Source organism: Gilliamella sp. G0441, from assembly GCF_050589305.1.
Classification (GTDB): domain Bacteria; phylum Pseudomonadota; class Gammaproteobacteria; order Enterobacterales; family Orbaceae; genus Gilliamella.
In genome coordinates this window covers 173,015-230,685 of record NZ_JBNRJF010000003.1, presented here as the reverse complement: position 1 = coordinate 230,685, position 57,671 = coordinate 173,015, and the positions used below count along the sequence as shown (strand labels likewise).

Annotated in this window: 51 protein-coding genes, 1 pseudogene and 1 riboswitch (2 of these 53 running past the window's edge); of the genes and pseudogenes, 14 read left to right on the top strand and 38 right to left on the bottom strand. The window is 33.7% G+C overall.

Annotated elements, in window-relative coordinates:
• The 10 genes from aroA to ilvI all read right to left on the bottom strand — a co-directional run.
• Positions 1-1,103 carry the 5' portion of a 3-phosphoshikimate 1-carboxyvinyltransferase gene (gene aroA, locus ACKJXD_RS04550; RefSeq protein WP_430875662.1) on the bottom strand. Its footprint begins 178 nt before the window's first position, so 1,103 of the gene's 1,281 nt are visible here — the first part of the coding sequence; it begins with the start codon at positions 1,101-1,103; its stop codon lies off the left edge, out of view.
• Positions 1,104-1,131: 28 nt separating this feature from the next.
• Positions 1,132-2,004, bottom strand: coding sequence for a helix-turn-helix domain-containing protein (locus tag ACKJXD_RS04545; protein ID WP_220216881.1), 873 nt, complete (start codon positions 2,002-2,004; stop codon positions 1,132-1,134).
• 161 nt (positions 2,005-2,165) lie between these two features.
• Positions 2,166-3,068: a lysine exporter LysO family protein gene (locus ACKJXD_RS04540; protein ID WP_220216880.1), complete on the bottom strand. Its 903-nt coding sequence runs from the start codon at positions 3,066-3,068 to the stop codon at positions 2,166-2,168.
• Between the two features lie 140 nt (positions 3,069-3,208).
• Positions 3,209-4,135 carry a VirK/YbjX family protein gene (locus ACKJXD_RS04535; protein WP_430875661.1) on the bottom strand — a complete coding sequence of 309 codons (927 nt, stop codon included), beginning with the start codon at positions 4,133-4,135 and terminating at the stop codon, positions 3,209-3,211.
• 253 nt (positions 4,136-4,388) lie between these two features.
• Positions 4,389-5,690 carry a phosphopyruvate hydratase gene (gene eno / locus ACKJXD_RS04530; protein ID WP_065559328.1) on the bottom strand — a complete coding sequence of 434 codons (1,302 nt, stop codon included), beginning with the start codon at positions 5,688-5,690 and terminating at the stop codon, positions 4,389-4,391.
• A gap of 49 nt (positions 5,691-5,739) precedes the next feature.
• Positions 5,740-7,377 (bottom strand): glutamine hydrolyzing CTP synthase, encoded by a 1,638-nt coding sequence (pyrG, locus tag ACKJXD_RS04525; protein ID WP_220216878.1) that lies wholly within the window; start codon positions 7,375-7,377, stop codon positions 5,740-5,742.
• 229 nt (positions 7,378-7,606) lie between these two features.
• A complete protein-coding gene (locus tag ACKJXD_RS04520) occupies positions 7,607-9,448 on the bottom strand; it encodes an IgaA/UmoB family intracellular growth attenuator (protein WP_430875660.1) in 1,842 nt (613 codons plus the stop codon).
• A gap of 292 nt (positions 9,449-9,740) precedes the next feature.
• The gene (locus ACKJXD_RS04515) at positions 9,741-11,465 is read right to left on the bottom strand and encodes an IgaA/UmoB family intracellular growth attenuator (RefSeq protein WP_430875659.1); all 1,725 of its coding nucleotides are present in this window, start codon (positions 11,463-11,465) and stop codon (positions 9,741-9,743) included.
• Between the two features lie 70 nt (positions 11,466-11,535).
• Complete coding sequence (ilvN, locus tag ACKJXD_RS04510; RefSeq protein WP_220216875.1) at positions 11,536-12,033, bottom strand: acetolactate synthase small subunit; 498 nt, start codon at positions 12,031-12,033, stop codon at positions 11,536-11,538.
• Complete coding sequence (ilvI, locus tag ACKJXD_RS04505) at positions 12,033-13,751, bottom strand: acetolactate synthase 3 large subunit (protein WP_220216874.1); 1,719 nt, start codon at positions 13,749-13,751, stop codon at positions 12,033-12,035. The genes ilvN and ilvI overlap by 1 nt, the downstream gene beginning before the upstream one ends.
• A 273-nt stretch (positions 13,752-14,024) precedes the next feature.
• Here ilvI and ygfZ point away from each other — a divergent pair, with 273 nt between their 5' ends.
• Positions 14,025-14,903 carry a tRNA-modifying protein YgfZ gene (gene ygfZ / locus ACKJXD_RS04500; protein WP_430875658.1) on the top strand — a complete coding sequence of 293 codons (879 nt, stop codon included), beginning with the start codon at positions 14,025-14,027 and terminating at the stop codon, positions 14,901-14,903.
• A gap of 178 nt (positions 14,904-15,081) precedes the next feature.
• Here ygfZ and ACKJXD_RS04495 read toward each other — a convergent pair whose 3' ends face one another.
• The 5 genes from ACKJXD_RS04495 to ppdD all read right to left on the bottom strand — a co-directional run bounded on the left by ACKJXD_RS04495 (position 15,082) and on the right by ppdD (position 19,930).
• Complete coding sequence (locus ACKJXD_RS04495) at positions 15,082-16,236, bottom strand: M20 aminoacylase family protein (protein WP_430875657.1); 1,155 nt, start codon at positions 16,234-16,236, stop codon at positions 15,082-15,084.
• 205 nt (positions 16,237-16,441) lie between these two features.
• Positions 16,442-17,191 (bottom strand): prepilin peptidase, encoded by a 750-nt coding sequence (locus ACKJXD_RS04490; RefSeq protein ID WP_430875656.1) that lies wholly within the window; start codon positions 17,189-17,191, stop codon positions 16,442-16,444.
• Entirely contained in the window at positions 17,191-18,366 is a 1,176-nt protein-coding gene (gene hofC, locus ACKJXD_RS04485) for a protein transport protein HofC (RefSeq protein WP_220216870.1), read from the bottom strand. The genes ACKJXD_RS04490 and hofC overlap by 1 nt, the downstream gene beginning before the upstream one ends.
• The gene (locus ACKJXD_RS04480) at positions 18,363-19,469 is read right to left on the bottom strand and encodes an ATPase, T2SS/T4P/T4SS family (RefSeq protein ID WP_430875655.1); all 1,107 of its coding nucleotides are present in this window, start codon (positions 19,467-19,469) and stop codon (positions 18,363-18,365) included. Before ACKJXD_RS04480 ends, hofC begins: the two co-directional genes overlap by 4 nt.
• Positions 19,470-19,501: 32 nt before the next feature.
• The gene (gene ppdD, locus ACKJXD_RS04475) at positions 19,502-19,930 is read right to left on the bottom strand and encodes a prepilin peptidase-dependent pilin (protein ID WP_255556843.1); all 429 of its coding nucleotides are present in this window, start codon (positions 19,928-19,930) and stop codon (positions 19,502-19,504) included.
• A 188-nt stretch (positions 19,931-20,118) separates the two neighbouring features.
• Here ppdD and ampD point away from each other — a divergent pair, with 188 nt between their 5' ends.
• Positions 20,119-21,000 carry a 1,6-anhydro-N-acetylmuramyl-L-alanine amidase AmpD gene (ampD, locus tag ACKJXD_RS04470; protein WP_430875654.1) on the top strand — a complete coding sequence of 294 codons (882 nt, stop codon included), beginning with the start codon at positions 20,119-20,121 and terminating at the stop codon, positions 20,998-21,000.
• A gap of 83 nt (positions 21,001-21,083) precedes the next feature.
• On the opposite strand, the gene mltG is transcribed toward ampD, so the two are convergent.
• Positions 21,084-22,100 carry an endolytic transglycosylase MltG gene (mltG, locus tag ACKJXD_RS04465; RefSeq protein ID WP_220216867.1) on the bottom strand — a complete coding sequence of 339 codons (1,017 nt, stop codon included), beginning with the start codon at positions 22,098-22,100 and terminating at the stop codon, positions 21,084-21,086.
• Between the two features lie 3 nt (positions 22,101-22,103).
• Positions 22,104-23,192, bottom strand: a complete 1,089-nt coding sequence (gene alr / locus ACKJXD_RS04460; RefSeq protein ID WP_294828900.1) for an alanine racemase — start codon at positions 23,190-23,192, stop codon at positions 22,104-22,106.
• Positions 23,193-23,424: 232 nt separating this feature from the next.
• Between alr and ACKJXD_RS04455 the strand changes: the two genes are divergently transcribed.
• Positions 23,425-24,186, top strand: a complete 762-nt coding sequence (locus tag ACKJXD_RS04455; protein WP_430875653.1) for a DeoR/GlpR family DNA-binding transcription regulator — start codon at positions 23,425-23,427, stop codon at positions 24,184-24,186.
• A 37-nt stretch (positions 24,187-24,223) separates the two neighbouring features.
• Here ACKJXD_RS04455 and ACKJXD_RS04450 read toward each other — a convergent pair whose 3' ends face one another.
• The 4 genes from ACKJXD_RS04450 to clpB all read right to left on the bottom strand — a co-directional run bounded on the left by ACKJXD_RS04450 (position 24,224) and on the right by clpB (position 29,872).
• Positions 24,224-25,027, bottom strand: a complete 804-nt coding sequence (locus ACKJXD_RS04450; RefSeq protein ID WP_430875652.1) for a Cof-type HAD-IIB family hydrolase — start codon at positions 25,025-25,027, stop codon at positions 24,224-24,226.
• 491 nt (positions 25,028-25,518) lie between these two features.
• A complete protein-coding gene (locus ACKJXD_RS04445) occupies positions 25,519-25,935 on the bottom strand; it encodes a hypothetical protein (protein WP_294828908.1) in 417 nt (138 codons plus the stop codon).
• Between the two features lie 70 nt (positions 25,936-26,005).
• A complete protein-coding gene (locus tag ACKJXD_RS04440) occupies positions 26,006-26,482 on the bottom strand; it encodes a hypothetical protein (RefSeq protein ID WP_430875651.1) in 477 nt (158 codons plus the stop codon).
• Positions 26,483-27,301: 819 nt separating this feature from the next.
• A complete protein-coding gene (gene clpB / locus ACKJXD_RS04435) occupies positions 27,302-29,872 on the bottom strand; it encodes an ATP-dependent chaperone ClpB (protein WP_430875650.1) in 2,571 nt (856 codons plus the stop codon).
• Positions 29,873-30,155: 283 nt separating this feature from the next.
• A riboswitch (PreQ1 riboswitch) is annotated at positions 30,156-30,201 on the top strand.
• Positions 30,202-30,204: 3 nt separating this feature from the next.
• Here clpB and queD point away from each other — a divergent pair.
• Both queD and ACKJXD_RS04425 read left to right on the top strand, forming a co-directional pair.
• Positions 30,205-30,627: a 6-carboxytetrahydropterin synthase QueD gene (gene queD, locus ACKJXD_RS04430; RefSeq protein ID WP_065559312.1), complete on the top strand. Its 423-nt coding sequence runs from the start codon at positions 30,205-30,207 to the stop codon at positions 30,625-30,627.
• 2 nt (positions 30,628-30,629) lie between these two features.
• Entirely contained in the window at positions 30,630-31,244 is a 615-nt protein-coding gene (locus ACKJXD_RS04425) for a 7-carboxy-7-deazaguanine synthase QueE (protein WP_430875649.1), read from the top strand.
• Positions 31,245-31,255: 11 nt separating this feature from the next.
• On the opposite strand, the gene ACKJXD_RS04420 is transcribed toward ACKJXD_RS04425, so the two are convergent.
• The 4 genes from ACKJXD_RS04420 to rluD all read right to left on the bottom strand — a co-directional run bounded on the left by ACKJXD_RS04420 (position 31,256) and on the right by rluD (position 35,617).
• Entirely contained in the window at positions 31,256-32,266 is a 1,011-nt protein-coding gene (locus ACKJXD_RS04420; RefSeq protein WP_220216859.1) for a hypothetical protein, read from the bottom strand.
• Between the two features lie 128 nt (positions 32,267-32,394).
• Positions 32,395-33,384, bottom strand: coding sequence for a hypothetical protein (locus tag ACKJXD_RS04415; RefSeq protein WP_430875648.1), 990 nt, complete (start codon positions 33,382-33,384; stop codon positions 32,395-32,397).
• A 480-nt stretch (positions 33,385-33,864) separates the two neighbouring features.
• Positions 33,865-34,632 (bottom strand): peptidoglycan editing factor PgeF, encoded by a 768-nt coding sequence (pgeF, locus tag ACKJXD_RS04410; RefSeq protein ID WP_370632157.1) that lies wholly within the window; start codon positions 34,630-34,632, stop codon positions 33,865-33,867.
• Positions 34,633-34,642: 10 nt separating this feature from the next.
• Positions 34,643-35,617 (bottom strand): 23S rRNA pseudouridine(1911/1915/1917) synthase RluD, encoded by a 975-nt coding sequence (rluD, locus tag ACKJXD_RS04405; RefSeq protein ID WP_220216856.1) that lies wholly within the window; start codon positions 35,615-35,617, stop codon positions 34,643-34,645.
• Between the two features lie 89 nt (positions 35,618-35,706).
• Between rluD and bamD the strand changes: the two are divergent.
• Positions 35,707-36,429, top strand: a pseudogene (gene bamD, locus ACKJXD_RS04400) (outer membrane protein assembly factor BamD); the annotation flags it as partial.
• A gap of 177 nt (positions 36,430-36,606) precedes the next feature.
• Here the strand turns inward: bamD and ACKJXD_RS04395 are convergent.
• On the bottom strand, positions 36,607-37,221 hold the full coding sequence (locus ACKJXD_RS04395) for a hypothetical protein (protein ID WP_430875647.1): 615 nt from the start codon (positions 37,219-37,221) through the stop codon (positions 36,607-36,609).
• Positions 37,222-37,819: 598 nt separating this feature from the next.
• Complete coding sequence (locus tag ACKJXD_RS04390; RefSeq protein WP_430875646.1) at positions 37,820-38,287, bottom strand: hypothetical protein; 468 nt, start codon at positions 38,285-38,287, stop codon at positions 37,820-37,822.
• 246 nt (positions 38,288-38,533) lie between these two features.
• Between ACKJXD_RS04390 and leuS the strand changes: the two genes are divergently transcribed.
• The 5 genes from leuS to infA all read left to right on the top strand — a co-directional run bounded on the left by leuS (position 38,534) and on the right by infA (position 43,755).
• Positions 38,534-41,116, top strand: coding sequence for a leucine--tRNA ligase (leuS, locus tag ACKJXD_RS04385; RefSeq protein WP_220216852.1), 2,583 nt, complete (start codon positions 38,534-38,536; stop codon positions 41,114-41,116).
• 34 nt (positions 41,117-41,150) lie between these two features.
• Complete coding sequence (gene lptE, locus ACKJXD_RS04380) at positions 41,151-41,645, top strand: LPS assembly lipoprotein LptE (protein ID WP_220216851.1); 495 nt, start codon at positions 41,151-41,153, stop codon at positions 41,643-41,645.
• 9 nt (positions 41,646-41,654) lie between these two features.
• A complete protein-coding gene (holA, locus tag ACKJXD_RS04375) occupies positions 41,655-42,659 on the top strand; it encodes a DNA polymerase III subunit delta (RefSeq protein ID WP_430875645.1) in 1,005 nt (334 codons plus the stop codon).
• Positions 42,653-43,309 carry a nicotinate-nucleotide adenylyltransferase gene (gene nadD, locus ACKJXD_RS04370; RefSeq protein ID WP_430875644.1) on the top strand — a complete coding sequence of 219 codons (657 nt, stop codon included), beginning with the start codon at positions 42,653-42,655 and terminating at the stop codon, positions 43,307-43,309. Before holA ends, nadD begins: the two co-directional genes overlap by 7 nt.
• A 227-nt stretch (positions 43,310-43,536) precedes the next feature.
• Entirely contained in the window at positions 43,537-43,755 is a 219-nt protein-coding gene (infA, locus tag ACKJXD_RS04365) for a translation initiation factor IF-1 (RefSeq protein WP_025315083.1), read from the top strand.
• Positions 43,756-43,878: 123 nt separating this feature from the next.
• On the opposite strand, the gene ACKJXD_RS04360 is transcribed toward infA, so the two are convergent.
• Positions 43,879-45,321, bottom strand: a complete 1,443-nt coding sequence (locus ACKJXD_RS04360; RefSeq protein ID WP_220216848.1) for an amino acid permease — start codon at positions 45,319-45,321, stop codon at positions 43,879-43,881.
• Between the two features lie 213 nt (positions 45,322-45,534).
• Complete coding sequence (locus tag ACKJXD_RS04355) at positions 45,535-45,801, bottom strand: YkgJ family cysteine cluster protein (protein ID WP_294827846.1); 267 nt, start codon at positions 45,799-45,801, stop codon at positions 45,535-45,537.
• Positions 45,802-45,917: 116 nt separating this feature from the next.
• On the opposite strand from ACKJXD_RS04355, the gene yeiP reads away from it, so the two are divergent.
• Positions 45,918-46,490, top strand: coding sequence for an elongation factor P-like protein YeiP (gene yeiP, locus ACKJXD_RS04350; RefSeq protein ID WP_220216846.1), 573 nt, complete (start codon positions 45,918-45,920; stop codon positions 46,488-46,490).
• Between the two features lie 14 nt (positions 46,491-46,504).
• The gene (gene ttcA / locus ACKJXD_RS04345; RefSeq protein ID WP_430875643.1) at positions 46,505-47,401 is read left to right on the top strand and encodes a tRNA 2-thiocytidine(32) synthetase TtcA; all 897 of its coding nucleotides are present in this window, start codon (positions 46,505-46,507) and stop codon (positions 47,399-47,401) included.
• A 169-nt stretch (positions 47,402-47,570) separates the two neighbouring features.
• Here ttcA and glnE read toward each other — a convergent pair whose 3' ends face one another.
• The 6 genes from glnE to rplM all read right to left on the bottom strand — a co-directional run bounded on the left by glnE (position 47,571) and on the right by rplM (position 54,868).
• Complete coding sequence (gene glnE / locus ACKJXD_RS04340) at positions 47,571-50,399, bottom strand: bifunctional [glutamate--ammonia ligase]-adenylyl-L-tyrosine phosphorylase/[glutamate--ammonia-ligase] adenylyltransferase (RefSeq protein ID WP_430875642.1); 2,829 nt, start codon at positions 50,397-50,399, stop codon at positions 47,571-47,573.
• A 1,131-nt stretch (positions 50,400-51,530) separates the two neighbouring features.
• Positions 51,531-52,475, bottom strand: a complete 945-nt coding sequence (locus ACKJXD_RS04335) for an inorganic triphosphatase (protein ID WP_430875641.1) — start codon at positions 52,473-52,475, stop codon at positions 51,531-51,533.
• Between the two features lie 154 nt (positions 52,476-52,629).
• Complete coding sequence (locus ACKJXD_RS04330; RefSeq protein ID WP_430875640.1) at positions 52,630-53,040, bottom strand: ClpXP protease specificity-enhancing factor; 411 nt, start codon at positions 53,038-53,040, stop codon at positions 52,630-52,632.
• A gap of 48 nt (positions 53,041-53,088) precedes the next feature.
• Positions 53,089-53,721: a glutathione S-transferase N-terminal domain-containing protein gene (locus tag ACKJXD_RS04325; protein ID WP_220216841.1), complete on the bottom strand. Its 633-nt coding sequence runs from the start codon at positions 53,719-53,721 to the stop codon at positions 53,089-53,091.
• A gap of 314 nt (positions 53,722-54,035) precedes the next feature.
• Complete coding sequence (gene rpsI / locus ACKJXD_RS04320) at positions 54,036-54,428, bottom strand: 30S ribosomal protein S9 (RefSeq protein WP_034901366.1); 393 nt, start codon at positions 54,426-54,428, stop codon at positions 54,036-54,038.
• A gap of 11 nt (positions 54,429-54,439) precedes the next feature.
• The gene (gene rplM, locus ACKJXD_RS04315) at positions 54,440-54,868 is read right to left on the bottom strand and encodes a 50S ribosomal protein L13 (RefSeq protein ID WP_034901369.1); all 429 of its coding nucleotides are present in this window, start codon (positions 54,866-54,868) and stop codon (positions 54,440-54,442) included.
• Positions 54,869-55,142: 274 nt separating this feature from the next.
• Between rplM and ACKJXD_RS04310 the strand changes: the two genes are divergently transcribed.
• Positions 55,143-55,763: a YrbL family protein gene (locus ACKJXD_RS04310; protein ID WP_430875639.1), complete on the top strand. Its 621-nt coding sequence runs from the start codon at positions 55,143-55,145 to the stop codon at positions 55,761-55,763.
• Here ACKJXD_RS04310 and pmrB read toward each other — a convergent pair.
• From pmrB to ACKJXD_RS04295, 3 genes are all read right to left on the bottom strand, one after another.
• Positions 55,732-56,760, bottom strand: coding sequence for a two-component system sensor histidine kinase PmrB (pmrB, locus tag ACKJXD_RS04305; protein WP_430875638.1), 1,029 nt, complete (start codon positions 56,758-56,760; stop codon positions 55,732-55,734). The two genes, ACKJXD_RS04310 and pmrB, sit on opposite strands and share 32 nt — an antisense overlap.
• 99 nt (positions 56,761-56,859) lie before the next feature.
• Positions 56,860-57,525 (bottom strand): two-component system response regulator PmrA, encoded by a 666-nt coding sequence (gene pmrA / locus ACKJXD_RS04300; protein ID WP_294827869.1) that lies wholly within the window; start codon positions 57,523-57,525, stop codon positions 56,860-56,862.
• A gap of 126 nt (positions 57,526-57,651) precedes the next feature.
• On the bottom strand, positions 57,652-57,671 hold the 3' portion of the coding sequence (locus tag ACKJXD_RS04295; RefSeq protein WP_430875637.1) for a phosphatase PAP2 family protein. It continues 523 nt past the right edge of the window; 20 of the gene's 543 nt are visible here — the last part of the coding sequence; its start codon lies off the right edge, out of view; the stop codon is at positions 57,652-57,654.

Genomic DNA, 57,671 nt, shown 5'->3' with positions numbered 1-57,671 from the left:
ATCGTTATATAATCGTTACCTTCTTCAACCTCTGCCCCTACTTTACGCAATTCAGTTGCCATAGCAGATAAGCGGTCAGTTTCTTTAACTCGCCAGTTATAGATATTACGGATGGTTGTGGTTCCTTTGGCAAACAAAGCTGTTGTTGCTATTGTCATCGCAGCATCTGGGATGTGATTCATATCCATATTAATACCATTAAGTTCCCCTCGGCTACACTCGATATAATCATCAGCCCACGTTACTTTGGCACCCATTTTTTCAAGTACATGAGCAAATTGGGTATCACCTTGTAAGCTTTTTTTACCAATACCCGTGACGCGAACAGTGCCACCTTTAATTGCCGCTGCAGCTAAAAAGTATGAAGCGGATGAAGCATCCCCTTCAACCAAATAAGTACCCGGTGACTTATAAGTTTGCTTTGCTTTGATAACAAATTTTTGATAATTATCATTGATAACTGATACCCCAAAGATTGCCATCATTTTGATCGTGATATCAATATACGGTTTAGAAACTAAATCCCCTAAAATAGTAATTTCAGTATCGTTAACAGCAAGTGGGGATGCCATTAATAGCGCCGTTAAAAATTGACTTGAAACAGAGCCATCAACCTGAATATTTCCGCCAATAAAGCCACCATGAATCTGGAGTGGTGGATAACCTTCATTTTCAAGATAATCTATTTTAGCGCCACCTTGACGAAGCGCATCAACTAAATGCCCTATCGGGCGCTCTTTCATACGCGGTTCACCCGTAAGTACAATATTATTTTCAGCAAGACATAACGCAGCAGTTAAAGGACGCATCGCCGTACCGGCATTCCCTAAAAAAAGCTCTAATGCATGGGATGAATGTAGTTTTCCGCCGACGCCCTCAATATCACAAATCGTGCGATCATTTGATAATTGATACGTAACACCTAATGCTTTTAGCGCATCAAGCATATAACGGACATCATCGCTGTCTAATAAATTTGTTAAACGTGTTTTACCATGACTTAATGCAGACAAAAGTAGTGCCCGATTAGACACGCTTTTTGAACCTGGTAAGTTTATCGTACCATTAAATCTTTTTATCGGTTGTAATGTTAGGGATAACATGATAGTTCTCTTTCTATTTTTAAGATTTTTAAAATTTATCTAAAGTTGCTTTCAACAATTCAATGGCTTGTTCATCTTTAGCACTATTTTGCCACAATTTATCAAATAACAAACGGTATCGCTTAATCGCATCGTGAGATGAGGTAATAGAAGCAATCCCTGTGGTCACATTCGGTAATTCACCTAATCGAAACGGGCTCATCGCTAACGAAATCGGGGCTTCATTTTGATAAAATAATTGAAACGCAATAGATGGAATAGCATGCTCTGTAATAGCAATGGTTGGCGAATAAGTTTGTTGTTCAATTAATTCAATTAAGTGATAGACTTCTTTGCGAGCTAATAGCATGCGTTCGGACTTTTTACCCGGTGAAAGATTTAAATTACCGACTAAACCAATATGTAAAAAACGCTCCACATTGCGTAAACTAATTAAATTAATGACGTTAGGTGCTGATTGATAGAATTGTGTTTGACGTTCTTTTAAAATAGCTAACGTTGTTGCATATTTTTTTAAATTAATTGAATCGCCCGATTCATCTAGCATCATAGCAAGATGAGAAAGATAATCTGGTGAAGTGAGTAAAAAAGAAAAAGGATCAAAATGAGAATAAATATGTGTTGATTGTTCTTCAAGTTGACGCATACGTTCAAAAAAACCTTCACCACTTGAATAATATTCGGTATCAATACCAATCAAGCTCGCTAAGGATGTATCTAACAAGGTCGCTAAACGGCCTAATGTTTCGATTTTGATAATTTCACCCTTCTCTAAACGGTAAACCGCAGCTCTTGAAATTCTAAGATTTTGTGCTATGTCTTCTGCTTTTAAGGAAGCCGCTATACGATACGCCCGTAAACGCTGACCTATCGCACAATAATCAATCGATCCAGTATTCATAATTCACTCAAATCATTCGGATTTTGGCAGTGTAACATAAGGTAATCATATTGCCAATTTGCAATCTAGGTAATTTTGTTCAATTCATTTTACCATTAACTTTTGCATATCATTTTCAATTCATCAATATACGATTTTTGATTAAAATAATGGATAATCTATCATCCGTAATTAAATAACGTCATAAATATTGGCATTAGCAACGTAAGCAAAAAACCTTGCACGATAGCAGCTGGCACTATCATTATTCCAGCTCCTTTTTGTAACATAGGTAAAGTAAAATCCATAGACGTTGCACCACATAACCCCAATGTTGTTAATTTATAGCGTTTTATTAATGTTGGAATGAGTATAATGGCAAAAAGTTCACGTAATATATCATTTAAAAATGTAGCACTGCCAATAATTGCACCATGCGCTTCAGTCATTAAAATACCTGACAAAGAATACCAACCAAATCCAGATGACATACCTAACCCTATACGCAAAGGTAGACCTAATAGCAAAGCAGCAACTATTCCACCAATAAAAGTGCTTATGATGACAATTAGCGTTGTTGCAATACCGACTTTGTTCAGTAAAATTTGTTTAAGCGAAATATTATTACTTCTTAATTGAATACCAATTAACAAGAGTAAAAAAACTAATACAACCTGAATAATGTTTTCGGTATATTGCCATACAAACAATGGAAAAAGTCCGACTACAAACCCCAAAACGAGTGCAATAAAGACACGCAATGATTCTAAAATCATTTTTACGCGTGAACCAAATGTTTGATTGGCACTTGAAATTTTCCAAGGTAGAAACAGGTCAAACAACATTAAAAAAATAAAATTACCGCCAAAAGTACAGATAAAAATAATGGCGGTATAAAATAGAATGTTTTGCAAATTAGTCGCTAGGTTATCTAAATGAGCAAGCTCAGCACCCATAATAAAAAGAATAAAATAAACCATCCAACTTAAAATTTGGTTAATTTTAGCTATCCATTTTTCTTGTTTGCATTTAATTAAATAACCAATGCACAAAGGCACAAGTGCTATTAGAATACCAAAATACATATTTTATTCCCTACTAATTAATTTTTAACGTTTATTTTTATTCGTATTGATTAAAAAAATCGATAAACAACAAGTTGAATATCGATTGTAATCAATTTTAATAATTTAGTGCCAAACCACTTTAATAATTATTAGTTTTATTATGTTAATGATGCTAATTGTGTTTCAATATTTAATTTAAGTTGATCTAATAAAGCATAACGATTTCGATATTCTGAACGTTTCTTACTCGCTATATCTTCTAATGATTTTCGACTAATCTCAGTAGGTAAGATAAATAGTTCACGAGAATCCTGTTTTCCATCAATCGTTAACCAAAAATCATCATAATCCGATAAAATTCGTTCTTGTCGACTATTATAACGCCAGTTGTTATAAACATGGGTTTTATTTCCAACTGCGACAATTTGCTCTAACTGAAAATGATTAGCAATGATTAATGCAGCCTCAACGACGACTCGTTTAGGAAATAAACCATAACACTGTTTGGTAGCCTTTTGCACACGAACACGGGCTTCGTGGTGACCCGTACCTTGCAACCCTGCAATAAATAATGTTGTTTTTTGTTGATATTGAATGATTGAAAAAGTTAATGTTGCTAAATCAATACCGTCATTATCATAAAAATAAAGGCTTATTTCACCTTCCCGAGCAAACTTGTTACGGGCTTGAATAGCTATTTGAATATTAGCTTCATTTTTGACGGTAAGATTAGCCAATATAAAAGGTTTAGTTGGATCATAAAAAGCCTTAGTCATGCTATCAGGTTGATTCGCTAAAAAATCATAATGACACGCTAAAGCAGCATAACGTTCATGTTGCGATAAACATGACGATAAATAGGGTCTTTGTAATTTACACGGTAAATTAGTTTGGCAAGAAAAATAGTAGCCAATCAGTGGATATTGTCTTAATTTATCCAACCATTTTAGTGTAATGGGACTTAAAAATAGGGTTCTAAAAAAAAATTTATAACGATAAGTCGGATTGAGCCAAAGTTCATTTAGCGGAAGTTTACCGGTACAAAGCCAGTTAAAAAGTTGCCATTTGCTTTTTGGCTGGGACATATTCGTAATATTATTCATAAGCAGAAAATATAAAATTGAGTTAGTTAATTGATAAAGAATTTATATAAGGCTAAATTATAAAATATCAATAGATATCAAAGATTAGTTATAAATACCAAATATTAAGAGTACAATACAACATAAATCAACGCAACCTTTGTCATCGTATTCCATAAGAAAAGCGAGAAAATAAAAAACGGTGAACTGGTCACCGTTTTTTAGTTGAACAATTATTCAGTTTTTATAAACTAAATTATTGTCCTTTCACTTCTTTAAGTCCGTTGAATGGAGCTTTAGCACCTAATGCTTCTTCAATACGGATTAATTGGTTGTATTTAGCAACACGATCAGAACGGCTCATTGAACCAGTTTTGATTTGACCAGCAGCTAAACCAACAGCTAAATCAGCGATAGTTGAATCTTCAGTTTCACCACTGCGGTGAGAGATAACAGCAGTATAACCTGCATCTTTCGCCATTTTAACCGCTGCGATAGATTCAGTTAATGTACCGATTTGGTTAACTTTAACTAGGATTGAGTTAGCAATGCCTTTTTCAATACCTTGTTTGAAGATTTTGGTGTTAGTTACAAAAAGATCGTCACCCACTAATTGGATTTTGTGACCTAATGCTTTAGTTTGGTATGCCCAACCGTCCCAATCGCTTTCATCTAAACCATCTTCGATTGATACGATAGGATATTGTTCAGTTAAACCTTCTAAATAGTGAGTAAATTCTTGAGCAGTAAACTCTTTATTACCTTCACCTTTTAATACATATTTACCTGTTTCTTTGTTATAGAATTCTGAAGCAGCACAGTCCATCGCTAAAGTAATATCTTTACCTAATACATAACCCGCTTTTTCAACAGCTTCTTTAATACAAGCTAATGCTTCTGCATTTGAATCTAAATTAGGAGCAAAACCACCTTCATCACCTACAGCTGTATTCATACCTTTAGCATGTAAAACTTTCGCTAAGTTATGGAATACTTCAGAACCCATACGGATTGCTTCACGTACCGTTTTTGCGCCAACTGGTTGGATCATAAATTCTTGCAAATCGATGTTATTATCAGCATGTTCACCACCATTGATAATGTTCATCATTGGTAACGGCATAGAGTATTGACCTGGCGTACCATTCAAATCAGCAATATGTTGATATAGTGGTACACCTTTTGCTGCTGCTGCTGCTTTAGCATTAGCTAAAGATACTGCAAGAATTGAGTTTGCACCTAAGTTTGATTTAAAATCAGTTCCATCTAAATCAAGCATGATTTGGTCGATAGCAGCTTGGTCTAACGCATCTTTACCAACAACTGCTTTCGCAATTGGGCCATTTACGTTTTCAACAGCTTTTAAAACACCTTTTCCTAAAAAGCGAGATTTGTCACCATCACGAAGTTCTAACGCTTCACGTGAACCAGTTGATGCACCAGATGGAACGATTGCTAGACCAACAAAACCACCTTCTAAATGAACTTCAGCTTCAACTGTTGGGTTCCCACGAGAGTCGATGACTTCACGACCATGTACTTTAACGATTTTTGCCATGTTATTTTCCTCTATATGACAGATATATTACAAATGTAAAACTTTGAAACTATTTTTGTTGTAACTGCTGATACTCCTTGGCAGCTTTTATAAAACTACTAAACAGTGGATGCCCATCTCGTGGTGTCGAGGTAAATTCCGGATGGAATTGACAAGCAACAAACCATGGGTGATCAGGAACCTCGATAATCTCGACTAATTTTTTATCAGTTGAAAGTCCGGTTACTTTTAATCCTGCTTTTACAATTTCAGGTAATAAATTATTATTTACTTCATAACGATGACGGTGACGCTCAGTAATTGACTCTTTTTGATACATATCAAACACTAATGAGTCTGGTTCTAAATGACATATTTGAGAACCAAGGCGCATAGTACCACCTAAATCACTATTTTCATTACGTTGCACCACATTACCCGATTCATCACTCCACTCAGTGATTAACGCAATAATTGGATTCGCGCAATCTTTAACAAACTCTGTAGAATTTGCATCTTTAATTCCAGCAACATTACGGGCATACTCAATCATGGCGACTTGCATTCCTAAGCAAATACCTAAATAAGGTATTTTGTTCTCACGTGCATAGCGTGCAGCAATGATTTTACCTTCAACACCACGATAGCCAAATCCACCAGGAATTAAAATCGCATCTAAGCCTGCAAGTAAATCCGTACCACGTGATTCAAGATCTTCTGAATCAATGTAACGAATATGAACTGTTAAACGGTTTTTTAAACCACCATGTTTTAATGCTTCGTTAACAGATTTATACGCATCAGGTAATTCAGTATATTTACCTACCATACCGATTGTGACTTCACCAACAGGATTAGCTTCTTCATAAATCACTTGTTCCCACTCGGAAAGATCTGCCTCAACACAATCAAGATGGAATCGATTGCAGACAAAAGTATCTAAGTTTTGTGATTTTAAAAGAGCTGGAATTTTATAAATTGAATCGACATCTTTTAACGAAATAACCGCACGTTCGGCTACATTACAAAACAAAGCAATTTTCGCCCGCTCGTTAGCTGGAATGATGCGATCAGAACGACAAATAAGCACATCAGGTTGAATACCAATAGATAGCAACTCTTTAACAGAGTGTTGAGTAGGTTTAGTTTTGACTTCGCCTGCAGATGCTAAATACGGCACTAGAGTTAAATGCATAAATAAGGTATGTTCACGACCCACATCTACCGCCAATTGACGGATAGCTTCTAAAAATGGGAGAGATTCAATATCCCCAACAGTGCCACCGATTTCGACAATGGCAACATCAAACCCTTTTGCGCCAGCAATAACACGAGATTTAATCTCATTGGTAATATGAGGAATAACTTGAACAGTCGCGCCTAAATAATCTCCACGACGTTCTTTACGTAATACGTCGGAATAGATACGACCTGTTGTAAAGTTATTTTTGCGAGTCATTTTAGTGCGGATAAAACGCTCATAATGACCTAAATCAAGATCCGTTTCTGCCCCATCTTCCGTTACAAAAACTTCACCATGTTGAATAGGGCTCATCGTGCCCGGATCGACATTAATATAGGGATCAAGTTTTAACATGGTGACTTTTAAATTGCGGGCTTCTAAAATTGCAGCTAATGATGCTGCGGCAATGCCTTTACCTAAAGAAGAAACGACACCGCCTGTAACAAAAATATAATTCGTGACCATTAATACCAGACCATTATTTATTTAATAGAATAATATTGCAGAAATTTAAACCATAAAAACTAATGCAATATATGATGAATCAGACGGGAAATTAGTATAACAGAATATGGTTTCTCTCACAATTGAATAATTACGTTTAATTCATTTGTTAGCCATATTACCTACAAAATTTGTGTCTATTATTTTGATAATCCGTCTAATCTTAATTCAAAACAATTCATCCATATATTTAAAATATTTTATCTCTATAATGACTAATAATTTTTTCAAGTCGTGATTGATTCACTTCTTTTTTCCGAAAAATCAGAATAGTATTTATTAAGGTGATTAAGATAACAAATAGAAACACAAAATTGTTGATCAAAATTAGCGAAAAAAATGAGAATAACTGATTTTTATCGCTATCATTTCTATAATCAGTTAAAAGCGTTAGTTTCGAAATCTTTCTGTTATGATAGCTTACATTGGTGACAATACCAGTAATTTTTAAGTTGGCACTATTACCTGATAAAATACCATTATAGTAATCAAGCTGCGCTTTGAAACCCTCATTACCATATGAATATTTATAGTTTTCATCATAGAGTTGAATTGAATTGGTTAATTGTATACTAATGTTGTTTTCATCATTTTGTAGCCTGAGCACTTTATCTTTTGCATCATCGATTAATTGTCTAAATACATCTACTCGATACAGACTAGGAAAATCACTAAGTTTATTGCTGTCTATTGGGTTGAGATTAACAAATATCTTATTACATTGAACATGATGAGGTTTTATTCTTTGCGTATTTAGAATATCACATGATACACTAGATAAATTCAAATTAACCCGATCCATAGAGTGGATGGCGGATTGCTTTAAATTTTCTTTATCATCAATATTCCAAGTAGTGGCTGTCGAGGTTAATTGTTGATAGGTAAAATCTAATTTTTCACCCGCTTTAGTAAAAAAGAAAATTAAGATAGCCAGTATTAATCCCGTAATGGCTAATATAACATTATGGTGAAAAAATTTAGGTGCGCCATAATTTTTCACTTCCTCGCTTATTGATAAGTGTTTGCCAAAACTAAGCACTTGTTTTGTATCAACTTCGACCTGCATATCAATTGGTATATAGCTAGTATCTGGGAGAAATATTTCCCAGTATGAGGGATAGTAAACATAAAAGTCTGTATCAATACTTAAATTACTACGGTCTTTTCCACTACGCCAAATTTGTGCTTGAATATGATTAACATATTCGGTAGGCAATTTCCGCTTTTTACTCGATGCTATTAGGGAAAAAATAAAACAGATGATTGAAAAAACAACCAATGCAATCGACTGAAAATGTTCTACAGCTAATAAAGACATAACGCCTAAAACAAAAAAAAATGTCATTAATTTGCCAGAATTGCTTCGGTCTTCGATTGCATTTTCAAATTGATTTTTTTCCCGTCTGCTTAGAATCTCGAAAGTCGGTTTTTTTTCAGATGCTTCAGTGATTTGTTGAGATAAGGTTTCATTAGATTTTTCTAAATTACTCATACAAATAGGCTTTAATTTTCCTGTCTGCCAATAATCATAACGTTGCTTTTGTTTACGTACAAATAAATTTAGACCCGCCTGTATTAAATCATAACTGTTTATTTTAACAACAATTCCATAACTTTTTGTAAAAACAATTTCAACAGTATTGATGTTTTTTGTCTTATCGATATGTTGCTCTGGATCTTGAGATGTAAAACCCATAATAGCGTAATCCATATTGTAAGGAAAAAATAACTGGACATTATCCATCTTATAATAATATTTATATTGGATTTCATCGGTAAAATCTTTTTCAATATAACCTTTTATTTTCGTCACATCGAAACTGATTAATGAGCTTTCCTTTTGATAAGGAGCTGTAAAGTTATTTTCATCATCAAGATAAGACTGAAGAAGAAGAATTTCTTCTTCAGTTAGCTGTCGAATTGCATTTTCACGGATAAAGGTATCCTCCTCTACTTCTATAGAATCGTGATCAGCTAATTCAAAATACGCAAAGATGAAAAAAACAACAACAAACAGTAAAATAACTAACATACATTAAAGATCTTTTTTATTTATATTTTATATTAAAACGTTTTATTAAAGATTAACGATAATTACCTAATCTTTCTTCGTAATATTTTTTAATTTCAACAATTCGATGTCGGTTAATTTTTATATTCCTTAATAGTTTAATGCCGTTAATCGTGGCCGTTAATGTCATAACAATAAACATAATCATATTAAAAATAATTAGAGAAGCATATGATAATCTTTGATTTAAGCTGGTTAAATCATTACTCTGCCAATTTTTTATTAAAAAATATCAATAATGTCGACAATCAACCTAAAGTATACGATAAGTATAGAAATTTTTAATTTTAAAATTACGAATTCGATTCAAAATTGGTTTCAACAAGAACATAATACCGTTAAGAATGGTCACTGAAGCTAAAAGCAAAAATAACAGCAGATTTATACAAATTGGCAATAGATTTTCGCTTATATCTTTTTGGTATAACTCTTGCATATTTATGGTTAATGTTGAAATGGTATGATTAGTGTCATAATCAACATTTGAAACGAATCCCGACATCGTGACCACGATATGATCTGTATGAAAGTTTTTGTCAGATTGTGGATCTACACTTTCACCCAATTGAGAACTTATCTTTTCTTTTATACCATGTAGAATAAAATAGCTTGTGGAACTGGCAAGATGAAAAGAGCTATTGCTAGTTGCACTGTGAATTAATGCTTGAATACATCTATCGGCTTTATTTTTAACAGGTACTTCACATGTCAATGACACATCTAAAAAATTAAATTTCACTACATCACCCGATTTGATGTTGCTCGTTATTAATTTTGATACATCATCAAAAAACCAACGTTTAGAATCGTGATTGTATTGATGATAAACAAATGAGAAATTGTCACATACATCTGCTCGATAATTAACACCATAAACATAAAACACGCCAACTAAAAAAAGCCATAAATTTCGTCCCCAAAATTTTGGTGGCCCGAATTGTTCAACCTCTTTACTAACCGACAAGTCGTAGCCATAACGAACAATTTTTTTACTGTCAACATCAACATCTAAATCAACATCAAAAGTGCTATTTTCAGGGATAAATGATTGCCAATTTTTGGGATACTTTAATTTCAAACCATGACCAATTATAATCTCATTGGATTTAACAATTTTTCTCGTTATTCTCCCTTTTACTTGATTAATAAATCGCACTTTAGCTTTATATTTTGGTTTACGAAAATAAAAGTAAATAGCAACCAGAAAATTCACTCCAAACCAAAACAGATCGTTTAACTCTTTTGTATCCCAAAAACGATTAAAATAGCTTACGACAAAAAAACAAAAAAATGCCGTGAGTATTCCTCTATTTAATTTGTTACGGGAAGCTGATTCTTGAGATGTTTCTTTTCGAACTGATAAAATTTCGTAACCCAATTTTTTACTTAATCTAGCATTTGGTCTCACTGAATGAATAGCATTTTCATCGAAGTTTTCGCCTTGGGAGAATTTTGAAACGCCGCTCTGCCAATATACCGAACTTTGTTTATCATTTTTTTCATCTGCCAAATAGGCAGCATATAATGCTGAACCTATTTTGTGATCATTTAACTTAACAGCAATAGCGAAATTTTGCGTAAGCGCAATTTCAACTTCATTATAATCACTAAGGTAACGATCCATGTTGAAAGGAAATACAACATCAATATTATGGATTTTATAGGAATAAGTGTTTTCGTTATGCGAAAATTTAGTTTGTTTGACACAACTACCGGATATTAACATCACTTCTCGAGAAACTAATGATGACTTTTTTTTATCTGAGGATTGGTTACAAGTCATCGATAAATAGCTTTCTACACCATTTATTTCCTCTTTAGTTAACATTCTAAAAGATTTGAGGTCAATAACCGAACTACCGGCTATTAGCTTATTTTTATATTTATTTCTTCTAAACTTTTTTATTGGATAAGAAATAATAGAATAAATAAATGAAATAATTAAGTGAATTATGGTCATAATAGCAAAAAACGGCATTAACACTTATTCCTTATAACGCTTATTTTATAATAAAGTAAAATTTAACTTTTAATTTTCAACTATAAAATTAATGATTGACTGATTTTTCACTCCGAGATAAACCGATAATTCCAGAACGAACAATTTCAACAATATTACACGTTTCACGAATAGAGGATAAAAACGAATCTAACTTTTCGCTTGTCCCCGATAACTGAACAATGTAATGAGATGCGGTAACATCAACTATTGAACCTCTAAAAATATCGGCACAGCGTTTAACTTCATCACGTGCGTCAGATCCTTTAGCTGTAACTTTGACTAACATGATTTCTCGTTCAACATGAGGCCCTTCTGTTAAATCATTAACACGATAAACATTCACAAGTTTATGAAGTTGCTTTTGAATCTGCTCAAGCACATGTTCATCACCCGTTGTTTGAATAGTCATACGGTGCATAGTCGGATCTTCTGTTGGTGCTGTAGTGATGGTTTCAATATTAAAACCACGCTGTGAGAATAAACCAATAATTCGAGATAATGCTCCAGGTTCATTTTCTGTTAAAATTGATAAAATATATCGCATTAGGTTCTCTCCGTTTTACTCAGCCACATTTCGTTCATTGCTCCACCACGTATTTGCATTGGGTAGACATGTTCAGTAGCATCGGTCATGACATCGACAAAGACTAGACGATCTTTAATCGACAACGCTTTTTTAAGTTTTGCTTCAAGGTCTTCTCGTTTAGTTATGACCATTCCAACATGACCATAAGCTTCTGCTATTTTTGCAAAATCAGGCAATGATTCCATGTATGAACAAGAGTGCCGCCCAGCATAAATCATATCTTGCCACTGTTTAACCATACCTAAAAAACGATTATTTAAATTCAAGACAATGACTGGTAAACCATATTGTAAAGCAGTTGAAAGTTCTTGAATATTCATTTGAATACTGCCATCACCAGTTACACACACGACACATTGATCAGGAAAAGCGAGTTTAACCCCAAGTGCAGCCGGAAGACCAAACCCCATGGTACCAAGACCACCAGAAGTAATAAAATGACGAGGTTTATCAAATGGATAATATAAAGCCGTAAACATTTGATGTTGACCGACATCAGTAGTAACAAAAGCATTACCTTTAGTTAATTTATACAAAACTTCAATCGCTTCTTGTGGTTTGATGCTGTCACCTTCATGGCTATAAGCTAAACAGTGACGTGAACGCCAATGATCAATTTGTTTCCACCAATCCACTAATGCATCAAGATCACGGTCAGCTTGTAATTCATTAAGCTCAGATAACATCGTTTCAACCACTTTTTTTGCATCACCCACCACAGGAATAGTTGCAGAAATTGTTTTTGAAATTGAAGTTGGATCAATATCGACATGAATTATTTTCGCCAAGGGGCAATATTTTTCAACATTATTGGTTGTTCTATCATCAAATCTTGCACCAACGGCTAAAATCACATCAGCGCTGTGCATCGCCATATTGGCTTCATAAACCCCATGCATTCCAATCATGCCTAAATAATGTTTATTTGTTCCAGGAAAAGCACTTATTCCCATTAAGGTTGACGCAACGGGTAGATTCAATTTTTCGGCTAAAGATTTAATTGCATCACTTGCACCTGCACTAATTACCCCTCCGCCAATAAAAAGGACGGGTTTTTTAGCTGCCAATAATGTCGTTAATGCTTTTTTAATTTGTCCTTTATGTCCCTGAATAGTTGGATTATACGAACGCATTGAGACAGATTTAGGATAATGGTAATTGTATTTATTTGCTGGATTAACAATATCTTTTGGCAGATCAATCACAACCGGGCCGGGCCTACCAGTTGACGCAATATAGAATGCTTTCTTAATAATTTCAGGAATGTCTTTAGAATCTTTTATCAGAAAACTATGTTTAACTATTGGACGAGATATACCGACCATATCACACTCTTGGAAGGCATCATTTCCAATCAAGTTACTTGCAACCTGACCTGAAATAACAACCAATGGCACAGAATCCATGTATGCGGTCGCAATACCGGTAATGGTATTGGTCGCTCCAGGCCCTGATGTTACAAGTACAACACCCACATCACCTGTAGCCCTTGCATAACCATCAGCCATATGTACAGCAGCTTGTTCATGACGAACTAATATATGTTCAATACCACCTAAAGTATGAATTGCATCGTAGATATCAAGAACACTACCACCGGGATAACCAAATATCTGTTTTACTCCTTGATCAATCAAAGATTGAATGACCATTTCTGCGCCTGACAGTTTTGCCATCGTTGTTGCCTCCAATATTACAAATTAGTCATTTATTTTGCATTATCAAATACATTAAATCAATAAACAAACTTCAGTAAGTACTAATTTTTATAAACAAATTGCATTAAAAAAACAAATTCAAAAAAATATATAAAACATATAGTTAAATTTTTTAAGAAAAAATATTATTATTGTGATTTATTGTTATTTACCGGTTTTTTCTATACACTTTGAAAAAGTCTATTTTTAGCCTTATCTAAACTCGACACATTATTCCTAAAAGGTATTATCATGAGCAATTATTCTTTTGAACCTATTTCCCTTGCTGATTGGCAAATAGTAAAAGTATCAGGTGAAGACAATCTTAAGTTTTTGCAAGGACAAGTAACCATTGATATGAAAAATCTTTCCGAACATTCAGCATTGTATGCAGCGCACTGTGATGCAAAAGGAAAAATGTGGAGTAACATTTTATTATTTAGACGTGGGCAAGATATTTATTACATACTAAGAAAAAGTGTTGCAAACAGACAAGTTGCAGAACTCAAAAAGTATGCAGTTTTTTCCAAGGTTATAATAGAAATCGTAGAAGATTTGCATATGGTAGGACTCATTGCTGATGCAATCCCTGCTTCGCTTCTTTCTAAATTCAACGATAATAATTGCATGACGGAAAACAATATTACTTATATTAAACTGCCTCTACCACAACCTCGCATTATTATGATTACGCCTAATTTATCAGAGAACAATTTACAATCTTGTGATCAATGGCTTCGCCTAGATTTAGAAGCCGGTTATGCAGTTATTGATGCCGAAAATATAGAAAGTTTATTACCTCAAGCTTGCAATTTACAACTTCACAATGCAATTAGTTTCGATAAAGGTTGCTATTGTGGACAAGAAATGGTCGCCAGAGCACAATTTCGTGGCGCAAATAAAAGAGGACTTTATTTATTATCAGGTAGCAGTCCAGTACTCCCAATTATAGGGGATACGGTTGAATATCAGATTGAAGGAAACTGGCGAGAAGGAGGCCAAATATTGGCAGCACTAAAACTAGATCAGAATAATAATGTTTATGTACAAGTGGTGCTTCCTAATGGAATAGATATTAATACGGCCTTCAGAATAAAAGGGCAAGTTGACAGTAAACTATCTTTTCACTAATTCGTGATATCGTGATAGTACTGATTATAAAAATTAAACAGCGTACACATAACACAAATTTAAGCTAAAAGGTTGATAGATTATTTGGCTTAATATTTTTTCAAATATCAGTTTGTTTAATAATAATTTGCTGGGATTAAATGTTAAATCCCAGCAAATTTATAATACCATTTAAGAATTATAGATTTTCTAATTCTTGATTCACAACTTCAATAAAATATTTAACACCTGTTATAAGTAAATCATCATTAAAATTGTAGGCAGGATTATGCAAATTTGCTCCCTGCCCAGCACCTAACCAAACATACGCACCGGGCACCTTTTGTAACATAAAGGCAAAATCTTCAGATCCCATTGAAGGAGGAGGATCAATCGTTACATTATTATCGCCCACCACTTTTCTTGCTGCGCTAATGGCTATATCCGCCTGCTTAGCATAGTTTACGGTAGCAGGATAACGACGCTGATAATTGACTTCCGCTTTGGCGTCAAAAGTTGATGCGATACCCTGTGCTATCTGTTTGATTCTTGATTCAGCCATGTCCTGCACATCAGAACTAAATGCCCGAACTGTTCCTCGAATTACAGCCTGTTGAGGTAATACATTCCAAGTATCGCCACTATGAATTTGTGTTACGCTGACAACTAGTGAGCTAAGTGGATCGGCATTACGGCTCACAATACTTTGTAATCCATTGACAATTTGTGTTGCAGTTAAAATTGTATCTTTACCCAGATGTGGTGCCGCTGCATGTGCGCCAACACCTGTGACAGTAATTTCAAACACATCATAGGATGCCATTATGGCGCCATGATTAATATAGAAATGATTCAGTGCCATATTGGGCTGATTGTGAATACCGTATACAGCTTCAATGGGAAATTTATCAAATAGACCATTTTCGACCATTACCCGACCGCCGCCTTCGTTTTCTTCGGCGGGCTGAAAAATAACCACCACGGTTCCACTAAAATCACGATGCTGGCACAAATATTTAGCAGTACCGAGTAATATTGCAGTGTGACCATCATGCCCACAAGCGTGCATTTTCCCATGGATTGTTGAACAATAATCAATATTATTTTCTTCAATAATATCCAAAGCATCGATATCCGCTCGAAGACCTATAACGCGCCCTTCTTTGTTTCCTTTAATAATACCGACAACACCTGTTGGAGCAAATTCAGTATACAATTCAGTAATACCAAATGATTTAAGTTTTTCAATAATAAATTGTGTTGTATTGGTTTCTTGAAAAGCGGTTTCTGGATGAGCATGGATATTATGGCGCCAAGAGATCATTTCTTCTTTAAGTTGACTAATAGTATTCATTCATTGTTCCTTCTGTAACAGATTAATAAGCAATCCATAAAGCTATTTGATTAACTATAATAGGTTTTATATATAGAGAGAAATAACTAATTTTACTATGGTTATCCATTTTAGTTATAAGTTTCCTTAAATAAAAGGCTTAATAAAAAGAAATGACTCTATTGATCCCTTTGCAAAATAATATTTAAAATTAATTGATTGTGTTTCATAAATAGCTATAACACATAAAATAACTAGGAATCAATAAAAAAGGGCCGAACGGAATAATGGTTAATGAGGGAAGTCGAACTATAAAACGTAAAATTAAATAATAAATTATACCCAAAATTGATGAACACATTAGTATAAGAGGAAGCGTTTGATAAGGTAGCCATGAACCTAAAGCTGCAAGTAATTTAATATCCCCTTGCCCTAACCCTTGTTTGTTGGTTATTAAATAAAATAATCCAGCAGGAATTTTTAATAACAGATATCCAATAACTATACCTGCTACAGCATCCCTTAATGAGATATCAAATAATTCAAAATAAGCAGCAATAATACCCAACCACATTAAGGGCAAAGTAAAAAAATCGGGTAATAGGTAATACTGAAGATCAATCATAGATAAGAGCAAGAAATAACAAGCAAGCCACATAAGAATGATACTACGAAAATTTAAACCGTTATTTAAATAAATAAGCAAAAAAAGGAGTGAAACCATTATTTCCAGTATTAAGTATCTATATGCAATTTTGCAGTGACAATAATAACAACGTCCTCTGAGTAATAACCATGAAAAAAGAGGAATTAAATGCCAAAGCTTTAAGCCTTTTTGACAACCTCGACAATTTGATCGAGGATAAGAAATGGCAATAGCAAATTCAAAAAAAGAATAGGACGGTGAAAAACGATAGTATGCAACAGAAATAAAACTACCAAAACATAAGCCTAAATAAAAAATAAAAATTACCACTAACTAATGACCTCACCAAGTTGAAATATCGGTAAATATATAGCTATGATCAATCCACCAACAATTAACGCCAACACTAACATTAATGCAGGTTCAAATAATTGTGTTAAATTATCGGTTAATGTCTGATTTTGTTCTTGATAATAATAAGCCAATTTTTCTAACATCGTATCTAGTGTCCCTGACTCCTCCCCTACTTGAATTAATTGATAACATAAATGCGGAAACAGCGTTTGCTGTTGAAGTACTGAACTGAAAGAGTGACCTTGTTCTATTCCTGCTATCATTTGATAAATTGTTTCACGATAATTGTGATTTAAAAGTGTATTTGCAGCTGCATTCAATCCGGCAATTAAAGGAATGCCCGCAATTTGAGTAATTGAAACGGTTTGAAAAAAATGGGTTAAATTATGGCATTGTATAATTTTACCTACTAAAGGCGTTTTTAACATGAAATAATCTATTTTCTTCTGATAACGTTTTTTAAAATAGTATCTATAACAAAAAAAAACCAACATAGTTAATAAACACCCAAACCAAAATTTTTCCCGCAAAAAGTTAGAGGTATTAATAATCAATTGAGTAAAAGGAGGAAGCTGTGCATCAAAACTCTGATAAATATCTGAAAATTTAGGCAAAACAAATAATAACATAATTAACGTTACCAACAGCGATACAGTTAGAAGGAATAAAGGGTAACGCATCGCTTTTTTTATACATTTTTCTAAATGAATTGTTTGTTCTAATTGTAATGTTAATTGTTCAAAACTTAAATCCAGCTGACCTGTCAATTCCCCTGTTGCAATAATTTCACTATAAAGAGGAGGAAATACAGATTTATATTGGGTTAAAACTATTGATAGTGACTCTCCTAAAGAAATCTGTTGTTCTATTTCAGTGAGTAAATATTGCCAATGTGATTTTGGATGTTCTTGTGCTAATAAATGTAGACTTTCAAGAAGAGGTAAACCAGCTTTAATCATAGTAGCTAATTGCTTGGTGATAATTAACAAATCATTTCGATTGAAACTGCTCTTACGGATAAATTTTCCTGCTTTGATCTTAAAAGCAATTTTACCTTGTAATAACAATTGTCTCCTTGCGTCTATCAGAGATACAGCCACAATTTTGTGTTCAATAAAATTTAAGTCATACCAATAATAAATTCTTTTCATATATCGCCTAACACTCTATTCAATTCATCTAAAGACGTAATCCCGTTTTTGACTAAGTGTTGCCCTGCTTTTTTTAATGAAATAAAATTTAATGGAGAAATTGCTTGTTCATTTAATATTTGATGTTGAACATCAGGTGTAATCACTAAAAATTCGTATAATCCTACTCGTCCAACATAGCCACCAATACATTTTTCACATCCTTTGGCGATATAGTGAGGTATTGATTTTTTATCCATTATAATCAACTCATTAGCAATCACTTTACAATAGGGGCAAAGCTTACGTACCAATCGTTGTGCAATAATTAGTTTTAAACATGATGCGATGAGAAATCTTTCTATACCTATCTGATTAAGCCGTGTTATTCCTTCTATACTTGAATTGGTGTGTAAGGTTGATAATACTAAATGTCCTGTTTGGGCAGCCTGAATAGCAATTTCTGCTGTTTCATAATCACGAATCTCACCAACCATTATTACATCTGGATCTTGCCTTAATAACGAACGCAAAACCGTCGCAAATTCCAAACCAGCTTTAGGATTGACCGCAGTTTGATTGATTCCTTCAACCGGAATTTCAATCGGATCTTCAACACTACAGATATTACAACTAGGTTGATTTAAGATTTTTAAACCACAATAAAGCGTCATGGTCTTACCACTACCCGTAGGACCAGTGACTAATATCAATCCTTGCGGTTGATTCAAAATCTGTCTAAAAGTACGTAGATTATCTTCGGTTAAACCTAAATCATCTAACGTGAGCTCAGACTCATAATTATCCATTACACGTAAAACAACTTTTTCACCATTTTGGACAGGTATGGTTGAAATACGCATAGTATAATTTTTAATTATCAATTGCCCATCTTGGGGTAAACGTTGTTCAGCTATATTTAATTTAGCCATAATTTTTAAACGAGCTACTATTTTTTTGGCTAACGTAAGGGAAGGTGATGACATATTTTGCAAAACCCCATCAATACGCATACGTATACGGTAACTATGTTGATAAGGCTCAAAATGAATATCCGAAGCTCTTTTTTCTAATGCTGAAAGTAATAATTTATCAATACATTCAACTAATTGCTGTTCTTGCATTACCCTTTATCCTTACTTCAAATATTTATAACTTAAAATTTAAATATATCTTCACAAATTTGATTTAAAGTTGCATCTAAAGGAGCAGTTTCACAACTTCTAGCCCAATCTAAATTACCATGCGTTAAATTTGGTGTAGGCGTCAAAGTCGTTGTTAGACCTGATAAGGCACCTTTTCCTGTCAATTTGATAACTCCATCAATAACAGAAATCGACATAACATAATTAGTTGTTTTCGTTAAAGGGATACCATAATTTCCATTATTACAATTGGCTACATTACCTTGTTCAATAGCACAAATTTCAACAGCTGTTTTATAAGATATCATTGTCTGTAACATATCGGTCATCGCAGCTTTTTTTACATATCCTTGATAAGCTGGCAGTCCAATTGCAGTTAAAATAGCGATTACTACAATAGCAATCATAAGTTCAAATAAAGTAAATCCCGATTGGTTCATTATGAATGACTCCTAAAAATTAAATTATTTTTTAACATGCATAACTTTATAGCTTTTCAAAAAAATGGAATAATAACGGGTTGTAGTATTGGAAAATTGAATAACGAAAGACGTTTACGTTTTTATCTAATTTTCAAATTATTGCGAAGTGTATCGCATAAATCAGCAATTTATTTGTGGGAGTTAAAATGTCTTTAAACATCGTTAATGGTTGGTTGCAAGGTGTTAAACAAATCAAATCACCATTTTATAATGAAAGACCAAACGACATACCAATTTCATTACTAGTGATTCATAATATAAGTTTACCGCCAAATCAATATGGTGGTCCGTATGTAGAACAATTATTTACAGGTAAACTTGATCCGAATTTAGATCCCTATTTTGCGAAAATATATCAATTACAGGTATCTAGTCATATATTTATACGTCGTGATGGTGAGATTATTCAATTTGTTCCATTCGATAAACGAGCTTGGCATGCAGGGATATCATATTTTGAGGGTCGTGAAAATTGTAATGACTTTTCAATAGGAATAGAGATGGAGGGTTGTGACAGTGATAAATTCACAGAAGTTCAATACCAACAACTTGTGAATGTGACCTTATTATTAAAACAAAATTACTTTATTAAAGATATCGTTGGTCATAGTGATATAGCCCCAGAAAGGAAAACAGATCCAGGCCCGAACTTTGATTGGTTATATTATCGATATCTACTAGCAAAAAAAACACAAACTAACGCAATAATCAATCAACTGGAACTTATCAAACAAGAGCTACAAGCAGTGCGTTTATGGCAAACCATGCCGCCTCATCCTGATTCATTTTTAAGCAAAGAACCCTTTGCAGTTGATACCATGCAAGCGCATGAATGGTTACAATGGATTTTTATTCCCCGAATACAAGCAATAATCGATGCAAATTCAGACATCCCAATGTTTGCCTTACGTCCATATTTTGAAGAAGCTTTAAAAGAACATGAACACAATGTTAGCCAACTAATCAATTTACTTGAAGAATTAGATCAGTTATCAAAATTAGAAAATAATTTAGAGTCCATAAAATAAACTTTTATGTTCTATACTAACGTTATAGATTAATCATTTGAATAAATTACTGCGCTGTAAACGCAGTAATTTAGAAGAAAATATCACTTATTCATTTTTCGACGATATTCATTCACCGCTTTCTGATGATTACTGTAGTTAGATGAAAAGGTATGCCCACCCGTTCCATTAGCTACAAAAAACAGATAATCTGTATTGGCAGGGTGCGCTGCCGCCTCTAATGAAGCCAAGCTAGGCATAGCAATAGGCGTTGGGGGCAATCCTTGAATCACGTAAGTATTATAAGGATTATTAGTATCAGTTATATCAATACGCCTAATCTTTCCTGTATATTTATCGCCTAAACCATAAATAATCGTCGGATCAGTTTGTAACTTCATTTTAGCTCTCAATCGATTAACGAAAACAGAGGCGACATTGGCTCGTTCAGAACTTAAGCTAGTCTCTTTTTCTATTATTGAAGCAATTATTAGCAATTCATAAGGTGTATTATAGGGTAAATCCTTATCACGGTTATCCCAAACCTTCTGTAAATTACTCTTCATCGTAAGGTGAGCACGTTTCAATAAATTAATATCGGAAGTCTCTGCCGTATAAAGATAGGTGTTTGGTGATAACCAACCCTCAAGTGAACCTTCTATGCCTAATATTTGCGCAATTTCTTCATTCGATTTATCTTTGAGAGTTTGCGTTATATAAGGTGAATTTCTTATTACCTTCAACCAATCTTTGGCTCGTTTACCTTCAACAAACTTAATTGAAAAATTATTTTCTTTTCCTGACACGAGCAATTTTAAAAAATCGGCTACTGTCATATGCGGATGTAATTGATAGGTACCTGCTTTAATGGAACTTAATTTAGGATCTAACTTATACAAATAAGGAAGTAAATAAACCTGCTCTAATAAATTAGATTGTTTAACTTGTTCAATTAACTGATTTAAAGACGTCCCTTTTTTTAAAATGAATATTTCATTTTGATTGGTAACATTAATTTGTTGTTTTGAAAATTGATGCAAGAAGTAGTAACCAATTGAAACTGAACCAACAACAACTAAAATCATTGTGAAAAAAGTGTATAAAAGAATTTTTTTAATCATAACCTATTTATCTATATAATGAATTTTTGCCCGTTCCGTAAGGCGTGTTAATAACTCGTAAGCACTAATCCCCGTGTGCTTTGCAATTTCTTCAACAGGAAGCTGCGCTCCCCAAAAAATAACTTCATCTCCAGGTTTTTCAAGTGAATCAATACCTAAATCAACCACAATCATATCCATTGAGACTCGACCAACAATAGGGACTCGTCGACCATTAACTAGCACTGGTGTATTTTCAGGAATATTCCGAGGATATCCATCACCATAACCCATTGCAACAACGCCAAGTTTTGTTTCTTTTTTACTTTTCCATATTTGACCATATCCGACTGCTTCACCTTTTTTGTGTTTCCTTATCGTAATTAATTCTGATTTAAAAGTCATTGCTGGCGTTAGTTCTTCAACGGCATGTTCGAAAGGAGAAACACCATATAATGCAATACCGGCACGAATTATATCTCGATGAGAGTCAGGCCATGCCAGTAGTCCACCTGATGCGGCAATGGAATATTTATTCAGATAGGATTTGTCAGGAATTAAATTAATGAATTGGTCAAATAACGCATTTTGTTTGATTGTCTGTTCTGAATCAAGTTCATCGGCACTGCTAAAGTGGCTAATAAGATTAACCGATTTACGTACAACAGGACATTGAGTTAATCGAATAAATTCTGCTAGTGCTTCATCCATTTGAAACCCTAAGCGATGCATACCGGTATCGATTTTGAACCATGCAGTAATTTGATTATTTAATTTAATATCTAATAATTTATCAATCTGCCAACTTGAATGAACAACAGGCTGTAAATTAAAATCAATTAAATCGTTAATGTCATCATGAGGAAAAAATCCCTCTAATAAAACAATTGGTGTATTAATTCCTTTATTCCTTAGTCTTATTGCTTCAGAGATACGTGCAACACCAAAATAATCCACTTTATCCTGTAGTAATTCAGATACACCTTCAAGACCATGACCATATGCATTGGCTTTAACAGTCGCCATCAGAGCACTATTAGTTGATTTTTTTCTAAAAAATTCAATATTATCTGTAATAGCCCGACGATTCACTTCAACTACGACAATAGACATCTATTCTAGCCTAATCAATATAAAGGAAAGTATTGTAATTTCTGTTCGATAGAATCACAAATAAAAAATAAAAATTTTAGAAAAATAATAACATGAAAAATAGCTATTATTAATTTGCTAATCCTGTAATTAAGCAATATTAGCTTCTTTAGCTTATTTTCAATTGCCTCAGATATTGGTATTATCATGAATAATAGTCGTATAAATAATTCGAATCGTTAAAGGATATTAGATGATTGATTATGATGCATTCCCTGAACAACGCCAATCTTTTATCCGGCAGCTTCTGAATGAAAAAGGGCGTGTTGTCAGTGCTGATTTAGTTAAATTGTTAGGAGTCTCAGAACATACGATTCGTCGAGATTTACAAAAACTCGCCCGTGACGGTGTTTGCAAGCGTGTATATGGTGGAGCAGTTAGCCATTTAAAACAGTCAGCCACATTTGAAACTCGTGTTAATCAAAGTGTAGACGAAAAATCTTCGGTAGCAATAAAATGTGCAAAATTAATCAAAGATAATTCCTGCATTTTTATTGATACTGGCTCGACCTATTTAGCAATGGCGAGCTATATCCCACAAAATTTGACATTAACGATTGTCACCAATTCTCCTCAAATTGCTTCGGTCTTAAGTAGTCGAACCAATGGCGAGCTCATTTTATTAGGTGGCAAAGTCAATCCGTTAACGGGGGGAACAATGGGCGCTGATACCGTTAATCAAATCCGAAATATGGTCTTTGATCAAACCTTTATTGGCGTTTGTGGACTTGACCCGCATGCAGGGTTAAGCGCAGTTTATTATGATGATGCCTGCTTCAAAAAAGAGGTCATTGCTCAAAGTAATGAGGTTATAGCCGCAGTGATTGCCGACAAAATGCAACAAGTTGCACGTTATAAAGTTGCCGCTTGTGAAGATATAGATATCATTATCGCTAGTCGAGATAGCAAAATTGAGGGCTTTGAAGGTTTTAATCTCAAAATAGAAATCGCTTAATAGATTCAGCTGTCATCAACTGAATCTGAGCATGCCATCATTTGCTTTGTAATTCAATTAGTTGCTTTATCGTATTCAGTACCGCACTATCATCATTAAAACCGGTGATAAATTTTGCGACAGCTTTGGTTTCTTCAAATGCATTACGCATAGCAAAACTGTATTCCGCTTGTTCAAGTAATTCTATGTCGTTGTAACCATCACCAAATGCCATGGTTTCATGATAACTTACCTTAAGTAGCTGCTGTAATTTTTTGATAGTATTTCCTTTATGAACATCATGCTGAGTGATATCAATCCATGCAGCTTCAGACACCACAATATAAGCTTGGTTTTCAAAAGGGGTTAAATGCTGTCGAGTTTGTAAACATTGCCCTTTTTCATCATATACAGTGATTTTGATAAAGTCATCACCGATAAGAGAAAGATCATCCACTTCAATTATGGTTGCATAAGAACCACGAACTTTAGCTTTTAATCGTTCAGGTAAATGGGCTTTGATAACGGCTCCTTGAGCAGTACAAGCAATGATAATGTGCTCTTGACTAACTTGTTCCAAGGTTTTTATTATGCGCTGTCCTAATTCGTTAGGTATGAATGAGCGATAAATAAATTCGCCATTATGTTTTATGGTGGTTGCGCTATCACCAACTATCCAAATTTTATCGCTGTAATCACCAAATAGCTCTTCAACCCGTTCACATTGTTTACCGGTACAAGCCATAAAATGGATACCCTGTTCTGCCATTTGTTCATACACTTTAGCAAATAGCTGGCGATCATAATCACCCTGATTGTTTAAAAAAGTACCGTCTAAATCACTGATAATTAGCTTAATCATATCAACTCTCCTTGCAATTTATCTTTATGATAAAAGTCTTGGTGTGATAGATTATGATCTATTGTGATGTATTGTGCAATATTTTATGTATTTATTAGTGCTCGATAAATTCAGTTCAATAATGAACCGCTAACATTTTCTCTGAAAAAGAGTACTGTTTTTTACACTTTTAGCCAGCATATAGAAACTAAAAAGCTATCAATATTATGAAAAAAAATGAAGTAATCAGAGTTAGAAGTGTAAACAGAATAAAAACAATGAAACAGTTAATTGATACGTTTAGTACAGATAAAATATATCAAATTTAACATTGCGTTGATTTTTTAATAACAATTCATGATAGAATATTTTGCTTTTAGGTAAAAAATACATCGGCTAATTAGGAGACATAGCATTATGTTATTCAGCTAAATCATTTAAAATCTGTGGCTGAATATCTGTACGAAAAAACATAATAGCCTTAATTAACATAATTGATATCTCTTACGAAATTATCTCCTTTTGTACACTCGAGTAGTTCTACCAAATTTAGTCGAACTACTACTTTCACATGATACTCTAACTAACTTGAATTTAGTTTCAATTTCTTGTTCATAAAATGCATCAATAAATTGCCTGAAATTTAAAAAATTTTGTTCTTTTTCATTATCAAAAAAAGAGGATTTTCTAACTTCCATAAGAAAATGTTTTTTGTCTAAATTAGGAGTAGATGCTACGATTTCCAAACTAAATTGAACCTGATTAATACAACTAATAGTGATAGAATGAATTTTTTCTATTAAAAATTTATTTCTTCCTTGTTCAAAAAAAGTAAGTATCATTTCATATTCATCAAAGTAGACCTCTATAACTTTTTCTTTTAAAACCGACCCATTATAATATCCTGAAAATCGATAACAGTGGCCCATATCTATCCTTATTAAACATTAAGTTCTTTTTCTTATATCATTGACAATTTTATTTCGTCAAAAGAATTAGCTACTTTCTCACATATTCAACTGCTACTGAATGTTCTCCAAACATTAATTCAGTAATTGTTGCCTTGTGGACAAGGTCGAGTTGCGGTTCAATCACATTCTTAATAAATTCGTCAAAAAAAGTGACAAAGCAAATATAGTTTTCCTTTGAATTTGAAATGTTTTGCATTCTTTTGGCAGCAGAAAACCTAATTTTAATGTCTTTCCGTTTTGTAGGATCATAAACACACAATTGAAATGATTGTTGTCTTAATTCTTGATAAGCTTTATCTTTTAACACTGAAAATGATTTAATGTGTTGAAAAGAGAATTCAATTTGAGGCTTTTTATCCGATGAAAATATTAAACTGTGCTCATTAAAACTTATGGTGAGGTATTCAAATTGGTGTAATCGTGAAAAACAAAAACAACCTAAACAAATTAAAAATACAATTAAAAAAACTAAGTACCATAAGCTAGGGATATAATTTAATAACATGAAGATACCGACAATACAAAGACTAACAAATAATAATATCAAACTTATTATTATAAATTCCATCAGCTTATTATCATCGACGAGTTTAACATAAAATTGAGATTTGCAATTCATTTTAATTATTTCTTATTGTTAAACCAAAGATAGTACATGTTAGATCAAAACAATATATAATTGGTTAATATTGCTAATATGCTCCATAAAAAATTTACGATTTAATCATCAATTTTACGATGATTTTCGCATAATAACTTCTTCTTATGAAAAGTATAACTTACTTCCCTTTCATACACCAAATTAAATTCGTTTTCAATTACACTTTTATGAAAGTTATTGATAACGTTATGAAAAATAATAAAATTACTTTATCTATCTAACTCAGCAACGATACTTTTATTAGCTACAAATTCTGATTTAGGATCTTTTAAATAAATATGTTAATAACAAACTCGATACGAATTATCTTTTGCATTAACGAATCAATACTAAAAATAGCAAAAGATCGATTTTTTATTTTTCTGGATTACAAACAATAGTACACAAATAAGATGGGGATAAATATTGCTGCCCAAATTAGTAGTAACGGTTATTTAGGGAATATTTATTTATCAAAATCACTAGATGAAATTTTATAATTATTAATACCAATTATATTTTGGAAATACTAAATCTTTTAGCTAATAATTCTTCATTATTTTAGACGATAACTTGCATTAGGTAGGATAAATTAATCGGAAAGCACATTGATTTTTTTATAAATTACAAATCCAAATACTCAACTACAAAAAAACCGACCATTAAGGTCGGTTTATTTGTTGATTACTGTTTAGCTTCGATATTATCACCCACTAAATCCAAATGAATGGTTTTACCTGGTACTAATTTACCGGACAATATTTGTTGTGCTAATGGGTTTTCAATTTCTTGTTGAATAGCGCGTTTTAACGGTCTTGCACCATAAATTGGATCGAAACCAACTTTAGCAAGATGTTCTAACGCTGCATCAGAAATATCCATTTCATAACCTCGTTCATCTAAGCGTTTTTCAACATGTGCCAATTGAATTCTAGCAATCGCTTTGATGTTTTCTTGACCTAGTGGATGGAAGACCACCGTTTCATCAATACGGTTGATAAATTCAGGTCTGAAATGTTTAGTTACCACAGTCATAACTAATGCTTTCATTTCGTCATAACTAAGCTCAACTTGTCCTTGAATTAAGTCTGAACCCAAGTTAGATGTCATGATGATAACCGTATTGCGGAAATCAACTGTACGACCTTGTCCGTCAGTTAAGCGACCATCATCTAAGACTTGTAATAAAATATTAAAGACATCCGGATGCGCTTTTTCCACTTCATCCAGTAAAATTACTGAATAAGGTCGACGTCGTACGGCTTCGGTTAAATATCCGCCCTCTTCATAACCAACATAACCAGGAGGCGCACCAATTAAGCGAGCAACGGAATGTTTTTCCATGAATTCAGACATATCAATCCGTACCATGGCATCTTCACTATCAAACATAAAGTTTGCCAATGCTTTACAAAGTTCGGTTTTACCCACACCTGTTGGACCTAAGAATAAGAAAGACCCAATCGGTTTATTCGGATCAGAAAGACCGGCACGGCTACGACGAATAGCATTTGCAACAGCGACAACAGCTTCATCTTGCCCAATAACACGTTTATGTAAAGCGTCTTCCATGTGTAGTAATTTATCTTTTTCGCTTTCAAGCATTCTCGAAACAGGAATACCCGTCGCTTTCGATAATACTTCGGCAATCTCATTATCGGTCACTTTGTTACGCAATAATTTCATGGTTTTACCTTCTAATTGCGTGGCCGCAGCGAGTTTCTTTTCAAGTTCCGGAATTTTGCCATATTGCAATTCCGACATCTTGTTTAAATCCCCTGCTCGACGAGCTTGTTCTATCTCAGTGCGAGCTTTTTCCAACTCTGCTTTGATATTCTGAGTGCCCGAAAGTGCAGCTTTCTCTGATTTCCACTCTTCTTCAAGTGACGCATAATCCTTTTCTTTTTCAGCAAGTTCATTATTTAACATCTCAAGTCGTTTTTTACTGGCATCATCCGACTCTTTTTTAAGCGCTTGTTGCTCAAGTTTAAGTTGAATGATACGTCTTTCAAGACGATCTAATGATTCTGGTTTAGAATCCATTTGCATACGAATACTCGATGCAGCTTCGTCAATCAAGTCAATGGCTTTATCTGGCAACATACGATCTGAAATATAACGATGCGATAAGGTTGCCGCAGCCACAATGGCTGGATCGGTAATTTGAACATGATGATGCAATTCATAACGCTCTTTCAAACCACGCAAAATGGCAATGGTGTCTTCAACAGTCGGTTCAGCCACATAAACTTTTTGAAAACGACGTTCCAATGCAGGATCTTTTTCAATATATTGACGATATTCGTCAAGTGTTGTTGCCCCAACGCAGTGTAATTCACCACGAGCTAAAGCTGGTTTTAACATGTTTCCGGCATCCATAGCACCATCGCCTTTACCGGCACCGACCATGGTATGAATTTCGTCGATAAACAGAATGATACGACCTTCTTCTTTAGCGATGTCTTTAAGGACAGCTTTCAAACGCTCTTCGAACTCACCACGATATTTAGCACCAGCGATTAAGGCGCCCATATCCAAGGATAAGACACGTTTATTACGTAATCCCTCGGGAACTTCACGATTCACAATACGTTGTGCTAATCCTTCAACAATCGCAGTTTTACCCACACCCGGTTCACCAATTAACACAGGGTTATTTTTGGTACGACGTTGTAACACTTGTATCGTACGGCGGATCTCTTCATCACGTCCAATAACCGGATCGAGTTTACCTTGTTCTGCACGCTGTGTTAAATCAATAGTATACTTTTTCAACGCACCACGTTGATCTTCTGCATTTGGATCATTCACGTTATCGCTTCCTCTTAATTGATTGACTGCTTGAAGAAATTTGTCTTTAGTGACACCCGAATTTTTTAGGATATCGCCAAGGCTCCCTTTTTCGTCTAATGCGGCTAATATAAATAGCTCAGAAGAGATATAACTATCCCCATTTTTTTGAGATAACTTATCGCATAGATTTAAAACTTTGATTAAATCTTGAGAAGGGATAACTTCGCCACCGACACCCTGCACTTGAGGCAGTCGTTCAATTGATTGATTTAATTCTTGTTGTAAAATGGTATTATTTGCTCCAGCAGCAGCCAATAATGGTTTAACACTACTACCTTCTTGATTAAGCATTGCTGAGAGTACATGGATAGGCTCTATATACTGATTATCTTTACCTAATGCTAAAGACTGCGCATCAGCTAAAGCTTGTTGAAATTTGTTTGTGAGTTTATCTAACCTCATATTATCTATCTCCTTAGCAATAAATTTGGCATAAATGATTAAACACTTATTCCATTTGCATAATGACTAAATGAGTGTGGAAGGAAAAATTTCAAGAGCTTGTCAAGAATTTTTTTACAGATAATAAAAATTGACTAACGTGAAACATTTTAGACCTAAAAATGATAAATTTAAATATATTTACAATCGCATCCTAAATAAGATATCCGGTTTCAGATAATAATTGAAAGGTGACAAATAACTTGATATCTATTATATTAACCGCTTTCTTCTGTTAGGTTAACTAACCGTGGTTCGTGATCCATCCCACGAAAAAAAACTAGGAATGTAAAATGTTCAAAATTGCCAAAGAGTTCCAATTTGATGCTTGTCACATGTTAGACGGGCATAACAAAAAATGTCATAACCTGCATGGTCATACTTACCGTTTAGTCGTCGAAATTAGTGGTGAACTCATTAATAAGGGTTCCAGCGAAGATATGGTAATGGATTACGCTGATCTCAAATCCATTGTAAAAAAACATATTATTGATCCGCTCGATCATGCTTATCTTTACCACCAAAACAATGTTAATGAATGCCGTATTGCTACCTTATTGCAAGAAATGGATCGAAAAACATTTGCTTTTCCGTGTCGAACAACCGCAGAAGGGATGAGTCAATACATTTTTGATTGTTTATCGAACTATTTACCCATATCCAAGATTAAACTGTGGGAAACCCCAAGCTCATACTGCGAGTATCAACGGAGTTAACTATGCTTGAGTTTCGTATTGTTGAAATCTTCGAATCACTGCAAGGCGAAGGTTATAATACCGGTATGCCCGCCATTTTTATTCGCTTGGCAGGTTGTAATCTAAATTGTTGTTGGTGTGATACTAATTTTCGCCAATATACCCGTTTCACATTAGATCAACTTCTCGACAAAGTGAAGCAGTATAAAAGCAAAAATATCATTATCACGGGTGGCGAGCCAACCTTAGTTAAAGATCTATCTAAATTACTCTTACCCCTTAAACAAGCGGGTTATTTTATAGCTATTGAAAGTAATGGTTTAGGCAAAGTCGACGCTTTAATTGACTATATCGCTCTCAGTCCAAAGTTTTGCTATCAATCACGTTATCAAAAAATAGTCCAGTCTATTGCTAATGAAGTGAGAATCGTTGCTGAAAATCATCCTGACTTCATTTTGTTTTGCCAATATATTGAACAAAATATTCAAGCTAAACGCTATTACTTATCGCCATGTGAAAAAAATGGCGAGTTTAATATGCATGAGACTATCACATTACTTGGACAAATTAATCAAAATCGTATTGAAAATAAATGGTTACTGAATATTCAAACGCATAAATTAGCAAATATAGAGTAGATGAATTTTCTTTATAAATCATCAGTTGGTTTAACTATTTTATTTTCACAAGATTGTTTTTCTTTTGAAGTACATTTTCTTATAAACTCATCGCTTGAAACGAGGCAATAATTTTCTAAGTATTGAAATTTTTGTTGTTTTTTCATTAAAAAATACATTTTATTTAATGTAATAGATGTCGAATCTTTAGTAAGATCATCACAAGTTTTAGTACTTGTTGCTATTTTTTTATCATTATCAAAATCAAAGATATATCCTTCTAAATTGGCATCAACAAATTTTTCTGATGATTTATCATAAAGATAATATTTATGTGGCACATTTACACCACTGGTTTCACCATCAGCTAGTGATAAATCATCTTTGATACCATCGAAATCAAAATCCCCTATGCTAAGTGCAGAAAAAGTATAAAAACGATAGCCTTTAGAGTTAAGAATTGTCTGATATAACTCGCCATTTTTTTTACTATAAATATTAATTCCTTTAATTCTAATATCATCTTTTTTCTTTTTGGATATTAGAACTTTAAAGTAAAAATTATCTGTTGAATCAACCTGTAGAAATTCAATATTATCAAATTCGACATTGTTGAATAAAGATTGAGCCTGATTTTGTATATTTTTATCTTCATCGTCCCAAACTACGTTATATTCAAATTTCTTTTCTAACGTAAACTCACCAAATTCGGTTGAATAACCTTTTAGTATTTTATTTTCAGAATTAGCTTTATTCTCATTGAAATCAAAATTTTTAATCAATATTGAATTAACATCACCTTCCGAATCACCCGAATATTCTTTAAAAATATAATTATTCCCTTTTTTTTCTGGTAAACCAAGTTGCTTTATTTTGAAGGTTTTATCATCAATATAACGAATATTAAAGGTCGAATCAGGAATAGCATAGATATAGAATTCTACTTTTCTATCTCCTATATTCCCTGTATAAACTCGATATATTGCTTGGGCGAGTTGAGGTATAAGTAGAAAAATGACTAAAAAAAATTTAAAAAATTTCATTGCTAAATTTCCTTATTTTTAATTATTTTCATATTATTATAATTTTAACAAGATAACCTACCTATATTGTTTTCTTCAAATACAAATTATTAACCTATTAAATTATTGATAATATTTAATATCGCCCTCTATTCTAAAGATCCATTTGTATCAGGAATATCATCAGCTAAACTATCCTCAATTTGCTTTAAATTTTGTTTTAAATTTTTAATTTCACATTGTGTGATTTCATTGAGATAATTTACTAATTTATCTTCATTTGAAGGAGCTCGTTTTTTTAGACAAAGTTTATCTAATCGCTTTTTAAGAGCAGGAAAAGAACTTTTATCGATATTTTCTTTTTGATCTAGTTCAGCTGTCTTTTGTTGTAATTGTTCAAAGTAATAAACATAGATGTCTTCATTTGAGCAATTCTCTTTGAACTCATTATTTAAACATTCCAAAAAGTCTTTATCATCATAATTAACGTTTTTATTTGGATCAGTTAATATATTGAAAACCCCAGGATAAGCAATTTGATAGCGTCCTTTGTGAAGTTTAGATACGATGAATCTAAAATTTTTAGTATCGATTTTATAATGTTCCCATAATTGAGGCTCGATTCGATCTTCAGACTCGGTTGCCATCAGAATATAAATATCGCCACTTGGCGCTATATAAAAATATTGATAACCCAGTAAAAATGAATTGCTTTGGTTCATAAAATTATTGGCTAGAATAATTTGGTCTTTAACAAACTCACCTTTAACAAGAGATAATATTAATTTCGCACCAACATAAAGATCACCTTTGATTTTATAATCAAAATATTCTTTATGTAGGACTAACTTTAAAGTGTCATTTTCAAATATAACCGTACTTTTATCGATTAAATTATATAAACCGCTAAAATCAAACTCCAGATGGTTTAAAGTACATCTTCGATCAATTTCTTTTCGTTGTGAATCATTCATTTCCCAATAATCATTGGGCAGAACGCAATCTCTTTCTATTTTCTTCATATTGGCGGTACTAATAAAAGAGTCACCTCGATATTCTTCAGGAATCTCGAATAATTGGCTATAAGAATTAGCACTTAAAAGTAATAGAACAATACCAATATAAAAAAAGCGTATCATTTATTATTCCTCAATTCATCTTTTTAAAACGTTACTTGATTCTTTGTATCAACATGAATTAGTTCTTAATTTATTCAATATATATCGTTATTTACGATCTATAATTTGATAAAGTTTAATCAAACCTAATCCGACAATCAAGATAATAGCGTTTATATAATTCTATATTATTTAGTTATTATAGATTATTTAATTAAACAACGGTTATTTATTTAGCATATTTAATCATTTTATTGTTTTAATAAAGTGATGTGAATAAAAATTATTAAGAATCAATGTAATTGAAATAAAAATGCTATTGAGTGGAATATTTAAGGACACAAAAAATGAGATTGAATAATAAAATACAAACATGATTTTTAGCTGGCAAAAAATATAGTTTACTTTTTTGTTAGCAATGTAGAAAATGATCAACAAACCTAAATAACTGTTAACTTTACAAGCCAGCTAATATTCATTTCTATAATTACCATATTGTTATTATTCAAACCAAATCATGGAAGCCATTCTTCCCGTTTTATTTTCTCGACGGTAGGAAAAGAACTTGTCTTGTTCAGTATAAGTACAATAATCACCGCCAAATATTTTGTTTATTCCTAATAAATTTAAACGTTGTTTGGCAATTAAATAAAGATCAGCAAGATATTTTTGTTCGGGTATATTGATCAACTTGAATGCGCTTTTAGCTTTTGGATCAAAGGATTCAAATTGTTTTTTTATTTCTTCACCCACTTCATATTTTTTAGCACTGATTGCCGGTCCCATCCAAACCAGAATTTCAGATGTTTTACATGAAAACTTTTTAATTGTTTCTTCTAAAATACCATGACACAATCCACGCCACCCAGCATGAGCCGCAGCAACTTCATCTCCTTTAGAAGAACAAAATAATACAGGCATACAATCAGCTGTTAAAACAACACAAACTTGTTTTGCTTGATGAGTGTAGGCTGCATCCGCTTCAAATATTTGCTTTGAATTGACTATTCCTATAGGTGCTTTTAATTCTATTTGTGAAATATCTAGAGCAGTCGTACTATGGGTTTGATTAAGCCAATAAGGCTCACTTGGAAGTTGTTCAGCTTGGATTAAGCGTCTACGGTTTTCTGCAATATTATTTATATCATCGCCTGTCCGCTCTCCCATGTTTAAACTTTCAAATGGCGGTAGACTGACCCCGCCCATTCGTGTCGTGGTTAATGCCCGAATATTTTTCGGTGCAAGCCAATAAGGATAAATCGATTTAATCATTTTTCTTTCACCAATCCAACTCATGTTTATGTAGTTCTGTATCTTCTTGTAGTGCTATAACTAGCCTTTGCATATCTTCAGGAATTGGCACATGCCATTCCATTTGTTCCCCAGTTACCGGATGAAACAATCTTAGCATTGTTGCGTGTAAAGCTTGTCTATCAAAATCACGCAATGTATTAATTAAAGATTGACTAGCTCCTTTCGGCGGTCGAGGACGTCCACCATACAGAGGATCACCGACTAAAGGATGAGCAATATGTGCTAAATGTACTCGAATTTGGTGTGTTCGTCCAGTTTCTAATCGTAAACGTAATCGTGTATGTAATCGATACTTTTCCATAACACGATAATGTGTTACCGCAGGTTTTCCTGTCGGAAATACCGCCATATGAGTACGTTTAGTTGGGTGTCGGGTAATAGGCTGATCTATCGTTCCCCCCGCCGTAATAATTCCCATAGCTACCGCTTCATATTCACGGGTTATTTCCCTTAATTGCAGAGATTCGACTAAATGTGTTTGGGCTACAATAGTTTTTGCAACGACCATCAAACCCGTCGTGTCTTTATCTAAGCGATGTACAATACCAGCTCTAGGCACTCGAGCTATTTCAGGACAATAATGTAATAGCGCATTTAACACTGTGCCATTTGGATTACCTGCTCCAGGATGAACAACTAAATCTCGTGGCTTATTTATCACTAAAATATCATCATCTTCATAAACAATGTCTAGTTTGATATCTTCTGGTTGATGATAAGTCTCTTCTTCAATTTCAGCATTGATGACAATTGTTTCACCGCCCAAAACTTTTTCTTTAGGTTTATTAACAATAACATTGTTAACTAAAACTTTATTATTAATAATCCAATCTTTAATTCTTGAACGAGAATAATCTGGAAAAAGTTCCGATAATGCTTGATCTAGACGCATTCCTAGTTGAGTGGATTCAATAACGTTGGTTAATTTTAATTCTTGCATATTAAATTTATCTATTTTAAGCTAATACATTTTAGAGTATTATATACTAATCATAACGCTTATTGTTTATTTTTTGGATTGGGAACCGAATGAAATCACGCTTATACTCTTTATTAGCTGTCGCTTTAAGTGGTGTGCTAATTGGCTGTACAACTACGAAGCCTGATGTTGAAAATGTATCAGAGGTTGAACTGCATGCTAAAGCGCAAGAAGCTTTAGATAATGGCAATTTAAAATCAAGCATCTCTGTTTTAGAAGCTTTAGATAAAACATATCCATTTGGCCCTTATTCTCAACAAACACAACTTGATTTGATTTATGCTTATTATAAATCAGCAGATTTACCTCTAGCCATTGCATCAATTGACCGTTTCTTGAAATTAAATCCAACTCACCCTAATATTGATTGGGTAATTTACGTTCGTGGTTTATCCAATATGGCACAAGATGATAATATGATTCAAGGTTGGTTTAACGTTGATCGTTCCGATCGTGATTCGCAATATGCAATGGCTGCTTTTAAAGATTTTTCTTATCTAGTCTCCAGTTTTCCATCGAGTTATTATGCAGCTGATGCACAAAAACGCCTTATATTTTTGAAAAATAGAATTTCACGGTATCAACTTAAAGTCGCTGAGTTTTATACTGAACGAGGTTCTTATGCTGCTGTAATCAATCGTGTTACACAAATGTTAGCACAATTTCCTGACACTGACTCAACAAAACAAGCATTGCTTTTAATGCGTAATGCTTATCAACAATTAGGTTTAACTGACGAGGCTGAAAAAGTAGATAAGTTAGTTCAAGCAAATCTTGAGAATATGCCAAAAGAGGAACAAAAGTCATATTTATCTAGATTTTTAAGTGTTTTTAATGGCGGCTAATTGACCATTAATCACCTCACAACCAAATTAGTATAAAACCAAAAATGGCTATTTAATTGTTTAAATAGCCATATTAGTATTTTATCATCAATAAACACTGACTCGTTACCTTCTGACATATAAATAACGATATTCTCCTTCATCTGTCATTGCTTTTGATATTCCTTGCAAAACTTTAGTAGTCAACGTTTTTTCCAATGAGAATAAAGAAAAATCTGGTTTTATAATATGTTCATCAACATATTGTGTAAATTGAAGAAATTGCTCTGTATCTTCTTTGGATAAAAATATACACTTTACTACCATTATACTAATAGGCATATTGTCAAACTCCAAGATAAGTGTGTGATATATTCCCACAACACTTTTAAATATTATTACTTTTCGTAATGCTGACCATTGAAAGGTTTGATTCAATGTTTTATGGTCATCAATACTAATCGAATATGAATTGACATTAATCGTCATTTTTTTACGGATCAAGCGAGTAATACATATAGCAAACAGAAAGATAGAAATTAATTCAGGAACAAGCATTCCAACAATAAAAATGACCTCAAAGTATTGGTTGGGAATCATCGGCATGATCGCATCAAAGAAAAATACAAATAAATACATGAGACAACCAAAGACTAAAAGACCAAAGCAAACAACGACTATAAATAAATTGATATATGAGCGCCGAGTAAAACAACGAAATTCAAATGTACGATTTTCCATAAGCTATTCCTTATATTTTTTTAGAAAAATATCTTAAGTTTTTTTTAAATACATTGAGAAGGAAAGATTTATTTCTTTTTATTTATATTGTTAACTTTATTGATCTTAATTCAAATAAATATTTGTATCAAATCATTCTTCTTGTTTCATCTATCGTTTGTAAACCTGTCAATAACCAATACAATTAGCAAATTATTTTTTATTAGCAATAATAGGTAGGACATATCACACAAGAGCAATATTGCCTAGATGTGATTGAAGCCCAAAAAGTCGATGAACTTATTTAAACCAATTTCGAAAATATACTGGTTGATGAGAAAAACTATTCTTTACGTTTCTTAACGTGCGTTTAATGGTAGCTAATATATTGAGCAATTAAAAGGCAGTTGAAGTTTATCAGTATAGTTTAAGGCTATTTAAACATTTCAATAGCCATTGTTTTATCATTAATTTATAAATAATAAATGTGCAATAGCTACTTTCTGACATAAAGGTAACGATATTCTAAATCATGTGAAACATCCGCTAGAAATTCAGCTGTTTTAGATGATAAAGTTTTATCCACCGAGAATAATGTAAAATCTGGTTTGAGAACTTGTTAATGAAGATATTGTGTAAATTCAAAAAATTGATCGATATCTTTTTTGGATAATAGTGGAATTCTTCCCTTTACTATCTGCATATTAATACGCTCATTGTCAAATTCCAGGATAAGTGTTTGATTAATCCAAATAGGGTTATCGACATTAAACATTATTACTTTTTGTAATGCTGACCATTGAAACGTTTGATTCAATTTTTTATGGTCATCAATATAGATCAAATATGAATTGACATTAAACGTCATTTTTTTACGGAATAAACTCACAATACTTATAGCAAACAAAACGGCAGAAAGTAAGCTCAACACTAGGATTCCACCAAAAAGAATCTCCATAAAATATTGTTTGGGGATCAAAGGCATGACAGCATCAGAAAGAAATAAAAGAATGAGATAATCTGCGACAAATGAAGCAAAGCTAATCGAAAACAATAAATGAGCGCCGAGTGAAACAACGAAATTCAAATGTACGATTTTCCATAAGAAGCTATTCCTTAAATTTTTTAGAATATATCTTAAGTTTTTTTAAATCTATTGAAAAGCAAAAATGTATTTCTTTTTATATTGTTAACTCTATTGATTTTAATTCTTATAAATATTGGTATCAAATCATTCTCCTTGTTTCATATATCGTTTGTAAAACGTGCCAATAACCAATACAATTAGCAAATTATTTTTTATTAGCAATAATAGATAGGACATTAATTCGTCATGCAAGAACAATATCGCCCAGATGAGATTGAAGCCAAAGTTCAACAACATTGGCTAGAGAACAAAACATTTCACGTTACTGAAGATGCATCTAAAGAGAAGTATTACTGCTTGTCAATGCTTCCTTATCCTTCAGGTCGTTTGCATCTTGGTCATGTCCGTAATTATACAATCGGTGATACGATCTCACGTTATCAACGTCTAAATGGTAAAAATGTATTACAACCAATAGGTTGGGATGCTTTCGGTTTACCCGCTGAGGGGGCGGCAGTAAAAAACAATACCGCACCAGCAAAATGGACTTACGAAAATATTGCTTACATGAAAAAGCAATTACAATTATTAGGTTTTGGTTATGATTGGGATCGTGAAGTCACCACTTGCCGACCGGAATACTACAAATGGGAACAATGGTTTTTTACTAAACTTTATGAGAAAGGTTTAGTTTACAAAAAGACTTCAGCAGTTAACTGGTGCCCTAACGATCAAACTGTTCTAGCTAATGAGCAAGTAGTTGAAGGTTGTTGTTGGCGTTGTAATACCCCCGTCGAGCGTAAAGAGATCCCACAATGGTTTATCAAAATTACTGACTATGCCGAAGAGCTACTCAATGATTTAGATACGCTTGAAGATTGGCCAGAACAAGTTAAAACAATGCAACGAAACTGGATTGGTCGTTCTGAAGGGGTCGAATTTGATTTTGCTGTAGAAAACTACAATGATAAATTGCGTGTTTATACAACTCGCCCTGATACCTTAATGGGCGTAAGTTTTGTCTCAGTTGCCGCTGAGCACCCACTAGCACAATTAGCAGCGAAAAATAATCCGAAAATTGCTGAATTTATTGCAGAATGCAAAAATACCAAAACCGCAGAAGCCGATATGGCAACAATGGAGAAAAAAGGCATCGCCACTGGGTTTTATGCTATTCATCCGTTAACGGGTAATAAAGTGCCGGTATGGATTGCCAACTTTGTCTTAATTGAATATGGCACTGGTGCAGTAATGGCAGTACCGGGACATGATGAGCGAGATTATGAGTTTGCATCAAAATATAATCTGCCAATTAAACCAGTTATCTTAAATCAAGATGGGCAAGCTCCTGACCTGTCTGAAAATGCTTATACTGAACATGGTAAGCTATTTAATTCGGGTGAATTTGATGGACTTAATTTTGAGCAAGCATTCAATGCTATCGCCGACAAATTGACTGCATTGGGTATTGGTGAGCGTAAAGTCAATTATCGCTTGCGTGATTGGGGTGTTTCCCGTCAACGTTATTGGGGCGCACCGATTCCAATGGTCACCCTTGAAGATGGAACCACCATTCCGACGCCAGAAGACCAATTACCGGTTATTTTACCTGAAGACGTCGAAATGAATGGAATAACCAGTCCAATTAAAGCCGATCCAAATTGGGCAAAAACGACTGTTAATGGTCAAGCGGCACTTCGTGAAACCGATACCTTTGATACCTTTATGGAATCATCATGGTATTACGCACGTTATACTTGTCCGCACTATGACAAGGGCATGTTAGATGAAAAAGCAGCGAATTACTGGTTACCTGTCGATCAGTACGTTGGTGGTATTGAACATGCCATTATGCATTTACTTTATTTTAGATTCTTTCATAAATTAATGCGTGATTTTGGCTTAGTCAGCTCTGATGAACCAGCTAAACGATTACTTTGTCAAGGTATGGTACTTGCTGATGCATTTTATTATACCAGTCCAACAAACGAACGCATTTGGGTATCACCGACCGAAGTCACCATTGAACGTGACGAAAAAGGTCGCATTTGCAAGGCAATCGACAGCAAAGGTAATGAACTTGTACATGCAGGTATGACTAAAATGTCGAAATCGAAAAATAACGGCATCGATCCACAAGAAATGGTTGAAAAATATGGTGCTGACACAGTTCGATTATTTATGATGTTTGCCTCGCCTGCTGATATGACGCTTGAATGGCAAGAATCAGGTGTTGAAGGGGCTAACCGTTTTATTAAACGTGTTTGGCGTTTAGTGTATGAGTATGCACAGCAAGGTAAAAGTGTCAAATTAGATGTGACACAATTGAATGCTGAACAAAAAACATTACGTCGTGAACTTCATAAAACCATTGCCAAAGTCAGTGATGATATTGGACGTCGACAAACATTTAATACAGCAATTGCTGCTGTCATGGAGTTTATGAATCGTCTACAAAAAGCACCTTTAGAAAACGACCAAGACTATGCATTAATGAACGAAGCTTTAAATGCGATTGTCCGCCTACTTTATCCAATGATTCCGCATGTTTGTTTTGTTATGTGGCAAGCATTAGGGCATAGTGAATCAATCGATAATGCAACATGGCCGATTGCTGATGAATCAGCGATGATTGAAGATGAAAAACTCATCGTAGTACAAATTAATGGTAAAGTACGTGGCAAATTCACTGTACCTGCTAATGCTGAGCAAGATTTTGTTGTAGAACAAGCTAAACAAGAACCTAACATTCAAAAATATCTGGCTGATGTAACTATTCGCAAAGTCATTTATGTACCAGGGAAGTTATTGAATTTGGTTGTTGGTTAATATTGTTAATGACGAAAAATTGGTGGTAATTCTTATGAAAAAATATATAGCTATAATCATGCTAATGGCAATATCACTCTCGGGGTGTGGATTCCATTTGCAAAATGAAAACGATATACCGTCAAGATTTAAAACTATGTCTTATATAAGTTATGACCCATATGGCAAATTATCTAGATATGTTAAAGAAATCTTGCACGATAATCAGGTAAAATTAGTGACTGATGATGCTTCAGGTCAATATCCAACACTTAGTATTACAAGTGAACATATTGATCGTAATACCATATCAATTTATAAAGATGGTAAAGCGGCAGAATATCAACTCGTTTTAACTGTACAAGCTCAAGCTGTAACGAATGGTAAACAAATCTATCCAATTAATGTACGAGTATTCCGTACATTCTTTGATAATCCATCAAACCCATTAGCTAAAACAGCAGAACAAAATTTAGTTGAAGATGAAATGTATAAACAGGCAGCAAAACAGGTTTTACGTAAGTTAAAATCTGTTGATGCAGTAAAATAATAGTGTTTTATGATAAAAATCGGCGCTGACCAAATCAATCATCAATTAGGATCACCCTATTATTTATTAATAGGGAGTGATCCTTATCTGCAACATTATGCACTCACTCAATTACGCAATACATTTGGACAAAAAGGATTTGATGAACAACTGGCATTTACTATAGACAATCAAACAGATTGGTCTGCAATTTATGACAGTTGTCAGGCATTAAATCTATTTTCGAATAACACACTTATCTTTCTTGATTTTGGTGATAATGCATTAAATACTGCGTTAATAACAAAACTCAATACATTAAGTGAAGTGTTAACACCTGATATTGCATTAATAATTAGTTTAAATAAGATAACGAAAACTCAAGAAAACGCAACATGGTATAAAGCGTTAGCTGATAAACTTGTTATCGTTAATTGTACAACCCCTGATACCTTACAGTTACCTCAGTGGATAAAAAACCATCTTCAGATAAAAAAAATAGACATTGAACCACAAGCGATTGAGTTACTTTGTTATTATTATGAAGGTAATTTACTTGCTTTGACACAAATCATCGAACAATTACAATTACTCTACCCTAATCATAAAATTACTTATGAACAGGTTGAAAATAATATCAATGATTCAGCTGTATTTAGTCCATATCATTGGATTGATGCTATGGTTGCCAATAAATCAAAACGCGCAACGCATATCTTACAACAATTAAGAATGAATGATATTGAACCCTTAATCCTCATGCGAATTTTTCAACGAGAACTCATTCTAATCATCAATTTGAAAAAATCCTCAGAAAAAAATTCGCTTAAACAGGCGTTTGATAAATTTAAAGTATGGCAAAACAAAAGAGCTTTGTATACATCCTATTTAAATCGTAATGATATAAAAAATCTATTTACCACTTTGGCTAAATTAACCGAGATTGAGATCGGTGTAAAACATGATAGCCAATTGCGTATTTGGGACAATTTGAATAGTTTGATGATGCAATTTATGGGATTGAATCAATGCTAACCGCTCTATTTGGTGGCACATTCGATCCTATTCATTATGGTCATCTACGCCCTGCAATTTCATTAGCACAAGAAGTGGGGGTAAAACAGATAGTTTTATTACCCAATAAAATACCTCCTCATAAACCACAACCCATAGCAACCATAAAACAGCGTTTGACAATGTTAGCATTAGCTATTGAAGATTTGCCTCTGTTTACCATTGATACACGTGAAATTGCTCCTAGCGATGCAAATCGCCCTTCTTATACTATTGATACATTGCAGCAATGGCGTAATGAAAACGGGAAAACGGCATCACTTGCATTTATTATGGGACAAGATTCATTATTGAATTTGCCTAGTTGGCATAAATGGCAATCATTACTGGATTATTGCCATTTGATTATCTGCCAGCGACCAAATTATGCCGCAAGGACTGATAACGTTGAATTTCAACAATGGATTGATAAAAATCGAACGAATAATGTAAAACATTTGCATGATTCTGCTCAGGGGTATATCTATTTTTCTCATACACCATTAGAAGATATTTCGGCAACGCAAATCAGGCAAAAAATTAAGAATCAACAATGTTGTGAAGATTTATTACCTTTAAAAGTTCGGCAATATATTCAACAACAAGGTCTTTACTATGCAAAGAAAAATTAGAAATAACTTTACTTCTGGGAGTTTTTTCGGCATTATTTTGCGGCGATACTTACATATTGTAAGTTAAGCTTTTATATGTTTATACGCAATACTATTTTGTCGTATGATAAAATACAAAACTAGTCATAAAAGAATAGTACTATAATTTTACTTTTCTTTCCCTAAAAAAAGGGATGTCATTAATGAATTGTGTATATTTAATTTGTTTTTATTATTAAGAGGCCCCAATGGCAAAAGAAGATAACATTGAAATGCAAGGTACCATACTTGATACTCTTCCTAACACGATGTTTCGTGTTGAACTTGAAAATGGTCATGTCGTTACTGCACATATTTCTGGCAAAATGCGAAAAAACTATATTCGTATTTTAACTGGCGATAAAGTTACTGTTGAAATGACGCCTTACGATCTTTCTAAAGCACGTATCATCTTCCGTAGTCGCTAATATCGTTATCAAACTTGTTAATTAAAAATTAACTAACCTTAATGGGTTATTTTTCTCTTTTTTAATAAAATTCCGTCGACATAATTGTCGACGGAAGAGAAAAATTTAGCCGACTTTCTCAAACTAGTCTGTTTGAGAAAAATCCATATCTTTGTACTTCACCCATTTGGTTTTCTTCACTATCTTATAACCTAAATAAATAATGAAAAATAATGGAATACCAACATAAGTCGCTATTACACCATTCCAATCAATGGTATCTTGTAAAAATGCTTCATAGTTTTGCCCAAGAGTGATGGTAAGACAAAGCACAAAAGCGAATATAGGCCCGAATGGAAAACAACTAGAACGATAAGGTAATTTTTTAACATCATAACCTTGAGCTATATACCCTTTTCTAAACCGATAGTGACTAATTGCGATCCCAAGCCAAGCAATAAATCCGGTCATACCCGACATATTAAGAAGCCATAAATACACTTCCTGATCTTTGTACATCGAGGTTAAAAAACATAACATAGCAACAAATGTTGTGGCTAGTAATGCAAATCGAGGCACCCCGGTTGAAGATAATCTTGAAAAGATTTTAGGTGCTTTTCCTTCTTTCGCTAAAGCATATAGCATACGTGTCGAGGCATATAAACCAGAATTACCTGCGGATAAAACTGACGTTAAAATAACCGCATTCATTATGGCAGCTGCCGATAATAAGCCAGCATGTTGGAATACTAATGTAAATGGGCTGACACTAATGTCGGTCTCCTCATTACGAAGTAAATTAGGATCGGTATAAGGAATAATTAAACTGATGACTAAAATTGCAAAAATATAAAATAGCAAAATACGCCAAAAAACTTGCTTCATTGCTTTAGGAATATTTTTTTCAGGATCTTTTGATTCGCCGGCTGCAATACCAATGAGTTCTGTACCTTGGAACGAAAAGCCGACCACCATAGCAACACCAATCATGGAAGAAAATCCGCCAACAAAAGGCGCATCACCAACAGTCCAATTCTGCAAACCGGTACTTTCACCACCACGCAAAATACCGACAATCATTAATAAGCCAACTATAATAAAAACAATCACAGTAACCACTTTAATTAATGAAAACCAAAACTCTGCTTCACCAAAACCTTTGACAGAGATATAATTTAGGCAAAAAATAATGCTTAAAAATAACAAACTCCAAAGCCAACTATACGCTCCAGCATCAAACCAATACGAAATCACCAGTTGCGCAGCAACCAGATCCACCGCAACGGTAATTGCCCAGTTGTACCAATAATTCCAACCTATCGCAAATCCGAACGCCTCATCAACATAACGAGCGCCATAAGTCGCAAATGTCCCGGATACAGGTAAATATGCAGCAAGTTCACCAAGGCTGGTCATTAAAAAGTAAACCATTACACCAATAATGGCATAGGAAAGCAAAGCACCACCAGGCCCTGCCTGTGCAACTGTTGCACCGGATGCAACAAAAAGCCCAGTTCCAATTGAGCCACCGATTGCAATCATGGCTAAATGGCGAGCCTTTAAATCCCGTTTTAATTTATTTTTCATAACAAAAATCTTCTTTTAAAGAAAGTAAATGTAATTAAGAAAAAATCAGTTTCCAATCGGATATTTTAAAAAATTGATAGAAAACGCTATTTATCTTAATTATTGTGTATATTTATCATTGAATAATGAAATGCGGTGAAGTGTATCAAAAAAAAAACAATACGAGATAAATAATTCTAATAATTGCGCAAGTTTATTAAAAATTAGCAATATTTAGGCGCTAGTGACCTGTTCTAATTGAGTTAAATAATCTAAAGCTTGTTTACGATTACTGCCACACATTTCTATACACGGCTTTAATCGACAACAAACCTTTGGTCTGGAGGATTGTCCAAAGAGTTGACATTGAAAACGACTATCTAAATGGATACAGGGCACGCCGGCAGGCTTGCCATTGGGCATTCCGGGAATAATGGACGAGATCGAAGGTGCAATACAGCAGGCCCCACAATTTTGACGACATTTAACCAATTCTGTCATAAGATTCCTTTAATTTAAGGAACATCGATAAATTTTGATGGTGACAATAGCAAGATAGCGGTAAAATAGCGAGCTAAATTTTAAATTCGATTTTAAAACCTCACAAAGAAACTATTATGGCAAAAGCAAATGAAATAAAACGTGGCGATGCCGTCACTTATAATGGCAAATTATTACTGGTTAAAGACATTGATGTTCAAAGTCCAAGTGCCCGTGGTGCAAGTACACTTTATAAAATGCGTTTTACCGATGTAAAGACAGGCGGTAAAGTTGAAGAGCGATTTAAAGGTGACGATATTATCGAAACGATTGAACTTTTTCGACGTCCAGTCAGCTTTTCCTATATCGATGGTGATGAATATGTCTTTATGGACAATGAAGACTATACGCCATTTATTTTCAAAAAAGCACAAATTGAAGAAGAACTTCTTTTTATTCCAGAAGGTGGCATGAACGGCATTCAAGTACTCATGGCTGATGGCGAAGTCGTTGCATTGGAATTACCGCAAACGGTTGATCTAGAAATTATTGAGACCTCACCAAGTATCAAAGGGGCATCAGCAAGTGCTCGCACTAAACCAGCCACATTATCAACTGGACTTGTTATTCAAGTTCCGGAATACATTGATAACAATGAAAAGGTCAAAATTCATATCGCCGAACGTCGCTATATGGGACGATCAGAATAACGTATTAATTTGTCATGAAAACCTATAATCAAAACAAACTCCATAAACGATTGCGTCGCCTTACTGGTGAAGCGATCGCTGATTTTAATATGATCGAAGAAGGCGATCGTATTATGGTCTGTTTATCAGGCGGTAAAGATAGTTATACCTTGCTTGATATTTTATTAAATTTAAAGATCAGTGCGCCTATTAATTTTGATCTCATTGCCGTTAATTTAGATCAAAAGCAACCTGGATTTCCTGAACATGTATTACCGCAATACCTTGAGTCGTTAGGCATTGAATATAAAATAGTTCAAGAAAATACCTATGGTATTGTTAAAGAAAAAATACCAGAAGGTAAAACAACTTGTTCGCTATGTTCACGTCTGCGCCGTGGTATTTTATATCGCACCGCAACCGAACTTGGCGCCACAAAAATTGCCTTAGGTCATCATCGTGACGATATTTTAGAAACCTTGTTTTTAAATATGTTTTACGGTGGTAAACTTAAAGCAATGCCACCCAAATTAATGAATGATTCAGGTGAACATATCATTATTCGACCGCTTGCGTATTGCAAAGAAAAAGACATTGCAAAATATGCTGAAATTAAGCAATTTCCAATAATTCCTTGTAACCTTTGTGGTTCACAGCCTAATTTACAACGTCAAGTGATTAAAGAGATGCTTAATGAATGGGATAAAAAATATCCCGGACGCATTGAAACCATGTTCCGTGCAACCCAAAATATTACTCTATCGCATCTTTGTGATACCTCACTTTTTGATTTCAAAGGAATTAAAAAGGGGGATCGTGTAATTAATGGAGGAGATATAGCATTTGATCATGAAGATATGCCCCAACCGATTGGATTTGATGCATCCGACCTTGAAGATCAAAACATGATCTTATGGAAAGAAGTTAAATAAATCTATATATTATCGCTATCTTGTAAAATTATCCCACTAAACACTTTAGTGGGATGACAAATCTAAAATATCATTTTTGCGTCAATTTTGATAGCGTTAACTCACTGATAACATTCAATCGATTACTCGATCGATAAATTTTAAATTGATTATCAATCATTAATATTTTTCAATTCATTAACCATTTAGACCAACTCTGATTGACGATTTGTTTTTCCTCAACAAAACAGGTGTTATCAACCGTGCTGGGTAATAGTTGTAATGATAATTGATGAATTTCGTTACGCATATCAATATAAGCTTGAGTGAGCTTTTGGGCTTCATCCTGTTCCATAATTTGATAATTAGCGGCTAACTCTAATATCCGAACGTTATCGCTCCAAGTTGTCATTTTAGGATAATGATGTGCATAATTAAGCACAAGATATTGTGATAAAAATTCAATATCCCCTATTCCACCCTGATCAATTTTTAAATTAAATGAATCCGGTTGAGTTGACCCCAAATGAGTACGCATTTTTTCACGCATTTCTCTAACTTCGGTTTTTAATTGGTGTTCATCACGTACTTTACAAAGAACTTTATGTCGAATTTGTTTAAAACGCTCAATAAGTTCAACTTCGCCATAAATGGCTCTGGCGCGAACTAATGCTTGATGCTCCCAAGTCCATGCTTCATGCATTTGATAGTCCTCAAAAGCAGCTAAACTGCAAGCCAATAAACCCGCCTCCCCTTGCGGACGTAAACGAACATCAACTTCATACAAAATACCAAAACTGGTACGTACATTGAATAAATGGATAATACGCTGAACTAAGCGAAGATAGAATTGACGACTATCTATCTGTTTTTCTCCCTTAGTCATACTGTTAACAGGGCAGTCATGTAAAAAAACTAAATCTAAATCCGACCCATAACCCAGCTCCCAACCGCCCAATTTACCATAAGCAATAACCACTAAACCTTTATGATCATCAGTAAGATGTTCTGGCTTGCCATATCGAGCTATCATTTGATTCCAAGCCATTTGAACAACAAAATCAAGGAGAGCTTCGGCCACAAACGTTAAATGATCACTCACTTTCATGGTGGTTAATACATGCGCAACATCGGCTGCGGCAATATGCAATAATTGCATCTGCTTGAACTGGCGTAGTGCTTCAAGTTGTTGTTCTTCATCATCAACTTGAATGCGAAGCAAATATTGATAAAGTTCACTTTTATATTCATTCGGGGCAACCGTTTGATAAAGTGAATGAATATCGATGAGTTCATCTAACAAGATCGGATAATGCGCCAACTGATCACTAATCATCGGGGAAGCACTACATAACCGAATTAACTGCTTCAATGCGGTGGGATATTCAAGTAATAATTCTAAATAGGTGGTACGGCTAACAATATTGACTAACAAAGGGAAAATTCTTGCTAACACAGTTAAGGCATTTTTTTCATTACAAAGTATTTCTAATAATCTCGGCATAAGTTGATCGAGGATTTCTCGCCCACGAACCCCAATTGTCCGTTTACCAATATCATTGCGAAATTGTAACAACAATTGACAAAGCTGGTTTGCCGTTTGTTCAGCATAGTTAGGTAACACCGCTTTGACATCACTTAATTCTAAGTCTGGTACCCATAAATCATCAAACTTATCATTATATTGTTTAGACTGGGTGGATTCGGACTGTTCATCGCCGATTAATTCATTGAATATTTCACGGTTGATCAACATTCTTTTTGCCAAGTCTTGTTCAAAATTTTCCCAATTGTCAAACCCCATACTAATTGCTAAACGCATTTGATCAAGTTCATTGTCTGGCAAAGTTTGGGTTTGCTCGTCATTAATCGCTTGTAAAAGATTTTCACAACGACGTAAAAAAAGATAATTTTCTCGAAGTAAGATCACTTCACTGAGTTTCAGTAATGATTCTTGCTCAATGACCTGCAAAGCACTTAATAACGAACGTGTCTGCAAGCCAACCACTCGACCACCTCGAATAAGTTGAAAAACTTGAACAATAAACTCAATTTCCCGAATGCCGCCAGCGCCAAGTTTAATATTGTTTTTTAAGCCACGACGACGGACTTCTCGCTCAATCATACTTTTCATGTTTCGCAGTGACTGTAAAACACTAAAATCGATATAACGGCGATAAATAAAAGGTTTAAGCATTTGATAGAGTTCTTGGGTATAAGGATCATGCTGATCACCTAATACCTTTGCTTTCACCATTGCATAACGTTCCCAATCTCGACCTTGTTCTTGATAATAATCTTCCATAGAAGAAAAGCTAAGAACCAATGGACCTCCATCGCCTAAAGGGCGTAAACGCATATCAACACGGTAAACAAATCCATCTTCTGTAATCTGATCAAGCGTTTTAATTAAACGTTGTCCTAAACGCGTAAAAAAAACCGCATTATCCAGTTCTCGACGTCCACCTTGTGTCTGTCCATGTTCTGGATAAGTGAAAATTAAATCAATATCAGACGAAAAGTTTAGCTCGCCGCCACCCAATTTGCCCATACCTAAAATCAATAACGGTTGGGGTTTACCTTGCATATTGCTTGGCGTTCCCCATTCTTGACAACTTAATGTATAGAGCCAATCACGAGCGGTGACAACAATTATTTCTGCCAATTCACTCAGTTGTAGCAAAATCTGTTCATCACTACTTGCCTTTATTAATTGAGACCATGCAAGACGAATTAGCATTTTATGGCGAAATTGCCTTAAAGTTTTCATTAATGTGGCTTCATCCACGACTGAAACTAACTGTTCATTTAACCAAGATTGATAATATTGTCTTTCATCTGCCAGTGGTGGGTTTTGTACAAAATCAGCAAGCCAATGTGGAAAACGAGAAAATGCCTCAACAAGAAAATTACTTTGGACTAAAATATCAAGGTTTGCTTGTACCAGAACGGGATCACATTGTTGAAGCTGATTGATAACTCTTAACTGTTGATCTTTAAAAAGATTAGATTGTGGCATTTTTCTGTCTCTCACAAGGTATTATCGGGTTTGAATTGTTAGATCATTGCATCAACGCCATTTACTATAACCGAAAACATAATCTGAGTATTACGTTAAAACTGATTTTCACCAATACATCTATAACAACTTGTATTATTGCGTGATATTAATTTTATTTTTTGAATCAAATAACAGTTTAGTCATAATTCTAACCAGTATCGAACTTAAAATAAACACCATTCCTATCGTTATCCATGTATAACACAATAAAAAGTTATTGGAGAATCTATAGAATGCTTGTAAATATTCATACAGAAAAACAGATACCCAAAAAATTATTGCAACCAAGATACAGTTGAAAATAAATATAATTAGCGAACTAAATATAAGCTTTTTCAGGTTTAAAATTTCTGTTACGCCTGTAAAACATTTTCTCAACAAAAAATAGCCTATCAAATTAGTCATGAATAAAAATAGAGCTAAAATTGTTATACTAATTATTGAACCTTTTAAACTGTGATAAGGCACCCAAAAAAGTAAAGAAAATATCAACGTGTTAAAATAACAATTATAAAGCGAAATAAATAACCCAAAATGTAACCGCTGACTTTCTGATCGAGTTAATACGTCATTACTGCGAATAAAAATTTTATTCAATAATTTAAAACTAAGATAAGCCCATAGTGTTATAAAAATATAACTAATTAATATGTTAACAAAATTAATCAATTCATGAGTTAGAGAAGAATAATAGATAACAGAATTTGAATAATTAAGTTTAGATCCAACCCAAGAAAAGATATCACGGTAAAAAAGCCATCGTCCTGCAACCTCCATTGAGGTGAATAATATGGCGACAAGTAAAGTATTAGTAATATTTCTCGAATTGACTTGATGAATGGAATATTTATTAAATAGTACTATGGAAACAACAAATAAAACAATTGAACAGGGTATTTGGAAGAGGAAATAGATGACTACCTGCTTAGTTAAATACCGAATAAATTGGTTATTTGTCATATCTAACAGTAAAGGATAATCATCAAATCCAATAACATAGACTATGGTATATAAAATATTAAATAACCAATAAAATAAAACTAATAATAGTGGTAATTTAAAAAAAGTCCTATCCATTTTCATATTCAACTATATTCCATTTATTTTAGAAATTAGCCTTAGTTTGAGTTTTGTGTTTACTCCGCTATAAGCAAACTTTGCAATCGAGTCAATACATTGTATTGCCATTTGCCACTGCTCAAATTCTGGCTCAATTTGAAGATTTTTATTTATTAACACTTCGTTTATTTGAATAATTAATTGTTTATAATAAGTTAAATCATTATTTTCTAGGGCATATTCTTCATTTTGTTGCCAAAAGTTGAGTAAATTTGGTAAATCTTGTCCAATTTGTGCAGAAAAGATTTCAGCAATAATAGGTGAATTCAATAATAAACGGTAACCTCTTGAAGCCTTACTCTGCGAAAAAAGATGTAAGTTAAAACGACTTAACTCAATCGCGAAGTTAATCAAATCTTGTTTATTACCTTGTTTTATTTCGAGTTCAACTTCTTGTATTGGTTGAAATTTACCATTTGAGGTTATTTTGCCTAAATCTAAAGCAACTTCAATTTCGCTATTCGCGAACGAGAGTAACCACACTTGACGGGTAAAGTTAGTAGTAAAAAGTGGTTTTAAATTTTGCTGCAACTTTACAATGTCACAATCGTTAGGAAATACGCCTACAGGAAATAGAGATAAATCGAGTTGTGGACGATTTAAATCAACATTATATTCAGCACGTTCATGCAAACCGGCGATAGAATGACTATCACGTTTTAAGGTCATTTCACACTGTTTACTTTCGTTGCTTTCAGTTACTCTAAGTCTTAATCCACAATGATGATTTCGCAAATAATTATCCGCTGTGTCATAGTAGCAGTTATACAAAGATAAGTTTGAAAATGTACGCTGATTGTTCGATAAGCTCGAAAACTCAAGCTCATCACTACTTGCCCATTGGTTTAAAAAAGATTGTAGATCAGCAATGTCACAATTATTTATCTGGAATTTTAACTCAATTTCATTACTCATGAATTCAAACGGGAATATGATTTAATTTGCTATATCATATCCCGATTAATGAAATAAATATACACTATTAGGTGGGAATAAACAGTTGATCATCACTTTTTATGTTTAACCAACTGTTCAACTAAATTTATCACCAAGTTTTTGGGGTAAATTATTACTTCACTACTCGGAATGGGTTTGTTGATTTTTTCTCGACATTATCAGATTGCTGAATATTGGTTTCGCGTTGCTGTTTATATTCAGGTTCGTCTTCAAATACTATGCCCGCATCATTTTCACGAGCATAAATTGCTTCTACTGCTGACATCGGCACAACAATATGTTGTGACACACCCGAAAATCGCGCATTAAATTCAATTTTTTCATTTGTTGCCATATATTGTGCAACGGAATGTGGTGCAAGATTTAAAACGATCTGATTATCTTTAACAAACTCTTGCGGTACAAGAACTCCAAATACCGAAGCATCTACCACGATATATGGAGTAAGTTCATTATCAACAATCCAATCATAAAACGCCCTAAATAAGTAAGGGCGTCGAGCAGTCATTTGGTTTGTATCCATTTAGATTACCTTCTTAAATCACATAATAAAATATTAATAAATATATTATTATGCTCTGATTTTTTTCTCTTCATCAGTTAATGAACTAATAAAAGCTGGACGTTCAAAAATTCGTGCCATATAGGCTAAGTAATTTTTTTCCGCAACTTTAGGTAACTCAATACCAAGAATTGGTAATCGCCAAAGTAAAGGAGCAAAATAACAATCACATAGCGTAAAATCATCACTCATAAAATAGTCTTTTTCTTTAAACATCACAGAAATGGAAACTAAATCATCCAGTAGATTTTTACGAGCAACTTTAGCTGCATTACTATTTGGATCAGCTATGATGGTTTCATATGCACTATACCATTCCCTTTTGATACGATACATCGTTAATCGAGAATTAGCTCGCACAATCGGATAAACAGGCATTAAAGGTGGATGAGGAAAACGTTCATCAAGGTATTCTAACGCAATATGAGGTTCGTATAACGTAAGATCTCTATCAATCAATGTAGGAATTGAACCATATGGATTAAGATCCAATAACTCTTGAGGTAAATTATCTGCAGTCACAAACTCAATTTCAGCAGTTACACCTTTCTCTGCCAAAACAAAACGAATCTGATGGCCATAGATGTCTGTTGTATCACAAAATAATGTCATTACAGAACGTTTATTAACAGCGACAACCATGTTCACTCCAAATATGCAAAATTGAAAATTAGTTTAGAGGATTACTATTCTAACAAATTGGATAACAAAATTGTTAAAAAAAATTAATTTTCTTATCACGATTATTTAAATAATCATATTTATGACAAAAACTATAATAAAATAAGTGCCTTTTGGTAAAAAAATAATCTGGTGCTGATGAATTTGTTTTTTCTAATAACTTATACAAAAATAAAAGTTAGTATTGTTGTTGAATAATGATAGAAAGCAATAATTCATTTATAAAAAAACCCAGACAGTGCTGGGTTTTTGAAATATTTTTGTAACGTCTGCAATTAACGTTTGCTGAATTGTGGACGACGACGAGCTTTGCGTAGACCCACTTTTTTACGTTCAACTTGACGTGCATCACGAGTAACAAAGCCCGCTTGACGTAATGAAGAGCGTAAAGTTTCATCATATTCCATTAATGCACGAGTAATACCGTGACGAATTGCACCCGCTTGACCTGAAATACCGCCACCTTTAACAGTGATGTAAAGATCAAGTTTGTCAGTCATTTCAACTAACTCTAAAGGTTGCATAACAACCATACGAGCAGTATCACGACCAAAGTATTGCTCTAATGAACGTTTGTTAATAACGATGTTTCCACTACCTGGTTTGATAAACACACGAGCAGCAGAACTTTTGCGGCGACCAGTACCGTAATATTGATTATCAGCCATCTTCTATCCCCTTAAATATCTAATACTTGCGGTTGTTGTGCCGCATGATTGTGCTCGCTACCAGCATAAACTTTAAGTTTACGGTACATTGCACGACCAAGAGGACCTTTCGGTAACATGCCTTTTACAGCAATCTCGATGACTTGTTCAGGATGACGTTCAATCATTTCTTTAAAAGTCGCTTCTTTAAGTCCACCGATGTAACCAGTATGACGATAATAGATCTTATCAGTGCGTTTTTTGCCTGTTACAGCAACTTTTTCTGCATTGATAACGATAATATAATCACCTGTATCTACATGTGGTGTATATTCTGCTTTATGTTTACCACGCAAACGGCTTGCGATCTCAGTAGCTAAACGACCTAACGTTTTACCTGCTGCATCAACAACATACCAGTCGCGTTTAACTGTTTCTGGTTTAGCTGAAAAAGTACTCATTCGTATTTATCCAATTTTTAATTAATCTCACGTTAATAAATCAAATGATTTATTTACACTTTTAGATTGCAATGATTAAGTAACTAACCCCTTCGAGTTGCTATATTAACCTTGACAACCGAAAACAGTGTTGGGAAGAACACTGTTGTAACGTGGGTTGCAATATTATACAGAAATATAGAAAAAGCGCTAGAACTTGTAATAAAAAATTATAGCAAGTAAAAACGCTTGCTGTTAAACTTAAAACTAACTTTATTCAATCATGTTATTTTAGATGACTCAGATAATTCAACTTACCGATAAAGATTATATAAGCAAAGGTTTACATAGAAAGTGCTATCACCATCCGACTAATCCGGATCAATGTATTAAAGTCAACTATAATGATGGGGCGGAACAAGAAACCAACCGCGAAATTGCCTATTATAAACATCTTATTAAACGCAATATCTCATGGGATGCCTTAGCCAAATATTACGGCCCTGTTCAAACAAATTTTGGTGAAGGACATCTTTTCGAATTGATTCGTAATTATGATGGTAAAACCTCTACACCACTAGAAACATATCTTGCTGACCAACAATTGACGCAACAATATTATGATGAATTGATTGATTTGTTAAAAGCATTAAAAACAGCTTTGCTCAACAATCGAATTATCACAATGACGATAAAAAGCAAAAATATATTATTTCAGCATATTTCAGAACAGAAAAGTCGGCTTGTTATTATAGATAATATCGGCAATTCCACGTTTATCCCGATTGCTAATTATCTCCCCTATTTTGCCAAAGCAAAAATTGAACGCACATGGCATCGATTTTTGAAATCATTAATCAAAGAAAATCCCAATAATAATCTTATTAAGAATCTTGTTGATGAAGTGAATCGCTAAGTCTTAATTTAGCGATGGTGCCAGAATGGTCTTTTCTATTTCTTAAGGTGAAAAGACCATGATGCAATTTAGTAATGCGGTTAACAATACTTAAACCAAGCCCTATCCCACCATGTTTACGGTCCATTCGAAAAAAGGCTTGCGTCAATTTTTCACTCTTAGATTCATCAATTCCACTACCTTCATCCTCTACGGTAATCATGATATCTCTATTATCTTTATAGCAGCTGACAAGAATTTTACTTTTTTCCGGACTGTATCGATAACTGTTTTCAACCAAATTACGTATTAACAATCGAATTAATGTAGCATCACCACTAAAAACAAGATCGCTTTCATCGATAACCCATTGAAGATTTTGTTTTTTTTGTTGTGTTAATTCATTAAGTTCATCATAAAGAGGAAGCATAATATCATCATGAAAATTGATATTCTGATAATGCCCTACGGTGAATTTTTGGCTAGCCCGGGCAAGCATTAATAACTGTTCGACAGTATTGACTAAGCGGTCAATGCGTTCAATCAACTCATGACAATCGATATGATGCGTTGTTTCTAATAATTCTAGATGTAGACGTATTCCTGCCAGGGGAGTTCGCATTTCATGCGCAACATCAGCCGTAAAAAGACGCTCTTGAGCAAGAGTATTACTCAATCTAACAAACAATTTATTGAGTACTGTCGTGATAGATTTAATTTCTCGCATATTACTGATTGGTTCGATTGAACTCAGATTGTCTTCGGTTCGTTCATTTAGATCTTTTTCAAGCACTTCTAAAGGTTTTGTAATCCATTTTATTGCTTTATACGCCAGAAATAATGTTACGATCATCATTGAAAAAGCGGAACAAAACAATGCAAATATCGCTTCTAATTCCTCATGTTCAACCACTTCATCAATTTTGTTTTGACTCAAGGTTAAATTCACTAAAACATCAATTTGTTCTTTACTTTCATGCCATAACCAAAAAACAGTAATAATTTGACAAATTAGCATGATAGCACCCAAAGTAAAAAAAAGGTTCCATCGAATACTTTGACGTATATTGCTAAGTGATTTACTGATCATAATTTTTAAGTTGCAATAATAAAAGGGTTATTTATGTCCATCACTCAATTGATAGCCATATCCACGGACTGTTTTAATAAAGTTTTTTCCTAATTTATTACGTAATCCATGTATATAAACTTCAAGTACATTGGAACTTGGATCACTTTGCCAATCATACAAATCATTCTGTAATAAATCACGATGGACTTTTTCGCCAGCCTTCAACATTAGACGAGACAAAACGATGAATTCTTTAGGCGTTAAGATCACTTCTTGTTGATTGAGCATTACATTTTTTTGTTTGATATCAATCGTAATTGCACCATAACTTATATGATTATCCGCCGTGCCTTGATTACGGCGAATTAATGCTCTTATCCTTGCTAATAATTCGGTTAAAGCAAATGGTTTAATTAAATAATCATCAGCGCCAAGATCTAAACCTTCCACTTTGTCTTCTATCGTATCTCTTGCTGTCAAAATCAGAACAGGTGTATCAATTTGGTTCTTACGCCAGCGAGTTAGAAGATCCAAACCATCACAATCAGGTAAACCTAAGTCCAGAATAATCAGGCTAAATTGACCGAACTGTAAATGTTCTTCAGCTTGCTTGCCATTAGAGGCAAGTTCACAAACATACCCATTTGAAGTTATGCCATCAAAAAGCCCTTTTTGTAATAGACTATCATCTTCTACAATAAGTATTTTCATTAAGGTTTATCCTATTGACAATCTCATGATTCTAACCAATGGTTAGTTTTTATTATACGCTTTGATTTTTATAACAAACACATTTTAAGTGTAATTTTATTTTTTAGGTTAAGACCAAATTTAAAACTATTTATATGCAGATTTTT

Bases quoted from the DNA above. Each gene is read 5' to 3' on its own strand.
- ACKJXD_RS04545 (WP_220216881.1), bottom strand. From the start codon at position 2,004: ATGAATACTGGATCGATTGATTATTGTGCGATAGGTCAGCGTTTACGG.
- ACKJXD_RS04540 (WP_220216880.1), bottom strand. From the start codon at position 3,068: ATGTATTTTGGTATTCTAATAGCACTTGTGCCTTTGTGCATTGGTTAT.
- ACKJXD_RS04535 (WP_430875661.1), bottom strand. From the start codon at position 4,135: ATGTCCCAGCCAAAAAGCAAATGGCAACTTTTTAACTGGCTTTGTACC.
- eno (WP_065559328.1), bottom strand. From the start codon at position 5,690: ATGGCAAAAATCGTTAAAGTACATGGTCGTGAAGTCATCGACTCTCGT.
- pyrG (WP_220216878.1), bottom strand. From the start codon at position 7,377: ATGGTCACGAATTATATTTTTGTTACAGGCGGTGTCGTTTCTTCTTTA.
- ACKJXD_RS04520 (WP_430875660.1), bottom strand. From the start codon at position 9,448: ATGTTAGTTATTTTACTGTTTGTTGTTGTTTTTTTCATCTTTGCGTAT.
- ACKJXD_RS04515 (WP_430875659.1), bottom strand. From the start codon at position 11,465: ATGCCGTTTTTTGCTATTATGACCATAATTCACTTAATTATTTCATTT.
- ilvN (WP_220216875.1), bottom strand. From the start codon at position 12,033: ATGCGATATATTTTATCAATTTTAACAGAAAATGAACCTGGAGCATTA.
- ilvI (WP_220216874.1), bottom strand. From the start codon at position 13,751: ATGGCAAAACTGTCAGGCGCAGAAATGGTCATTCAATCTTTGATTGAT.
- ygfZ (WP_430875658.1), top strand. From the start codon at position 14,025: ATGAGCAATTATTCTTTTGAACCTATTTCCCTTGCTGATTGGCAAATA.
- ACKJXD_RS04495 (WP_430875657.1), bottom strand. From the start codon at position 16,236: ATGAATACTATTAGTCAACTTAAAGAAGAAATGATCTCTTGGCGCCAT.
- hofC (WP_220216870.1), bottom strand. From the start codon at position 18,366: ATGAAAAGAATTTATTATTGGTATGACTTAAATTTTATTGAACACAAA.
- ACKJXD_RS04480 (WP_430875655.1), bottom strand. From the start codon at position 19,469: ATGCAAGAACAGCAATTAGTTGAATGTATTGATAAATTATTACTTTCA.
- ppdD (WP_255556843.1), bottom strand. From the start codon at position 19,930: ATGAACCAATCGGGATTTACTTTATTTGAACTTATGATTGCTATTGTA.
- ampD (WP_430875654.1), top strand. From the start codon at position 20,119: ATGTCTTTAAACATCGTTAATGGTTGGTTGCAAGGTGTTAAACAAATC.
- mltG (WP_220216867.1), bottom strand. From the start codon at position 22,100: ATGATTAAAAAAATTCTTTTATACACTTTTTTCACAATGATTTTAGTT.
- alr (WP_294828900.1), bottom strand. From the start codon at position 23,192: ATGTCTATTGTCGTAGTTGAAGTGAATCGTCGGGCTATTACAGATAAT.
- ACKJXD_RS04455 (WP_430875653.1), top strand. From the start codon at position 23,425: ATGATTGATTATGATGCATTCCCTGAACAACGCCAATCTTTTATCCGG.
- ACKJXD_RS04450 (WP_430875652.1), bottom strand. From the start codon at position 25,027: ATGATTAAGCTAATTATCAGTGATTTAGACGGTACTTTTTTAAACAAT.
- ACKJXD_RS04445 (WP_294828908.1), bottom strand. From the start codon at position 25,935: ATGGGCCACTGTTATCGATTTTCAGGATATTATAATGGGTCGGTTTTA.
- ACKJXD_RS04440 (WP_430875651.1), bottom strand. From the start codon at position 26,482: ATGTTATTAAATTATATCCCTAGCTTATGGTACTTAGTTTTTTTAATT.
- clpB (WP_430875650.1), bottom strand. From the start codon at position 29,872: ATGAGGTTAGATAAACTCACAAACAAATTTCAACAAGCTTTAGCTGAT.
- queD (WP_065559312.1), top strand. From the start codon at position 30,205: ATGTTCAAAATTGCCAAAGAGTTCCAATTTGATGCTTGTCACATGTTA.
- ACKJXD_RS04425 (WP_430875649.1), top strand. From the start codon at position 30,630: ATGCTTGAGTTTCGTATTGTTGAAATCTTCGAATCACTGCAAGGCGAA.
- ACKJXD_RS04420 (WP_220216859.1), bottom strand. From the start codon at position 32,266: ATGAAATTTTTTAAATTTTTTTTAGTCATTTTTCTACTTATACCTCAA.
- ACKJXD_RS04415 (WP_430875648.1), bottom strand. From the start codon at position 33,384: ATGATACGCTTTTTTTATATTGGTATTGTTCTATTACTTTTAAGTGCT.
- rluD (WP_220216856.1), bottom strand. From the start codon at position 35,617: ATGCAAGAATTAAAATTAACCAACGTTATTGAATCCACTCAACTAGGA.
- ACKJXD_RS04395 (WP_430875647.1), bottom strand. From the start codon at position 37,221: ATGGAAAATCGTACATTTGAATTTCGTTGTTTTACTCGGCGCTCATAT.
- leuS (WP_220216852.1), top strand. From the start codon at position 38,534: ATGCAAGAACAATATCGCCCAGATGAGATTGAAGCCAAAGTTCAACAA.
- lptE (WP_220216851.1), top strand. From the start codon at position 41,151: ATGAAAAAATATATAGCTATAATCATGCTAATGGCAATATCACTCTCG.
- holA (WP_430875645.1), top strand. From the start codon at position 41,655: ATGATAAAAATCGGCGCTGACCAAATCAATCATCAATTAGGATCACCC.
- nadD (WP_430875644.1), top strand. From the start codon at position 42,653: ATGCTAACCGCTCTATTTGGTGGCACATTCGATCCTATTCATTATGGT.
- infA (WP_025315083.1), top strand. From the start codon at position 43,537: ATGGCAAAAGAAGATAACATTGAAATGCAAGGTACCATACTTGATACT.
- ACKJXD_RS04360 (WP_220216848.1), bottom strand. From the start codon at position 45,321: ATGAAAAATAAATTAAAACGGGATTTAAAGGCTCGCCATTTAGCCATG.
- ACKJXD_RS04355 (WP_294827846.1), bottom strand. From the start codon at position 45,801: ATGACAGAATTGGTTAAATGTCGTCAAAATTGTGGGGCCTGCTGTATT.
- yeiP (WP_220216846.1), top strand. From the start codon at position 45,918: ATGGCAAAAGCAAATGAAATAAAACGTGGCGATGCCGTCACTTATAAT.
- ttcA (WP_430875643.1), top strand. From the start codon at position 46,505: ATGAAAACCTATAATCAAAACAAACTCCATAAACGATTGCGTCGCCTT.
- glnE (WP_430875642.1), bottom strand. From the start codon at position 50,399: ATGCCACAATCTAATCTTTTTAAAGATCAACAGTTAAGAGTTATCAAT.
- ACKJXD_RS04335 (WP_430875641.1), bottom strand. From the start codon at position 52,475: ATGAGTAATGAAATTGAGTTAAAATTCCAGATAAATAATTGTGACATT.
- ACKJXD_RS04330 (WP_430875640.1), bottom strand. From the start codon at position 53,040: ATGGATACAAACCAAATGACTGCTCGACGCCCTTACTTATTTAGGGCG.
- ACKJXD_RS04325 (WP_220216841.1), bottom strand. From the start codon at position 53,721: ATGGTTGTCGCTGTTAATAAACGTTCTGTAATGACATTATTTTGTGAT.
- rpsI (WP_034901366.1), bottom strand. From the start codon at position 54,428: ATGGCTGATAATCAATATTACGGTACTGGTCGCCGCAAAAGTTCTGCT.
- rplM (WP_034901369.1), bottom strand. From the start codon at position 54,868: ATGAGTACTTTTTCAGCTAAACCAGAAACAGTTAAACGCGACTGGTAT.
- ACKJXD_RS04310 (WP_430875639.1), top strand. From the start codon at position 55,143: ATGACTCAGATAATTCAACTTACCGATAAAGATTATATAAGCAAAGGT.
- pmrB (WP_430875638.1), bottom strand. From the start codon at position 56,760: ATGCTAATTTGTCAAATTATTACTGTTTTTTGGTTATGGCATGAAAGT.
- pmrA (WP_294827869.1), bottom strand. From the start codon at position 57,525: ATGAAAATACTTATTGTAGAAGATGATAGTCTATTACAAAAAGGGCTT.